Annotated in this window: 47 protein-coding genes and 1 tRNA gene (2 of these 48 cut by a window edge); 28 read left to right on the forward strand and 20 right to left on the reverse strand. The window is 59.9% G+C overall.

All coding sequences use genetic code 11. The features are described 5' to 3' along the window. Positions 1-848, forward strand: the 3' portion of a protein-coding gene (locus RLW55_RS06590) for an esterase-like activity of phytase family protein (RefSeq protein ID WP_423415941.1). Its footprint begins 223 nt before the window's first position; 848 of the gene's 1071 nt are visible here — the last part of the coding sequence; its start codon lies off the left edge, out of view; it ends in the stop codon at positions 846-848. Between the two features lie 39 nt (positions 849-887). Here RLW55_RS06590 and rpmB read toward each other — a convergent pair whose 3' ends face one another. Beyond that, positions 888-1184, reverse strand: coding sequence for a 50S ribosomal protein L28 (rpmB, locus tag RLW55_RS06595; RefSeq protein WP_414464178.1), 297 nt, complete (start codon positions 1182-1184; stop codon positions 888-890). Between the two features lie 259 nt (positions 1185-1443). Between rpmB and RLW55_RS06600 the strand changes: the two genes are divergently transcribed. The 5 genes from RLW55_RS06600 (at position 1444) to RLW55_RS06620 (ending at position 8025) form a co-directional block, all read left to right on the forward strand. Next, complete coding sequence (locus RLW55_RS06600; protein ID WP_423415942.1) at positions 1444-2301, forward strand: DUF3108 domain-containing protein; 858 nt, start codon at positions 1444-1446, stop codon at positions 2299-2301. 118 nt (positions 2302-2419) lie between these two features. Continuing rightward, a complete protein-coding gene (locus tag RLW55_RS06605) occupies positions 2420-5629 on the forward strand; it encodes a helicase-related protein (protein WP_423415943.1) in 3210 nt (1069 codons plus the stop codon). Positions 5630-5633: 4 nt separating this feature from the next. After that, complete coding sequence (locus tag RLW55_RS06610; protein WP_409561382.1) at positions 5634-6053, forward strand: RNA-binding S4 domain-containing protein; 420 nt, start codon at positions 5634-5636, stop codon at positions 6051-6053. Positions 6054-6177: 124 nt separating this feature from the next. Beyond that, the gene (fdxA, locus tag RLW55_RS06615) at positions 6178-6516 is read left to right on the forward strand and encodes a ferredoxin FdxA (protein ID WP_013950005.1); all 339 of its coding nucleotides are present in this window, start codon (positions 6178-6180) and stop codon (positions 6514-6516) included. A 468-nt stretch (positions 6517-6984) separates the two neighbouring features. Beyond that, positions 6985-8025, forward strand: a complete 1041-nt coding sequence (locus tag RLW55_RS06620; protein WP_423415944.1) for a CarD family transcriptional regulator — start codon at positions 6985-6987, stop codon at positions 8023-8025. A gap of 5 nt (positions 8026-8030) precedes the next feature. Here RLW55_RS06620 and RLW55_RS06625 read toward each other — a convergent pair whose 3' ends face one another. Further along, positions 8031-8963 (reverse strand): thermonuclease family protein, encoded by a 933-nt coding sequence (locus tag RLW55_RS06625; protein WP_423415945.1) that lies wholly within the window; start codon positions 8961-8963, stop codon positions 8031-8033. Between the two features lie 108 nt (positions 8964-9071). Then, complete coding sequence (locus RLW55_RS06630) at positions 9072-9761, reverse strand: outer membrane protein (RefSeq protein WP_409561379.1); 690 nt, start codon at positions 9759-9761, stop codon at positions 9072-9074. A 535-nt stretch (positions 9762-10296) separates the two neighbouring features. Here RLW55_RS06630 and RLW55_RS06635 point away from each other — a divergent pair. The 7 genes from RLW55_RS06635 (at position 10297) to RLW55_RS06665 (ending at position 18671) form a co-directional block, all read left to right on the forward strand. Then, positions 10297-10373 (forward strand) — tRNA-Arg (locus RLW55_RS06635). 66 nt (positions 10374-10439) lie between these two features. Next, positions 10440-11063: a response regulator transcription factor gene (locus RLW55_RS06640; RefSeq protein ID WP_409561378.1), complete on the forward strand. Its 624-nt coding sequence runs from the start codon at positions 10440-10442 to the stop codon at positions 11061-11063. 239 nt (positions 11064-11302) lie between these two features. Continuing rightward, complete coding sequence (locus RLW55_RS06645; protein WP_409561377.1) at positions 11303-12523, forward strand: aminotransferase class V-fold PLP-dependent enzyme; 1221 nt, start codon at positions 11303-11305, stop codon at positions 12521-12523. A gap of 103 nt (positions 12524-12626) precedes the next feature. Continuing rightward, positions 12627-13583 (forward strand): HpcH/HpaI aldolase/citrate lyase family protein, encoded by a 957-nt coding sequence (locus tag RLW55_RS06650; protein WP_013949994.1) that lies wholly within the window; start codon positions 12627-12629, stop codon positions 13581-13583. 44 nt (positions 13584-13627) lie between these two features. Continuing rightward, on the forward strand, positions 13628-14794 hold the full coding sequence (locus RLW55_RS06655) for a malate--CoA ligase subunit beta (RefSeq protein ID WP_423415946.1): 1167 nt from the start codon (positions 13628-13630) through the stop codon (positions 14792-14794). Positions 14795-14812: 18 nt separating this feature from the next. Next, complete coding sequence (sucD, locus tag RLW55_RS06660; RefSeq protein ID WP_024274917.1) at positions 14813-15712, forward strand: succinate--CoA ligase subunit alpha; 900 nt, start codon at positions 14813-14815, stop codon at positions 15710-15712. Between the two features lie 109 nt (positions 15713-15821). Beyond that, positions 15822-18671: a phosphoenolpyruvate carboxylase gene (locus RLW55_RS06665; protein ID WP_423415947.1), complete on the forward strand. Its 2850-nt coding sequence runs from the start codon at positions 15822-15824 to the stop codon at positions 18669-18671. Between the two features lie 54 nt (positions 18672-18725). On the opposite strand, the gene prmB is transcribed toward RLW55_RS06665, so the two are convergent. The 5 genes from prmB to RLW55_RS06690 all read right to left on the reverse strand — a co-directional run bounded on the left by prmB (position 18726) and on the right by RLW55_RS06690 (position 26740). Continuing rightward, complete coding sequence (gene prmB, locus RLW55_RS06670; protein ID WP_423415948.1) at positions 18726-19643, reverse strand: 50S ribosomal protein L3 N(5)-glutamine methyltransferase; 918 nt, start codon at positions 19641-19643, stop codon at positions 18726-18728. Positions 19644-19667: 24 nt separating this feature from the next. Continuing rightward, positions 19668-20768 carry a fatty acid desaturase gene (locus RLW55_RS06675; RefSeq protein WP_414464580.1) on the reverse strand — a complete coding sequence of 367 codons (1101 nt, stop codon included), beginning with the start codon at positions 20766-20768 and terminating at the stop codon, positions 19668-19670. 244 nt (positions 20769-21012) lie between these two features. Continuing rightward, complete coding sequence (locus RLW55_RS06680; RefSeq protein WP_409561374.1) at positions 21013-22377, reverse strand: DUF2541 domain-containing protein; 1365 nt, start codon at positions 22375-22377, stop codon at positions 21013-21015. A 708-nt stretch (positions 22378-23085) separates the two neighbouring features. Next, positions 23086-24249: a thermonuclease family protein gene (locus RLW55_RS06685; protein ID WP_423415949.1), complete on the reverse strand. Its 1164-nt coding sequence runs from the start codon at positions 24247-24249 to the stop codon at positions 23086-23088. 139 nt (positions 24250-24388) lie between these two features. Further along, positions 24389-26740 carry a protein kinase domain-containing protein gene (locus RLW55_RS06690; protein ID WP_423415950.1) on the reverse strand — a complete coding sequence of 784 codons (2352 nt, stop codon included), beginning with the start codon at positions 26738-26740 and terminating at the stop codon, positions 24389-24391. A gap of 297 nt (positions 26741-27037) precedes the next feature. Between RLW55_RS06690 and RLW55_RS06695 the strand changes: the two genes are divergently transcribed. The 4 genes from RLW55_RS06695 to RLW55_RS06710 all read left to right on the forward strand — a co-directional run bounded on the left by RLW55_RS06695 (position 27038) and on the right by RLW55_RS06710 (position 29775). After that, a complete protein-coding gene (locus tag RLW55_RS06695; protein ID WP_423415951.1) occupies positions 27038-27667 on the forward strand; it encodes an FHA domain-containing protein in 630 nt (209 codons plus the stop codon). Positions 27668-27778: 111 nt separating this feature from the next. Beyond that, positions 27779-28597 (forward strand): FHA domain-containing protein, encoded by an 819-nt coding sequence (locus tag RLW55_RS06700; RefSeq protein ID WP_409561370.1) that lies wholly within the window; start codon positions 27779-27781, stop codon positions 28595-28597. Between the two features lie 7 nt (positions 28598-28604). Continuing rightward, entirely contained in the window at positions 28605-29393 is a 789-nt protein-coding gene (locus RLW55_RS06705) for a PP2C family protein-serine/threonine phosphatase (RefSeq protein ID WP_423415952.1), read from the forward strand. 220 nt (positions 29394-29613) lie between these two features. Then, on the forward strand, positions 29614-29775 hold the full coding sequence (locus RLW55_RS06710) for a hypothetical protein (RefSeq protein WP_409561369.1): 162 nt from the start codon (positions 29614-29616) through the stop codon (positions 29773-29775). Between the two features lie 86 nt (positions 29776-29861). Here RLW55_RS06710 and RLW55_RS06715 read toward each other — a convergent pair whose 3' ends face one another. After that, complete coding sequence (locus RLW55_RS06715; protein ID WP_423415953.1) at positions 29862-31016, reverse strand: cyclic nucleotide-gated ion channel; 1155 nt, start codon at positions 31014-31016, stop codon at positions 29862-29864. Between the two features lie 334 nt (positions 31017-31350). Between RLW55_RS06715 and RLW55_RS06720 the strand changes: the two genes are divergently transcribed. From RLW55_RS06720 to RLW55_RS06770, 11 genes are all read left to right on the forward strand, one after another. Next, a complete protein-coding gene (locus RLW55_RS06720) occupies positions 31351-33027 on the forward strand; it encodes a formate--tetrahydrofolate ligase (RefSeq protein ID WP_409561367.1) in 1677 nt (558 codons plus the stop codon). A gap of 138 nt (positions 33028-33165) precedes the next feature. Continuing rightward, on the forward strand, positions 33166-34356 hold the full coding sequence (locus tag RLW55_RS06725; RefSeq protein ID WP_414464163.1) for an MFS transporter: 1191 nt from the start codon (positions 33166-33168) through the stop codon (positions 34354-34356). A 199-nt stretch (positions 34357-34555) separates the two neighbouring features. Continuing rightward, on the forward strand, positions 34556-35950 hold the full coding sequence (locus tag RLW55_RS06730; protein ID WP_423416386.1) for a circularly permuted type 2 ATP-grasp protein: 1395 nt from the start codon (positions 34556-34558) through the stop codon (positions 35948-35950). Positions 35951-35957: 7 nt separating this feature from the next. Then, entirely contained in the window at positions 35958-36905 is a 948-nt protein-coding gene (locus RLW55_RS06735) for an alpha-E domain-containing protein (RefSeq protein WP_013949975.1), read from the forward strand. Between the two features lie 10 nt (positions 36906-36915). Continuing rightward, the gene (locus RLW55_RS06740; protein WP_409561365.1) at positions 36916-37728 is read left to right on the forward strand and encodes a transglutaminase family protein; all 813 of its coding nucleotides are present in this window, start codon (positions 36916-36918) and stop codon (positions 37726-37728) included. A gap of 28 nt (positions 37729-37756) precedes the next feature. Continuing rightward, positions 37757-38491 (forward strand): proteasome-type protease, encoded by a 735-nt coding sequence (locus tag RLW55_RS06745; protein WP_013949973.1) that lies wholly within the window; start codon positions 37757-37759, stop codon positions 38489-38491. A 212-nt stretch (positions 38492-38703) separates the two neighbouring features. Further along, positions 38704-39747: a class 1 fructose-bisphosphatase gene (locus tag RLW55_RS06750; RefSeq protein ID WP_409561364.1), complete on the forward strand. Its 1044-nt coding sequence runs from the start codon at positions 38704-38706 to the stop codon at positions 39745-39747. Positions 39748-39779: 32 nt separating this feature from the next. After that, positions 39780-40655: a phosphoribulokinase gene (locus RLW55_RS06755; protein WP_409561363.1), complete on the forward strand. Its 876-nt coding sequence runs from the start codon at positions 39780-39782 to the stop codon at positions 40653-40655. A gap of 24 nt (positions 40656-40679) precedes the next feature. After that, positions 40680-41354 carry a ribulose-phosphate 3-epimerase gene (gene rpe, locus RLW55_RS06760; RefSeq protein ID WP_423415954.1) on the forward strand — a complete coding sequence of 225 codons (675 nt, stop codon included), beginning with the start codon at positions 40680-40682 and terminating at the stop codon, positions 41352-41354. A 51-nt stretch (positions 41355-41405) separates the two neighbouring features. Then, on the forward strand, positions 41406-43874 hold the full coding sequence (gene hrpB / locus RLW55_RS06765; protein ID WP_423415955.1) for an ATP-dependent helicase HrpB: 2469 nt from the start codon (positions 41406-41408) through the stop codon (positions 43872-43874). 242 nt (positions 43875-44116) lie between these two features. Beyond that, a complete protein-coding gene (locus tag RLW55_RS06770; protein ID WP_013949968.1) occupies positions 44117-44788 on the forward strand; it encodes a response regulator transcription factor in 672 nt (223 codons plus the stop codon). Between the two features lie 22 nt (positions 44789-44810). Here the strand turns inward: RLW55_RS06770 and RLW55_RS06775 are convergent, their stop codons facing one another. From RLW55_RS06775 to RLW55_RS06825, 11 genes are all read right to left on the reverse strand, one after another. Further along, complete coding sequence (locus RLW55_RS06775) at positions 44811-46178, reverse strand: hybrid sensor histidine kinase/response regulator (protein WP_423415956.1); 1368 nt, start codon at positions 46176-46178, stop codon at positions 44811-44813. Further along, the gene (locus RLW55_RS06780) at positions 46175-47347 is read right to left on the reverse strand and encodes an FIST N-terminal domain-containing protein (RefSeq protein ID WP_423415957.1); all 1173 of its coding nucleotides are present in this window, start codon (positions 47345-47347) and stop codon (positions 46175-46177) included. Before RLW55_RS06780 ends, RLW55_RS06775 begins: the two co-directional genes overlap by 4 nt. Positions 47348-47546: 199 nt before the next feature. Then, positions 47547-48854, reverse strand: a complete 1308-nt coding sequence (gene glnT / locus RLW55_RS06785) for a type III glutamate--ammonia ligase (RefSeq protein ID WP_409561358.1) — start codon at positions 48852-48854, stop codon at positions 47547-47549. 69 nt (positions 48855-48923) lie between these two features. Beyond that, positions 48924-50261, reverse strand: coding sequence for an FMN-binding glutamate synthase family protein (locus RLW55_RS06790; protein WP_409561357.1), 1338 nt, complete (start codon positions 50259-50261; stop codon positions 48924-48926). Then, positions 50261-50947 (reverse strand): GXGXG domain-containing protein, encoded by a 687-nt coding sequence (locus RLW55_RS06795; RefSeq protein ID WP_013949963.1) that lies wholly within the window; start codon positions 50945-50947, stop codon positions 50261-50263. Before RLW55_RS06795 ends, RLW55_RS06790 begins: the two co-directional genes overlap by 1 nt. Positions 50948-50970: 23 nt before the next feature. Next, a complete protein-coding gene (locus RLW55_RS06800; RefSeq protein ID WP_409561356.1) occupies positions 50971-51867 on the reverse strand; it encodes a class II glutamine amidotransferase in 897 nt (298 codons plus the stop codon). A 130-nt stretch (positions 51868-51997) separates the two neighbouring features. Continuing rightward, the gene (locus RLW55_RS06805; RefSeq protein ID WP_423415958.1) at positions 51998-52651 is read right to left on the reverse strand and encodes a helix-turn-helix domain-containing protein; all 654 of its coding nucleotides are present in this window, start codon (positions 52649-52651) and stop codon (positions 51998-52000) included. Positions 52652-52798: 147 nt separating this feature from the next. Continuing rightward, positions 52799-53329 carry a sarcosine oxidase subunit gamma gene (locus RLW55_RS06810; protein ID WP_423415959.1) on the reverse strand — a complete coding sequence of 177 codons (531 nt, stop codon included), beginning with the start codon at positions 53327-53329 and terminating at the stop codon, positions 52799-52801. Further along, complete coding sequence (locus RLW55_RS06815) at positions 53322-56306, reverse strand: sarcosine oxidase subunit alpha family protein (protein ID WP_423415960.1); 2985 nt, start codon at positions 56304-56306, stop codon at positions 53322-53324. The genes RLW55_RS06810 and RLW55_RS06815 overlap by 8 nt, the downstream gene beginning before the upstream one ends. Further along, complete coding sequence (locus RLW55_RS06820; protein WP_423415961.1) at positions 56303-56599, reverse strand: sarcosine oxidase subunit delta; 297 nt, start codon at positions 56597-56599, stop codon at positions 56303-56305. The genes RLW55_RS06815 and RLW55_RS06820 overlap by 4 nt, the downstream gene beginning before the upstream one ends. A gap of 12 nt (positions 56600-56611) precedes the next feature. Then, positions 56612-57671, reverse strand: partial view of a sarcosine oxidase subunit beta family protein gene (locus RLW55_RS06825; RefSeq protein WP_423415962.1) — the 3' portion only. It continues 203 nt past the right edge of the window; the window shows 1060 of its 1263 coding nt (coding positions 204-1263); the start codon falls outside the window, past its right edge — the gene reads right to left on this strand; its stop codon occupies positions 56612-56614.

Below are 57671 nucleotides of genomic sequence, written 5' to 3' on the forward strand. Positions count from 1 at the left end.
ATTTCGGTGGCTGGTCGGGCCTGTTGCTGAGCGACGATGCGAAATCTCTTCTCGCTCTGTCTGACACTGGCGTCTGGATGACGGGCAACCTGACCTATGCAGGAATACGCCCCTCCGGCATCGTGGACGCGCGCCTGGGGCCGCTGTTGGAAAAATCCGGCCGCCCCATCCAGCGCGTCCGTGATCGCGATTCTGAATCGATCGCGCTCGAAGGTGGCGCCTTTCAGAATGGCTCCGTCCTCGTTGGTTTCGAGGGCCGTCACCGCATCGAACGCTTCAGGCTCGGCCCGAAAAATATTCAGGCAACCGGCATCGCCCTCAGGATCCCTGCCGCGGCCGTGCACATGGACCAGAACAAAGGCTTCGAAGCGCTCACGATCTTGAAGGGCGGCCCGTACAAAGGCTGGCCGATCGCATTTTCGGAGCGGCTTTATGATCCGGCCCGCAATCATACCGGCTGGGTCTGGACCAAAGCCGGACCACAAACCTTCCATCTGAAAAACGTCGGCGACTTCGACATCACCGACGTTGCCAGCCTCGATGACGGCACGATCTTCGTTTTGGAGCGCCGCTTCCGCTGGCTAGAAGGCGTCAAGATGCGCCTCGTGCGCATCGCGCCCGACGCTCTCGCTCCAGGACGCACGATCGAGGGCGAAACTCTCATCGACGCCGACATGGCTGATAATATTGACAACATGGAAGGTTTAGCAGCCACACGGCTGAAGTCCGGAGAGGTGCTGCTCACCATGATCTCGGATGACAACTTCAATCACGTCATCCAGCGCACAGTGCTGCTGCAGTTTCTGTTGCAAGGATCCAGGCAAGCGAAAGCCCGGCTGCCGAACTAGGCCACCGGGCTAAAACGATCCGCAAATTGCGTCGAAAGATCAGGCGGCCTTGGCGGCGGCCTGGACCTTCTGAATCTCGCGCTTGAGCTTCAGGCAGGTCTGCGACAGCTCATTGTTGTTCGCCTTCAGGAGGAAGGCATCGAGGCCGCCGCGGTGTTCGACCGACTTCAGCGCCCGTGCCGACACGCGCAAACGAACCTTGCGGCCGAGCAGTTCGCTCATCAGCGTCACGTGGCAAAGGTTCGGACGAAACGTGCGTTTCGTCTTGTTCTCAGCGTGGCTCCGGAGGTTACCCGAGAGGGGCAAAGTCCCCATGAGCTCGCAGCGCCTGGTCATAACACTCTCCTATGCCGCACCCTCAAACCGGGGCGGTCGATCGAAAACTTGCTGTTTCAGCAAAAAATAGCGCCCCGCAAGCCGAGCCTGCGGGGGTTTCGGGTGCTGTATAATTGACAGGACCGATGCCCGTCAAGACGGGCAGCGACGATTGCAGTAGCCCGCCTAGTCGCCCTCTCCGAACCCGCCCAAAGTCCAAGAATAGTCGCAAATTCTGACTATCAGGGCCCCTTCGCCCAAGGGCAAGTAGGGAAACACGATGGCGATATCGGGAGCCGGTGCGCGGAGGCGGGGCGCCTTCTGCAGCCTTTTCGCGGTTGCCGCCACCACTTTTCCGCTCGAGAGCGCCTCGGCCATTGGTCCCAATTGGCCGACGGAGGTGGTTGCGACCTATAAGCTTGCCTTCGCAGGCTTCGACGTCGGGGCCTACCAATTCAACGCCCGTTTCAATAACGGAACCTACGACGCCCAAGCACACGCCAAAGTTTCGGCATTTTTCGGCGCGTTTAAATGGGCGGGCAATTTCTCCGGCAAAGGAGCCCTGGAGCCCTCGGGCCTTCGCCCCGCAGCCTTCGAAATGAGTTACAAAAAGAAGAAAAAATTTGTCTCCGTCAAAATTGGCTTCGCCGGGCGCGCGGTGACCGCCGTCGCCCTGGTTCCTAATAAGCCCCCCTCACCGGATACGATCAAGCTGAAGCCCGAAAATTTGAAGAATGTATTCGATCCGATGGCGGCGATGATCTCGGTATCCGACGCCAAGCCCTCCGACGCCTGCAACCGGGTAATTCCGGTATTCGACGGCAAGGCACGCTATGATTTGCACTTCACTTTCAAAGGTCGCGAGCCCCTCACCGAGCGCCGTCCGTCCGGCCAGCCCAAGGAGCTTATCGTGTGCCGGGTCAAATATGTGCCTATTGCCGGGCATAAGCCGAAAGATTTCACCGATCCCTGGATCGATTACAATAATATCGAGTTTGCGCTTCGGGCCGTGCCGAGGGCCGGAATCTACGTTCCCTACCGGGTCACGATCCCTTCCCCCATCGGCAACGCCGTCATGACCGCTAATACAATTAACATCACCTCGGCTAACAACCAGCAGATCGCGCTGACGCAGTAACACGCGTGGCGCTCGAGGATTTGAGGCGGTGTGACGCTCTTTGTCCGCCGACCGAATAATCCTTGATCTCTAGGCCCTCCTCTGCAATGCCAGGGCTCGATCGGAGTCAATGCAACATATGGCAAGTGATCTGGAAGCCCGCATCCGAAACGTGACGGCGGTGCTCGGACCCACCAATACCGGTAAGACGCACCTCGCCATCGAGCGGATGCTGGGCCACGAAAGTGGCATGATCGGCCTGCCGCTGCGCCTGCTCGCGCGCGAGGTCTATGATCGCATCAAGCAGCGCGTGGGCGCGGACAAGGTCGCCCTCATTACCGGCGAAGAAAAAATCAAGCCGGAGCGCGCCCGTTATTGGGTGTCGACCGTCGAAGCGATGCCGCGCGACATCGATGTTGATTTCCTGGCGATTGACGAAATCCAGCTTTGCGGCGATCCCGAGCGCGGTCACGTCTTCACCGACCGGCTGCTGCATGCGCGCGGCCGCTCCGAGACGTTGCTGCTCGGCGCCCAGACGATGCGTGACGCCATCTCGGATCTTATCCCCGGCGCCAACTTCATCTCGCGCCCGCGCCTGTCGAAGCTGACCTACAGCGGCGAAAAGAAAATCACCCGCCTGCCTGCACGCTCGGCAATCGTCGCGTTTTCGGCACAGGAAGTTTATGCACTCGCCGAATTGATCCGTCGCCAGCGCGGCGGCGCGGCTGTCGTGCTTGGTGCGCTCTCACCGCGCACGCGCAATGCGCAGGTCGCGCTTTATCAATCAGGCGATGTTGAATTCCTGGTTGCGACCGATGCCATCGGCATGGGCCTCAACCTTGATGTAGACCACGTAGCGTTCTCTGCGCTTCGCAAGTTCGACGGCTACAATCATCGCAATCTGACTCCGGGCGAGATTGGTCAGATCGCCGGTCGTGCCGGCCGCCACATGAACGATGGCACGTTTGGCGTCACGGGCGGCGCCGAGGCGCTCGATGCCGACATGGTGGAACGTCTCGAAACCCACAGCTTCGATAGCATTCGCACTCTGCAATGGCGCAACCGCAATCTCGATTTCTCGACGCTCGATGCGCTGCATGCGTCGCTCCGCGAACTACCGCGCGAGCAGCGTCTGACGCGCGCCCGCACCGCCGACGATGTGGCAGCACTCGAAGCCTTGACCTCGGATCGTGAAATCGCGGACATCGCCTCATCACGCCCGCGCGTCGAGCTACTTTGGGAAGTCTGCCAGCTTCCCGATTATCGCAAGATCTCCGGTCAAAGCCACTCCGAACTCGTCTCAAATCTTTACCGGTATCTGACGACCGGCGAAAATCGCATCCCCGAAGACTGGTTCTCCAAGCAGGTTGCTTTGGCGGATCGGACGGATGGTGATATCGACACGCTCGCGACCCGCATCGCGCACATTCGCACCTGGACCTTCGTCGCAAATCGACCCGATTGGCTGAAGGATCCGGCGCATTGGCAAGAGCGGACGCGCGCCATTGAAGATAGTCTCTCCGACGCCTTGCACGAGCGCCTCACTCAGAGGTTCGTGGACCGCCGGACCAGCGCTCTGATGAAAGGCATGCGGGACAAAGACGAATTGACGGCCGATATCGCCGATGACGGCGCCATCACGGTCGAAAACCACTTCGTGGGCAAGCTGAAGGGTTTCCGCTTCACGCTCGATTCCGCCGCTGACGGTATTCACGAGAAGGCGACGCGCCAGGCGGCGATGCAAGTCGTGACGCGTGAGCTGGGTATGCGGGCGCGTCGCGTTGCGGCGGCGCAGAACGATGCGTTCAAGCTCGCGCGCAACGGCATGATCATCTGGCGCGACGATGAAATCGCCAAGCTAGAACCTGCCGAAGATCCGCTGCAGCCGTCCGTTACGCTTATTGCCGACGAGACGATGAGCGAGTCCGATCGTGAAAAGGTTCAGGCCCGCATCAAGACCTGGGTCGACGATACGATCGCCGACAAGCTGAAGCCGCTCGTCGAGATGTCGAAGAGCGCCGAGCTTCAAGGCTTGGCGCGCGGCATCGCATTTCAGTTGAAGGAAGGCCTAGGCGCCTTGAAGCGCGAGACGGTCGCCGACGACATCAACGCGCTCGACCAGGCCGCGCGCGCTGAACTACGCAAGTACGGCTTGCGGTTTGGCGCTTTCAACATCTTTTTCCCGATCATGTTGAAGCCTGCTCCGGCCGACCTTGCGGCGACGCTGTGGCTTCTGAAGCATCCGTCCGAAAACGGCGTCGTGCCGCAATTGCCCCGGCCCGGCTTGACGTCGGTCGTGGTCGATCCTGCGACGCCCGAAGCGCTCTATCGCGCGCATGGCTTCCACGTCTGCGGCCCGCGCGCCATTCGTCTCGATATTCTTGAGCGTCTGGCCGATTTGATCCGGCCGCTGCTCGCATGGCGCTCCGGTCCCGGCAAGACGGACGCCCCGAAAGGCTCGACGGGCGATGGCGGTTTCCGTGCCACCGACGACATGATGTCGATCCTCGGATGCTCGGCCGAAGAGCTTGGTGAAGTGTTGAAAGCCCTCGGCTTCCGCCTCGAACGCCGACCGATCGCGGTTGAAGCCGCGCCTGCGGCTCCGGTTGCTGAGCCGGAAGCAGCTCCGTCGGCAGCCGAAGCTTCGACGGAACCCGAGAGCGAAGTCGCCGCGGCCCCGGCAGAGGTCGGTGCCGAAGCGCCAGTTGAAACGCCGCCAGCAGCTGCTGAGGCTCCGCCCGTGGCGGAAGCGGTCGCTTCCGTGGATGCGGGTTCCGATGCAGCCGCTGCGATGGCTCCCGATACGTCCGCGGTGTCGGCTCCGGCGTCGGAAGAACCCAAGTTCGAAGAGATCTGGCGCCCGCGCCGTCATCAGCGTCCCGAACGCCGTGACGGACAGCGTCGCGATGGACAACAGCGCCGCGACGGTGGTCACGGACGGCATCGCTACGGCAACCGTCATCAACAGCCGCAAGCAACCGTCGCAGGCGAAGGTGCAACCGCCGCGCCCGCCGCAGACGCCTCGGGTGCGGGCGGCGAGCAACGCTCCGACCGGCAGCATGATCGCAACCGCCACTCCGACCGGCGCGATAATCGCCAGCGGTTCGAAGGTCGCAACAACGACGATCGCCGCAACGATCGCAGGGACGAGGGTGGTCGCCCTCGTCGCGACGATGATCGTAAGGGACGCCGTGATGATGGCCGCCGCCGCGAAGATCGGCGTTCACCGCAGGTGATCACGGCCGCGCCGCCAAAGTCGGCTGGAGGCGATGCCTCATCGCCGTTCGCGGCGCTGGCGGCGCTCAAGGCTCAAATGGAGAAACGGAGCGAAGGCTCCGGATCGACCTGACGAGATGCCGGACGCGGATCGCGCCGCGCTGCAGCGGATCGACCAGTGGCTGTGGTTCGCCCGGATTGCGAAATCCCGGACATTGGCGCAGGCGCTGATTGAACGTGGCAAGGTGCGCGTCAACCGTGTGAAGATCGATAAGGCGAGTACAATCGTGCGGCCGGGCGACGTCCTGACCCTCTCGCTTGGCCCCCGCGTCATCAGTGTCGAGATTCTCGGCATTGGCGCTAGGCGTGGACCGGCTCCTGAGGCCCAGGCGCTTTATCGTGACCTGACACCCCGGCAGTTGCCGCCAGCGTCGGGGGGAGTGCCGGAGGCGAGCGGAAGCGATATTGTCATGCAGGTGCCGTCCCGTCCCGAAGGCAGCGGCCGGCCGACGAAGCGCGAACGGCGTCTGATCGACAAATTCAGGGGACGGCACTGAAACTGTGACGCCCGGTCCACCTAGGCAGCCGTTGTGCCTATGGTAATAAGGGCGCCGCTCGAACCAGAGATTGCTTCGCGACGCCACGCTGGAGCGTTGGCCGTTACAAGAATTAGGAATTCGAATGACCTACGTCGTCAACGAGAAATGCATCAAGTGCAAATACACCGATTGCGTAGAGGTCTGTCCGGTCGACTGTTTCTATGAAGGGGAGAACATGCTCGTCATCCACCCCGACGAGTGCATCGACTGTGGCGTCTGCGAACCGGAGTGCCCTGCTGACGCTATCAAGCCCGACACCGAACCGGACATGGAAAAGTGGATGGAGCTCAACCGCCAGTATGCGGACGCTTGGCCGAACATCACCGCCAAGAAGGCTGCGCTGCCCGACGCCGATGCGGTTAAAGACGAGCCGAACAAGTTTGAAAAATATTTTTCACCAAATCCGGGATCAGGGGATTGATTTTGCGCCAAACAGCGACTCTTGCAACCCGTTAGGGCATCTCTTACATAAGCCGTTGGTTTAGCGCGTTAATTTAAATGCGGCCTTAAGCTCGTCGAGATTGTCTCAGAACCCGACACTTCAATTACCGTCAAGACTGTGTTAGTGTCAGTTGCGATGGCGTTAAGTCTGCACAAATCCGGAACGGCCGCGAACAAAAGGGGGCTGCTCAACTCTGAAGAGCAGCAACCAATAAGACGTTATGGGGCGTCAACGGGCCAATTCAGAGTCGGACGGGATTTGCGAAGCTAGGCCACAAATGAGCGCGCAGGGGACGGCCTCTCGTAAAGACGAGGCACGGATCAATGCGCGCGTGCCGTTCGGACGTCGTCTCGTCCGCGGCACGGATGCTCCGTCCTTAAGGTAGGGCGGACTGACGGCAGAGCCGGCCCCCCGGCGACGCCCAGTATGCGAGAGTGAGAGATCGATATGGCTCAAAAGAAGAAAGCTCCGGTCAGCCCCAAGTCCGCAGCCAAAACTGCCGTCCGTAAGTCCATGCCTTTGAAGGTGAGCGCAAGCGCCAATAAGGTCGCGAAGCCGTCTGCCAAAGCCAAAGCCGAACCGCCAACGAAATCCAAGCTCGCGCCGACCTCCAGCTCGAAACCCGCAACGCCGACGAAGAAGGCAGCGCCCGTCGCGGCGAAGCCCGTAAAGGTCGAGGCAGCTCCGGCCGCCAAGAAGCCTGTCGCAGGGCCGACGCCGGTCGCGCCGCACATCGCCGCTGCTCAATTGAATGCCAAGGTCGCCGCTGCAGCCGCGCCTCAGCGCACTGTTGCCGTGCCTGCAAATGCGCACAAGGCCGCCAGCCAGAAGATTTCGGCGCCAGTCGCAGGCACACAGCAGTCTGCTGCACCGAAGGAAGCCGCTGAGAAATCTGCCGCTGCGCGCCAGATCCTTGCGGTTCAGAAGAAACCCGTCAATCAGCGCCACGGCTTCAAAGCCAACGAATTCATTGTTTATCCCGCTCACGGCGTCGGCCGCATCGTCGGCATCGAGGAGCAGGAAATCGCCGGCATGTCGCTTGAGCTTTTCGTCATCACTTTCGACAAGGAGAAGCTGACGCTGCGCGTCCCGACCGGCAAGCTGGCCAGCGTCGGAATGCGCAAGCTGGCGGACGAAGGCCAAGTTAAAAAGGCGATGGAAACGCTGAAAGGCCGCGCCCGCATCAAACGTACGATGTGGAGCCGCCGCGCGCAGGAATACGTCGCGAAGATCAACTCCGGCGATCTCATCTCGATCGCTGAGGTTGTTCGCGATCTCTATCGTTCCGAAGCGCAGCCCGAGCAGTCGTACTCTGAGCGTCAGCTCTACGAAGACGCGCTCGACCGCATGGCCCGTGAACTCGCCGCCGTGGAAAAGCTTGACGAGCGCGGCGCCGTTCAGCGCATCACGGACATTCTCTCCAAGAGCGCCAAAGGCCGCCGCTTGGCGGAAGCTGAATCGCCGGTCGAGGAAGAAGAAGCCGCCTAACGGCTTCAAAGAGACTTCAAGTTTACAGCGCTCGGTTCCGCACCTTCCGGCTGGGCCGGGCGCGCTTCTTTTGGAGGCTCTGTCTGCGAAGCTGCCGCATCGGCTGCCGTTTCAAGCTGAGACGGATCGGCGATATCGATCAGCGGGCCGTTGCGCCGTTCGATCCAGCCGCGCACGACGACGGTGGTGTTTGCCAGCGCATCGAGTGAGCGATCGAAGTCCGGATTGGCGGCAAGAACTTTCTTGTCGATCCGCGCCGTGAAGTCGCTCCGCCAGTCGTTGCTGAAATTCAGGTACGTCGCGCTCTTCGTCCGCCCGACGGAAACGACCGTTCCCCCAACGCGCTCGTATTTGCCGCGCCGCTTCATGATCTCGCCCGGCCGATCGGCAGTGAGCGTGCGATAGACGCCGTTTTGCCAAAGCCCCAGGCGCCACGTCCGCGCATAGGCCTCATTGGCGACGAGTTCGTGCGTGCACGCAAAGCTTTCCGGCAATCCGTAAGCGCGTGCAAAACCGCCGCGCAACAGTGCGCCCTGTACCCAGTCTTCCCGGCCCCGGTCGATAACGAATACCTGCGCCAGCTCGCGGCCATAACGATCGAGGCGGCGGCCTGCAAACGCCAGCTTCACGCGCTTTGCCAGCACGAGATCCGATAACGCTTTGACCGTATCGGCTTCGGGTGGCCACGCGCCCTGAGCGGCGTCTGCGTCGCGCGCTCTCGGCGCCAACGCCCCTATCAATCTCACGGCCTTGCCGTCATCAAGAATGAGCGTCTCGCCGTCAATCACTCTGGTGACGGTTCGGATGGGGCCTGGCTCAAGCGTGCACGGCGGCGGAGCCTTCGCCTCTTCGGCCGCGGCGCCAAGCGGAGCGAAAAGCCCCACAGCGCCGATCAATCCTGCCCACCATCTCCCCGCCATGACACAAAGAGAGATCACACGCGCCCTTGTTCGCCAAGAGCGGATTGGCGTTGCGCACGACGAGACAAGATAAGTTTATGAGGAACCGGTCAGCCGGCCCATCTGAGAGGTATGCGGTCCCGAAACTCAGAAGCGATGAACAAAGCCGAAGCTGAATTTGTCCATGGTGGCGCTTACGTCATTGTAACCGGACGGCAGAGAATCAAAGCCCTCGTCAGAGAATTCCACCCGTTTGTATTCGAAACGCAGACTGTTGCTGTCGCTCCAAAGATATTCGATGCCGCCGCCTGCGGTCCAACCGGAGAGCATATTCGTATCGCTGGTGCCAAGACCGCCGTTCCGCACTTCCAAATTGGCAAACGCATAACCGCCAGTGGCGTAGATCAAAGTGCGATCGAACAGAAGAAAACCGGCCCGCGCGCCGACCGATCCGTCGAAGTCGGCATGCGCTTTGAAGCCCGAGATCCCGTCTACCCGAGAGCTGTCGCCATAGAGGAAATCGTAGCTCAAATCCGCGGTCGGTCCGAAAATGATGTTGCCAAAACGGAAGTCATAACCGCCCGACGCGCCGAGCGTGATGCCATCAGCGCTGCCGAGCCGATTAAACGACATGGTGTTATAGCCGATCGACGGTTTCCAGTAGAAACCCTCCCACGATGAGGCGAGCGGCTTCTCGGCATAGTTGGGAACGACGAGGTTATAGGGGTAGTCCATGCTGCCGATGGGTTTCACCTCTTCGGGAAGGCTCTGAGCCATTGCGCCGCCCGCGGGCAACAGAATGGTCGACAAGGCCAGCGCGAACAGTGACTTTTTCATCGGAGCATTCCCTCGCGTCATGACCACTTCCCAACGTCAGCCAGGAGGTCCGATTTTCCAGGTTGTGCGTCAACCGGAATGCTTCGGATATCCCGCCCATAAAACAGATGACGTTGAGTTTTCTTCCCCACCTTCGGCCAGCGTGCTGTCCGCGGCCATTCCATGTCCCACTGTCGGCCACGTTAAGCATTTTGAGAAGTAGGCAATTTGAAACATTTCGTATCTTGTTTCAAAGCGTTGCCCTTAGGCCCCTCGCGGCACCATGACCGCTGGCTATTTCTGGCTTCGACAGGAGCGGCTGACTCTGCAATGGCCCTAAGTGCAATTCAACCAAAAGTAGCTGATGTGAAATTCGGGCAAGCAACGCGTTCGGGGAGATGATCTAATTCGACGATGTCCGTCACGAAAGGATGGCGCCAAAGGTATCCTCCAATGAGCCGCGCTTGACCTCCGCCAGCGCTGACCGCATAGCTCTTGGCACCCGCCGCAGGGCCGGGAAATCGAACTGACGAAGTGCGGCCGCAAGGCCAGGGCCGGCCCCGTAGCTCAGCTGGATAGAGCAACGGTTTCCTAAACCGTAGGTCGCAGGTTCAAATCCTGCCGGGGTCGCCAATCGCGAGGCAGGGCTGCGGACGCCTTCAGGGGTGCCGTCGCGGATTTAAGGAGAGCATCGCGGGAATGGCGGCCAAGATCGAGGTCACGATCGCCGATCAAAATCCGGTCGTACGCGCAGGTCTCGACGCGCTGATTGAGCGTGACGGGCGCTTTACCGTATGCGGTGTGCACCCGACGGGTGAATCGTTGCTCAACGCTCTTAAGACAAAGCCGGTCGAGATCGCCGTCGTCGGCTGGACATTGCCGGACATGACCGGCGGAGCCGTGCTTCAGCGTATCAAGCAAGAGAAGTGGCAGACCCGAATCATCATCTACACGGGCGAGCGTTCCAACGAGGTGCTACGGCAAGCCATCAAAGGCGGTGCCTGGGGCTTCGTCTCTAAGACCGAAGATCCGCAGGTTCTGCTCGAAGCTGTCGTTTCGGTCGCGCGTGGCCGCTTGTCGCTGCCGTATGTCGATATTGATCTTTTGAACCATGACCCGCTCGAAGGTCTGACGGCGCGCGAACGTGAGTTGCTTGCTGCACTTGCGAACGGCTGGACCAACTTGCAGATCGCGGCGCGCACCGGCATTTCGCGCAACACGGTGAAATACCATCTGAAAAATTTGTACGACAAATTGGGCGTTTCGAATCGCGCCATGGCTGTTGCACTGCATGTCTCCGTTAACCGTTCGGAGCAGCAATAACGCTGTCGCAAAAAGGCGCTGAATTGCAGCACCAAAGCACGACGAGGTGGGTAGCTCATCCTGCCCAACAGGGTGTTGATAGATTTCCGTTCCCACCGTCACTGTCCGCCTGCTAGTTAAGATTTGACGCCCGCAACTGCGATCGGGCGGAAGGATCAGCAAAAGCAATGCCGGAACGTCTCCCCTGCTGCGTCGGGGATCGTCGGCTTGGCACAACGCAGCGTGGAGGAGCGCTTCATATGAATTTGATTACGCCACATCTCTTCATTCCCGGCCCGACCACGATTCCGGATGCCGTGCGGATGGCCATGAACGTTCCGATGGAGGACATGCGTTCTCCGGAATTCCCGAAGTTCACGCTTCCGATCTTCGAGGACTTGAAGAAGGTCTTCAAGATGAAGGACGGCCGCGTTTTTATTTTCCCGTCGTCGGGCACCGGCGCTTGGGAATCGGCGATCGAGAACACGCTGGCCCCTGGCGACAAAGTTCTGATGAGCCGCTTCGGTCAGTTCTCGCTTCTCTGGGTCGATATGGCTGAGCGTCTCGGCCTCAAGGTCGAGCTGTGCGACGAAGAGTGGGGTACGGGCGTGCCGCTCGAAAAGTACGCCGATATCCTCGCTAAGGATAAGAACCACGAGATCAAGGCCGTCTTCGCCACGCACAACGAAACTGCGACGGGCGTGACGTCCGATATCGCCGGCGTTCGCAAGGCGCTCGACGCTGCAAAGCACCCCGCACTTCTCTTCGTTGACGGCGTTTCTTCGGTTGGCTCGCTTGAGATGCGCATGGGCGAATGGGGCGTCGACTGCTGCGTCTCCGGTTCGCAGAAGGGCTTCATGCTTCCGACCGGTCTCGGCATCCTCGCCGTCAGCCAGAAGGCACTCGACGTCAACAAGAGCGTCAACGGTCGCATGAACCGTTGCTTCTTCTCTTGGGAAGACATGATCAAGACCAACGATCTTGGCTACTTCCCCTACACGCCGGCCACGCAGCTCATTCGCGGTCTGCGCGCTTCGCTCGATCTGATCCTCGCTGAAGGCATCGACAACGTCGTCGCTCGCCATCACCGCATGGCGTCGGGCGTTCGCGCCGCTGTTGACGCTTGGGGCCTGAAGCTCTGCGCCAAGGAGCCGAAGTGGCATTCGGACACGGTGTCAGCGATCCTCGTTCCGGAAGGTGCTGATGCGAACGCCGTCCTGAAGACGGCTTACTATCGCTACAACACCTCGCTCGGAACCGGCCTCAACAAGGTCGCTGGCAAGGTGTTCCGCATCGGCCATCTCGGTGCCGTCGATGAGTTCATGGTCGGTGGTGTTCTCTTCGCTGTCGAAATGGCGCTCAAAGACTCTGGCATCAACATCAAGCTTGGCTCGGGCACGGGCGCTGCCGCGGAGTACTTCTCCAAGACAGCGACGAAGTCAGCGACGGGCGTGACGCCGGCTCAGGCCAAAGCTGCCTAACAAATTAAAAGCGCCTGGCTTCGGTTGAGGCCGGGCGCTCTTTCCCGTTCGTTTTGCGATCGAAACAAAAACACGTTCTCAAATCTAGGAAGGCAACCTCCCAATGAGCTTCTCGCAGTTCCCGCTCCGCAAACAGAGATTGCAGCGTTCATACCTCGCGGTTCCGGGCTCCAACCCGAGCATGATCGACCGCGCCATCAAGAGCGCCGCCGACTATGTCTTCCTCGATTGCGAAGACGCCGTTGCGCCGCCCGAAAAAGAGCAGGCCCGTAAGAACATCATCCAGGCGCTGAACGATCTCGATTGGAAGGGCGCCGGCAAGAGCGTCTCGGTCCGTATCAACGGCCTCGATACGCACTACATGTATCGTGACGTCGTCGACATTTGCGAGCAGGCTGGCGCCAAGCTCGACACGATCCTCATCCCGAAGGTTGGCGTTCCTGCTGACGTCTACACGGTTGAATGCATCGTCAGTCAGATCGAAGTCGCCAAGGGCCTGAAGAACCAGATCGGCACCGAGGCGCTCATCGAAACGCCGCTCGGCATGGCCAACGTCGAAGCCATTGCTTCTGCTCCGAGCCGTCTGGAATCGATGCACTTCGGTGTGGCCGATTACTCCGCCTTCAACAAGGCGCGCACCGTCGTCATCGGCGGCTTGAACCCCGATTATCCGGGCGATCAGTGGCACTTCCCGCTGTCGCGCATGACCGTTGCCTGTCGCGCTTACGGTCTTCGTCCGATCGACGGACCGTTCGGCGGCATCGACGATCCGGAAGGCTACAAGGCAGCAGCGCGCCGCGGCGCGGCTCTCGGCATGGAAGGCAAGTGGGCCATCCATCCCTCGCAGATCGAACTCGCGAACGAGATCTATTCGCCGACGGCCAAGGAAGTCGAGCGCGCTGAGCGCATTCTCGTCGCCCTGAAGGAAGCCGAAGCCCAGGGTAAGGGCGCCGCTTCTCTCGACGGCAAGATGATCGACGCAGCCTCGGAAAAGATGGCGCGTAACCTGCTCGTCACGGCTGCCGCGATCAAAGCCGCAGAAGCTGCGCGCGCGAAATAAAAAAACAGCCAGGAAACGTCGAACAATCCTAAGGAGGTCCAATAATGGACATTCACGAATATCAGGCGAAAGAGCTTCTTACGAAGTTTGGCGTGCCGATCCCCCGCGGTGGATTGGCGTATTCTCCTGAGCAGGCGACCTACCGCGCGAGCGAGCTTGGTCACCCCGTTGTCGTCAAGGCCCAGATCCATTCTGGCGCCCGCGGCAAGGCGGGCGGCGTCAAGCTCTGCCGCAACGAACGGGAGATCGAGGAAGCAGCCGAGTCGATGCTCGGTCGCAAGCTCGTCACCACCCAGACGGGACCGGCCGGCAAGCTGGTCTCGCGCCTCTACATCGAAGAAGCGACGAACATCGACCGCGAAATCTACCTCGGCTTCGTGATGGACCGCGCGGCGGAGCGCATCGTCGTCGTCGCGTCGGCAGCGGGCGGCATGGATATCGAAGAGATCTCTGCAACCCAGCCCGATACCATTATCCGCGTGCAGGTCGATCCGGCCGTCGGCATGCAGCAGTTCCAGGCGCGCGAGATCGCGTTTGGCCTCGGCGTTGATCCCGAAATCGTCAACAAGATCGTGCCTGCGATCATGGGCGCTTACCGCGCTTTCCGCGACCTCGACGCGATGATGGTTGAGATCAACCCCCTCGTCATCACCAAGGAAAAGCAGGTTCTCGCGCTAGACGCTAAGATGTCGTTTGACGAGAACGCGCTGTTCCGCCGTCCGCACATCGCCGAGCTGCGCGACAAGAGCCAGGAAGATCCTCGCGAGACGTACGCGTCCGACCGCGGCCTGTCTTACGTCGGTCTCGACGGCGACATCGGCTGCATCGTCAACGGCGCCGGTCTCGCGATGGCAACGCTCGATATGATCAAGCTCGCAGGTGGCGAACCGGCGAACTTCCTCGACATCGGCGGAGGTGCCTCGCCCGAACGCGTGACGAAATCGTTCCGCGCCGTGCTTCGCGACAGGAACGTGCGTGCCATCCTTGTCAACGTCTTCGCCGGCATCAACCGCTGCGACTGGGTTGCAAAGGGCGTCGTCGATGCCGTGAAGGAATTGAACATCACAATGCCGATTGTTGTTCGCCTCGCCGGAACGAACGTCGAGGAAGGCCGTAAGATCATCGACACCAGCGGCCTCACCGTCATCAGCGCAGAAACGCTGGCGGAAGCGGCGAAAAAGGCTGTCGAAGCAACGAAAAAAGCGGCCTAAATCCGGAGAAACGCACCAATGGCAATCTTTATCAATGAAAAGACGCCGATCCTGATCCAGGGCTTCACCGGACGTATCGGCACCTTTCACGCTCAGGAAATGATTGACTACGGCTCCAACGTCGTCGGCGGCGTGACGCCCGGCAAGGGTGGCACGTCTCACCTCGGCCGCCCGGTGTTCAACACCGTCAAGGGCGCGGTCGATGAGACCGGCGCTGAAGCTTCTATCGTCTTCGTGCCGCCGCCGTTTGCGGCCGACGCGATCATGGAAGCAGCCGACGCCGGCATCAAATACTGCGTCTGCATCACGGACGGCATTCCGGCTCAGGACATGATCCGCGTGAAGCGCTACATGCGCCGCTACAAGAAAGAAAGCCGCATGGTTCTGACCGGCCCGAACTGCGCCGGTACGATCTCGCCAGGCAAGGCGATGCTCGGCATCATGCCGGGTCACATCTACCTGCCGGGCCGCGTCGGCATCGTTGGCCGCTCGGGCACGCTCGGTTACGAGGCGGCGGAACAGCTGAAAGCGCTCGGCATCGGCGTCTCGACGTCGGTCGGCATCGGCGGCGATCCGATCAACGGTTCATCGCACCGTGACGTTCTTGAAGCTTTCGAGGCGGATCCGGAGACCGACGCCGTTCTGATGATCGGCGAAATCGGCGGCCCGCAGGAAGCCGAAGCCGGCATGTTCGCCAAAGAGCACATGAAGAAGCCCGTGATCGCCTACATCGCTGGCTTGTCGGCGCCGAAGGGCCGTCGCATGGGCCACGCCGGCGCCATCGTCTCGGCATTCGGTGAATCGGCCGCTGAAAAGGTCGAGATCCTGAAGGGCTGCGGCGTCACGATTGCGCCGACGCCGTCGGAAATGGGTTCGACCGTTGCCCAGGTCCTCGGTCAGGTCCGCAAGGTAGCTTAAGTTTGGTTCGGCCGGAGCGTGCGTGTTTTGCCTCCGGCCGTCCACTTCGCTACACTATGAATCTTCATGAGAATTCTGTCCCGCACGATGGGACATGGAGCCTTTGGTGATGCAGGATACGACGCCCGCTGTTGGCTCGAACAAGCTCGACGAAATCGAGCTGATCAATCAGCTGAAGCGTCTTAGAGCGCAAATTCCCGACAACCCTTCGCTCAACCCGATTTTGAACGTCGCGTTCGACATGTCGCGGCGTCTTGAGGCGGGCGAAGTGTCGTTTGACGAGATGAAGGGCCTTGCGTGCCGCCTGATGGATCGCGCCTTCGTTCGCCGCGCCCGCGGTTTGCGCGATAAGGTCGGCTACGTCGATCAGGCGACCACGCTGAAAGACTTCACGGCCTACGTCGAAAAAACGGCAACCGAGTCCGGCAACGATCTCAAAGCGTTTGAAGAGCGTTGGTCGCGTGCCCGCACCGGCATCGTTCTGACCGCCCATCCGACGTTCGGCCTTTCCGACGCGCTCTACCGGCGCATGGTCGATATCGCGGTTTCCGATCCAACGTCCGACGTCACGATCGGCTTGCCGCATCGCCCGGAAGATAAGCTGACGCTCCATCACGAGCACAAGTGCGCCCAGGATGCGATCCGCAACCTGCGCAACGCATACGAAGAGCTGCTGCACGGCTTCTATAGCGTTGCCTCGCAGAAGTTCGGTGACGCGGCGTTCAAAGTGCGCCCGAGGCTGACGACGTTTGCGTCGTGGGTCGGCTACGATCTCGACGGCCGCACCGACATCACCTGGACGTTCTCGTTTGAAACCCGCCTTCGCGAAAAGCGCGCCGCCTTGGCCGATATCCGCGAACGCTTCGTCGTCCTGAAGCACAAGCTCGAAAGCGGTGACGCCGCACAGCGCGTCGCCCGCCAGATCGTCGGTAAGCTCGATCTCGGCATCGCTGCCGTCGATGAGCAATTGAAGGCGCTCGAAAGCTTCGCCAACAACACCGAAGGCCTCGCCAAGGCCGCTAACGTCATGACAAAGACGGACGGCTACAACCTGCTGACGGTCGAGGCGCTACAGGCTCTCTTCAACAATCTGATCGATGCGGTCCAGGCGCCGCAGATGAAGCGCGCCACAGCCGCGCTCGCCGGTCTCGTCGAGGCAACCGGTCTCGGCATGTCGCATATCCACCTGCGCATCAATGCCCTGCAGCTCCACAACGCATTCCGCGCCTACGTGCACGAGCCGTGGACGCGCGACCTGACCGAAAGTCAGTCGCTGAAGCGCATTGTCGAGATGATCAAGAACACGCCGCGCGAGACGGTCAACTTTGCGACGCTCGATCTCGAAACCGCGACTGCGATCCGCCAGTTTGCGCTTACCGCGCAGATCATGAAGCACGTCGATAAGGAAACGCCGATCCGCTTCCTCATCGCCGAATGCGAGTCGCCTGCAACGGTTTTGATTGCTGTGTTCTTCGCCAAGCTGTTCGGCGTCGACCACATCACCGATATCTCTCCGCTTTTCGAAACTCCGACGGGTCTTGAGAACGGCGCACGCATCATGGAGCGCCTCATCGAAGAAGAGGCCTACCGCGAGTACGTGATCGGCCGAAAGCGGATCAGCATTCAAACTGGCTTCTCCGACGCTGGCCGCTTCATCGGACAGATCTCGGCGACTCTGGCCGTCGAACGCTACTACAAGGCGCTGGCCGCGATCGTCGACGCCGCCAAGCTCGAAGGCATCGAGACGCTGCTCTTTTCGACCCACGGCGAGTCGATGGGCCGCGGCGCGCACCCCGGCACGCTTTACCGTCGTCTGCACTACGTGATGACGAACGAAGCACGCCGCCGGTTCGGCGCTGCCAACATTCCGGTGAAGCACGAGACGAGCTTCCAGGGCGGCGACGGCTACGTCTTCTTCGGCAACCGCGCTTTGACGACCCGCGCGCTCGCAACGATCGTGATGGATGGCGACATCCCGCCCGCTGAAAAGGATCCGTTTTATTCGGCGCAGGATTTCAGCTTTGACTTCTTCCTGCGACTTCGAGGCTTCCAGCAGGACCTGTTCGCGCACGACGGATATCGCGCTGTCCTTGGCGCCTTCGGACCGAACCTGTTGTTCAAGACAGGGTCTCGTCCGGTCAAGCGCCAGGGCGATCACGCATCCGACCGCGGCAACCCGGCCCGCATGCGCGCCATCCCGAACAATGCCATTCTCCAGCAGTTCGGCTATATCGCCAACGTCGTCGCCGGTCTTGGTGCCGCTGTCGGCGTCGATCGCGACCGATTCTATAAGCTTGCGAGAAAGTCGAAGCGATTACAGTCGCTGCTCGCAATGATCGCGCACGGCAAGACGATGTCGAGCCTCAATGCCATGGCGGCGAACGCTCAAGTCTTCAATGCCGGGCTTTGGGCGTCGCGCGCCTCATGGGGCCGTGAGGAAGCGCTGAACAGCGCCTTCCGTACGCTGGCGACGCATCTGCTGCCGGATGATCGTTATGGCGACGTCTCCGAACTCGTCCATCTGCTGCGTCTCGACGCCATCGACCTTCACGCCATCCTCGCCGATTTGAACATCGAAGATGGCATGGTCCCCGACGAGAACCGGCTCGAACTCGATCTCCTGCAGGCGATCCGCCTTGCGCTGATCATGCGCATTTTCATTCTGGCCGCGCAGCTCCCGCGCTTCGCCCCGCAGGACGGACTTTCGCATGCGCAGGTGCTCGAGATGGCCCTGAGCTTGGAAATTCCGGAAGTTCTGAGCATTCTGCGCAAAGCGTTCCCGCACGACGAAAAGAACCTGACCGCGAAATCCTTCGACGAGCAGGCGAGTTATCGTCCGCGCGGCATCGACGATTATGCGCGCCTGGAGACGGAAATCCTGACGCCGATGGAAATCTCGTACGAGTTCATTCGCGAGATCGGCACCGGCATCTCGCACCACTTCGGCGCCTTCGGCTGAGGCGGCGACTATCCGCGGGCGGAGCGCTGGCTTTTGCCACGGCCGCCCGCCGTTTTATTTCATTGCTTTCAGATCGTCGGCAAAAAGCGCGAACACTTCGGCTTTGCTGGTCTCGGTATCGAGCCACAGGAACGGCAGATCCGGCCGAGACGCTTCGAGCGTCGCCTGCCCCTCTCCGATTTCGACGATGATGCCCCCGCCCTCTGCCAGCCGCTGCGGCGCGTCGTGCAGAATACGATGCACGAGATCCATGCCGTCCACGCCGCCGAGATGCGCCAATGTCGGCTCCGCCTGATATTCCGGCGGAAACGCAGCAACGGCGTCGGCAGTTACGTAGGGCGGATTGGATATGATGAGGTCATACGTTCCGGCCGGCAGATCATCGAACAAATCCGACTTGAACGTGCGGATGCGATTCTCAAGCCCGTAATCGCTTATATTCCGCTGCGCCACCGCGAGCGCGTCCTCTGAAACGTCGGCGGCATCGACCTCGGCGTTCGGAAACGCTTCTGCCGCGAGAATGGCAAGACAACCCGATCCGGTGCAAAGATCGAGCACGCGCGTCACGGCCACCGGATTGGGAACGATCGCCGCCAATTGATCTTCGACCAGCAGTTCGCCGATAAACGACCTCGGCACGATCACGCGTTCATCGACGTAGAATTTCCGCCCCTGAATGTAGGCCGCATGCGTCAGGTAAGCCGCTGGCTTACGCGTATCGATGCGCTCTGCAATGAGCGAAGCGATGCTTTGGCGCTCGTCCGTCGTCAGCCGACAATCGAGCCATGGGTTGACGTCGTCAATCGGCAGATCGAGCTGCGATAGAATAAGAAATGCGGCCTCGTCGACGGCATTGGATGTACCGTGCCCATAGACGAGATGCGCTCGGCTCATATGGGTCACGGCATAGCGCAGCCAGTCACGAATAGTGACGAGATCATCAATCGGCGCTCGCGCGGGGGCTGTCGTCATGGCAATGCGCGAACGCAATAATCTTTAGGCAGTTGCTGGAAGTTCGTCGAAGCCGATGAGGCGGCGCTGGTCTTCGTCCCAGAGCTTCAATCGCGTGCATCGAAGGCTCTCACGCAGCGTCATCCGATTGATTGATTTCAACTCCGGGCTTGCATCAAGGCAAGCGAAAAGCCGGTAGTTCGGAATCATGCTGTTAAGGTGATGGATGTGATGCAGCCCGATATTGCCCGTGAACCAGTTCAGGACTTTCGGGAGATCGTAATAGGATGAACCGAGCAGCGCCGCGACTTGGAAATCCCAGCCTTCGGCAGTGTCCCACGTCGTCTCTTCGAACTGATGTTGGATGAAGAACAGCCAGCCGCCCGTCGCGGCCGCAATATGCAGCACCGGTAGGCCCACCCAGAGCACGTTAGCGACGCCGAAGAAGTAGCAGAGCGGCGCGTAGAGCGCGACGAGCCCCACGTTCAGCGCTAAGACGCTTTTCCAGGCATCACGCGGCGGCAAGGCATGGAACCACGGCAGTCGCTGTATGATAACGAAATAGGCTGGCACTCCCAGCCCAAACAAAAACAGCGGATGCCGATAAAGCTTGTAGTGCAGCTTCCGAAGCTTCGAAAGCTTCACGTATTCGTTCACCGTCATGGTATTGATATCGCCGGCACCGCGGCGATCGAGATTCCCGGACGTCGCGTGATGCTGCGCATGCTCCCGGCGCCACAGGCCGTAAGGCGCGAGCGTCAGCACGCTCATGGCGCGTCCGACGAAATCGTTGAGAGGTCGCGACGCAAAGAATGACCCGTGGCCGCAATCGTGCTGGATGATAAAGGCCCGGACCAGAAGCCCGGCAGCAGGAACGGCAAGCAGCAGCGTCGCCCAATAGGCATGTTCGACGGTCGCGAACATCACGCCGATGATCAACACCAGCGGCACGATGGTCGTCAGCAGCTGCTGGATCGCAAGCCTCGGCACTGAACCGCGATACTTCTGGCAATGCGCGGCAAGGCGGCGGACGCGCTGTTTCTGCGTCTCCGGTAATGTCTTTGCGGCGGATGATGGAGCTAGTCTCGGATCGCGGGTGAAGACGTCGGCACGACTGTCGGCCTGCAGCGGCTGCTTGAGGCTCACGTTCAAAGCTTGGTCCCCCAATAGTGGAATCGACGGCCGGCCACAGGTAGCGTCGCGTAGCATATTCGTCGCACTTCGCGAAACGCTGTTGACGGAGTTTGCGGCGGGATAATCGGTCGATCCGATACGATTCCTGCGCAAAACCCTCAGTATTCTTCGGTCCGCGCGCATTGGTGCGAAAAAAAGAGGGCCGGATTGTGCCCGGCCCTCATGATTCTCCATCTACCGGCTATTCGCGCGAAGCCTAGTAATGTTGGCCCCAGATTTCGACGATGGCCGAACCTTTGCCTTTCGCGGACGAGTCGAAGAAACGCGACCGGTACTTGGCTTCGATATGGTCGATCGGGTGGCGGCGGCCCATCCTGAGATCGATCGGTCCGAACGTGCCGCCTGCGTCGACACGCGTGCGGATCGGAATGGTCTCGTCCTGGCCATCGGCGTAGACGACTTTGACCTCGTTAAGCGTAATAGCGCGGTCGCGGACCGTGACCCGCAGGCGTCTGAAGCCGCCTTCGTTGCTGCCGACTGGAATGATGTCCTTATCGAAGCCGATGAAGCCTGCCGTCTGAGCGCCGAGGAGCACCCAGCCCTGGTTATATTTGCGGCCTTCGCCCTTCGGTCCGAGCCAACCCGGCGCGTAACGGCCGAAGACTTCGATCCGCGCTTGCCCGTTGAAGTTCGGCCGCGAGCGATAGACGAGCTGGATCTCCTTGATGAAACGGTCGCCTCTGAGGTCTATCCAATTCGTCCGGGAGTTTTTCGGAATGTCGGCATTGATCGCCAGCGTATCGCTTTCCCCGTTCGCATAGACGATCTTCATCTCTTTGATGTGAATGTCGTTATCGAGGACACGCAGGCGAATCTTCGAAAACTTGCCTATTTCCGGTCCAATCCGTATGACGTCGCGGTCCGTTAGGAAGCCCACGTACTGCGCCCCAAAGAGAACGTCACCGCCCGCTGTTGGTTGGCCTGGTGTCGATGGGGACGCGACCGGAACCGTAGGGCGCACCGTGATATCGTTGTTCGATATCGCCCGGCTGGGCTGTCTGCTGCTGTAGTCAGCGCCGCCGCGATCCATTCCGCGGCCTTCGCGATCCTGAATTCCGATGATCTGCAGTCGCCCGCGGCCATAGCCGGGGACCTGTTCGATCTTGATCTGATCGATGAACTTGTTTTCGTAGGTCGGATTGATAGGCCGGCTGCGCTCGCCCCAATACATGTCGATCTGGCGGTCTTCGTTCCACACCGAACCGTCGCTGTAGACGATCTGGACGCGCCGGACGTCGAAAAGTTTGCCCATGGCATTCTTGATGCGAATGCCTTTGTAGGCGCCTTTAGCTTGCCGCACATCGATCGTATAGCGGTCGAGAGACAGGTCGACGTCGGTTTCGGCAATGAGAATAAGCTGATCGCCACGGCGATAATGATACCGGTGCCGGTGGCGATGATGCCGATGGCGCCACGATTGAGCTTCGGCGACTGTCGTAGTGCTGATGAGGCCGGCAACACCCGCCCCAGCTCCGACGACAGTGACTGTTCCAACGCCGCTTACACCTGCGGCGCCTGTGGCCATGATGGCGCACAGCCCCAGTACCAGTCTGCGCAACATAAACTTGAACCCCTCTGGTTACTAACGCCCGTGCCCCTGCAACGGCGGCACTTTAGCGGCAGCGTTTCAAAACCGGGAGCGCTCAAGCCAACGTTTGACTGTTCAGAAAAAACGATGGTGTGAATCTGCAACACAGACTTCTGACTGTCCTGTCCGAGACTTGTGCGAGCTAAAGAAGAATCGGAATTCGGTTGCTGTATGAACGTTTGCACACCGATTTATTTTGCCAGTGTAAAGACCATTAGCCGGGCTTCTGCAGCGGACGGCGGTTAAGAGACATCTGGCGGTTTCCTCGCCCGCCTCTTTTGGTAGCCCAGAGAACTTCCGGTTGCAGGCTCGCGAGCTGTGGTACCGAGGCGGCTGATAAAAGACGACGCTATCGTGCGCTTTTCCTAGTTCATTAGCGTTTCAAGTTTGATGCTGCCACAGCACAGCCGACTTTCCGCAAAGGAAACTTTGTTAGTTTATCGGGAGTTCAGCCGTTGCTTCGACGCATCACGGAACGGCAAATTAGGTACATGTTTACGACAAAAAAAGAATCACATGCCTCTGGTTCTTGATCTTTCTGCCACCTTTGGCTGTATAATCCGTATAGATCTTTCGCGCCGTTCCAAGACCCCAACAGCGTGAAGGTCGGTTTGCAACCCGCAGTCTCCCCCGGCTGCGGGATTTTTTTCCCGGGCAGCGTTCAACGCCAATACTGGCAGTTCAAGATTTATCCCATGGCGCGAAGCCCGCAGCTTTCGCCTCGTCTTCGCTGCAGAACCACCGCTCGCCGCGTGCGGTCCGCACCCGCGCCTTGGCATAGGCATCCGACCAGGGCAGGGCGTAGATCTTCGCCGATGCCCTAATGACACCCTTGATGGGGCAGCCGTCGGGCGCGTCGCGTTTGGCCGCCTCCCAGGTCTGGTTGCGCCAGTCTTGCGGTCTAAGAACTTCACCCTGCCAGATGCCGCGCTTGGCCTCGCGTGCGCCGCCTTCGTCGCTGCTGAGCGAGCCGAAGAACGATTTATCCGTCGCGAAAACGTAGCCGTTCCGCACCAGCATCGTCGCGACGTCCTGCGAACCATCGATCACGCAGCTTGCAAGCGTTCGTCCGCTATCGTCCTGGCCCGACGATGAGCACGTCACCTTATGACCGCGGACGATCCTGTTGAGGCCTAAACGGGCGGCGGAAGCGCAATTCCAGCGTCGGCCGTTGGCCCGATGGCAGGGCTGCGCTGCCGCCGGCGCTTCAATGCCAGCGAGGCGCACGAGGGTCCCATCGACTCGCATCGTATCGCCCGTCAGCGCGGCTGCCGTACCTGAGATTTCATTCGAAATGGTGACTTGGTGCGAAGCATCGATCGAGCCGGTCGAGATATTGAGATCCGACGTGCCGATGCCATCGGCGCTTCTCAGCATCGGGCCGCCGACGTAGATGAGCAGCAGAAACAGCCCCGCGCTGATGAGGTGATGCGCCTTGATCGGCGATTTTCGTGCTATGTCCGGCATCAGTTTGAGCTTGTCGCGTGCAGCATCAGCAGGAATGCGGATCGCGCTACGCAGTGGCGTCAAAAGTGCGCGCGCTGCGTCCTTCAAAACGCTCCAGCCGAATGAGACCCAGCGAACAATGCCCCAGAAGATCGCAATTGCGACGTCGGCGATGGCATGTCCGATGAACGCCAGCACGCGCATGACGCCGCTTTTGGCAGCGAACGCCCCGGCTCGCCCGGCATCGACACCCGCGTCGGCGACGTTCTTGACCTTCTCGATGGCGGCAACGCGCGCATCTTCAATCCGGCGCTGACGGTCGGCCCGGCGAACGAGAATGGTCGTCCGCACGTATTCCTTCCATTCAAAGCCTTCACTGCGCCTGCGCCACCCGAACATCGAGCGCACCTCCTCGAGCATGAATCGATTTAAGCATTTTGGGACGAATGATGGCAGCCCTTTGGCTCCATCGTGCAGCCCACAAGCATTTGCATGTGATCTAGCGAAGCCGTCTGACACCCGCAAGCACAGGTGCGCTTCAGTTGCGCTGGGCGAGCTGTGCTCCAGGCAATGACCAGATCCGTATGACGCCGTCTTGTCCGCCGGTCAGCAGTGTGCGCCCATCGTTTGAGAACACGACAGTCTTTGCGCCGGATCCCAGTCCCGTGAGCGGCAGATAATTGCGCGGTCGCTTCAGGCTCCTGACGCGTACGACACCATCTTCGGACGCCGACGCCAGCAGATCGCCGACGCCGGAAAACGCGAGCGAGGTGATGCGCGCATTGTGTCCGCCCAGCGTCCGCTGCATGCGATAGGAATTCATCGAGAGCAGCTTCACAGTACCGTCGAGGCTACCGGTCGCGAGTAATGAGCCATCCGGCGAGAAATCAAGCGCCGAAATGAAATCGGAATTGTTGCGATAGAGCCGCCGCGAGTCTTTCGTCTCGACGCTCCAGATCCTCACAGTTCGATCTGCGCCGCCTGATGCAATCCAACGGCCCGACGGATCGACCGCGAGCGCCTGCACCGCATTCTCATGCCCTTCGAGCACCGCCGTGGGAGCGTTCTGGAAGGCTGTTTCCCACAGCGTCACCATCCAGTCGTGACTGGCGGTTGCGATGCGATCTTCCGAAGCAATGAAATCGACCGCCCAGATGGTTGCGTCGTTGCGCTTGAAGCGGAAGAGGCGGCGCTTGCTGTCAAGATCATAGATGTCGACGGCGCCGTTGGCATGGCCGGTCACGACGCGATTATTGCGCACGGAAAGCGATACGGCCGGGCCATCTTCCAGCTGGATCGTGCCCAGCTGATAGCGCGTATCGTAGGACCAGACTTTAAGTTGCGCCTCGTGCGCGGCCGTCACGATCAGCCGGCCATCGCCGCTCAGCGCCAGCCGTTCGATTGGTGCATCGTAAGCCTTGATCTCAGCTGTTTCCGTCAGTGCAGGATCGGGATTGACGGCAACCGGTTTCGAGATCGTTCCCGTCGTGATCGCGCTTACATGCGTCGATAGAAGCTGCGGGATCCGATCGTGGAATGCAAACACGACGCCCGCGAGCGCTGCCGCAACGATAACGCGCGTCGTTAGCCGGCGCAGGAACGGCTTGCGCCCGACGTCCGGGTTGGGACGCACCTTCGGCTTCGATTTGGCTTTCTCAGGTTGCGGACGCGCTGGCGGCGGTAATGGTGGCAGCTTCTCCGCGGCTTTGGCCTTGTCCGCTTTGGCTTTTTCAGCTCGCGCCTTCGCCTTTTCGGCCGCCGCCGACTTTTTCACGGCGGCAGACGGCGCGGGCGGCGGAGCAGCCTTGCTCTTGCCCTTGTTCTTCGCGGCGGAAGGCTCTTTCAGCGACTCGACGAAATCGAGCATGCCGCCTTTCGGACCCGGCGCATCGGGAGGCGGCGGAACTGCGGTATTGATGATGGCTTCGGTTGCGCGCTTCTCATCGTCCTGCTTGCGGCGGACTTCGGTCTTCTCTCGCAGGCGTTGGAAAAGCCCGGGCTTCTCCGGATCCGGCGAAAGCAGCGCCCCACGCCATTCGGCAACCGAACGCGGCCGCGCGTCGACGGAAAGCGCCAGCGCCTGCTGGATGGCCGTCAGAAACGATTGCCGATAGCTCGCCAGCGCGGCGTCGCGCACCGGCACCATCTCGTCCTTCAGCATGCGCGACGGCGAGTCGGGCGGCCGCTTACCGGTCACCGCATGATAGAGCGTCGCGGCGAAGGCATAGATATCCGACCACGGCCCCTGCTGGCGGCTCGTCTCGGCATACTGTTCATACGGGCTGTAGCCGGGCTTCACGAGCGCCGACACCGTCTTCGTCTTTGAATGCGCAGCAATGTCGCTTCGTGCCGCCCCGAAGTCGATCAGCACCGGATCGCCGGTGTTGCGAATGATGATGTTATCGGGCGCGATATCGCGATGCAGGAAGTCGGCTTTGTGAATGACCTCAAGCGCATCGAGTAGCGGCGCGACGATCTGGTCGAGTTCCTTCTGGCGCGGCGCGCGGCCCAGATCCTTCAGCCAATTCTTAAGGCTTTTGCCTTCCTCGAACCGCAGCACCATGTAGGCGGTGTTGTTGGCGCGGAAGATGCGATGCACCTTGACGATGTTGTGGTGATCGAACTTCGCCAGCGTCTGCGCTTCTTCGATGAAGCGGTCGAGACCCCAATTGTAATCGCCGGTGCAACTCTCTGACCGCGGCGTCGCTTCAAGGTTTTCGGTGCGCAGCGCAAAATCGCTCGGGAAATATTCCTTGATGCTGACTTTGCGCGTCAGCTCCGGTTCGTCGGCGAGGTACGTGACGCCAAAACCGCCCGCACCGAGAACCCGGACGATTTTGTAATCGCCCGCGAGTTCCGTGCCGTCCGGTAAAGCGACAAGCTGCGTCATTGTCCTCGTGCGCGGGCCGTCCGCGCTGGTGATGATCTGTCCTGTGTTCTGCACCTCGCTGCAGAACGATCCACGGAGCTAGCTGCGCGTTTTGTCCTGGCCTCTCAACGAGCCAGCACTCTGTTGTCTCTGTTTTGAACCCATTGCGCAAGAATGTGGCGTATCGACGGGTGATGAACCCCTGATGAATAAATCCTCGCGGTGTCGCTTTCCAGCCATGTTGCCGCCGACATCTCCTCACCAAATCTGCCTGGCGCGATGGGAACCCGAATCATCATGATGCACGCGCGGTCACGTTTGAAACGAGTCGCTATAGCCGGTACGGCGATTCTCGTTCCGGCGGCAGTCTTGACAATGCTGTCGTCGCACGGCGCAGCAAACGATTTGCTTGGTTCGTCCCGCCCGATCGCGACGCGCCTCAACGCACTTTTTCATGACAGCTATCGCGTTGCGCCCGCTTTGACTGTTGGCCTGCTGCTCGCGGTCGCCCTGCCGATCGTCGCTGGCTTGGCCCGGCTATCGAAACCGCTCACCCGTTCAAAAGACGCCACGCGCATCTACAAGCCAAAGCCCGGCCGCGCCGATGCTTTCGATGCCGACGTCGGGCACGGGCCGGTCATTCCGCGCCGCATGCCATTCATCGAAATCGAGAACGGTCGCGGCATGAGATGCGCAATTCCGCGCGATATGCTGAGAATTGGCCGCGAGGATGATAACGACATTCGCATTCCGAGCCGCTATGTGCACCGCTATCACGCTGCCATTCATCGCGAAGATCACGATGATTGGCTTATCACCGATTTAACGGGCGTCGAGAGCAACGGCTTGATCGTCAACGGCCGCCGCTGCTGCGAAGCCCGCCTCCACGATGGCGACCTCATCCAGCTTGGCCCGGGAAAGCTTCGTTTTCGTGCCGGCGCTAGGTAATACTCGCGTTGTCGCCAAGGTTCTGTCCAGGTTCCAGTTCATGCGTATCAAAACGCTGCGGCGCGATTCGGCGGAAATCTGCGCCTGTCGAAATCAGATGGAGATGTGTCGATGGCAATCGAACGGGGCGAGACCACCGCAGGCAACGAAGCGAAGGGCGGTAAGCCTCATAAATTTCTGGGCTCATTGAGGGACGCACTGATGGCAGCCGGTCGCGACGAAACAGCTCCAGCCGCGGCGGTCGCGGCCCCCGCACAGGTTCAGCCGGTTGCGCCACCTCCGGTTCCGGCCGCTCGGAGCGAGGAGCCAAAACCCATCCCGGTGGCAGCGGCATCTGACAGTCTGAGCGCCGAAGAGGCCGCACGTCTTGCCCGCACCGGTCCCGAACCCAAAATTCCGGAACGCTTCGGCCTGCCGAAAGAAAAAGAAGCCGACTCGCCGCCGACCACGCGCGTCATCCGTGCCGAACCTTCGAAACCCCGGAAAGTCGAGGCGGAGCTTGATACCGAGGCTCCAGCTCGCACGGTTCTGGTGCGCGGCAAGCAAAAAATCGAGCACGGCGTTTTCGAGCGCGACCCCGTCGTCGGCTTTCTGATCGTTGTCGGCGGCCCCGGCCTTGGCTCTTTTCGCCCGATTTTCGAGGGCAACAACACGCTTGGCCGCTCGCGTGACAACAGGATTCCGCTGGATTTCGGCGATGATGCCATCTCGAACGAGGCGCAAGCCTACCTGCGCTACGATTCGACGGATCGGACTTTCCTCTTCGTGCCAAATCTTGCTAAGACGAATGTCGTTTCTGTGAACGACAAGCGACCGGCAGGCCCCGTGCCGCTGCAGCCGATGGACGTCATAACGCTCGGGCGCACGCAAGTCGCTTTCCTGCCGTTCTGCGGAAGCGATTTTGACTGGTCAGAGATTTCCGAAGCTTAAGGATCGAATGCCGCCGTTCGAGCATGCAGTCGCCGCAACGCGCGGAGCTCGCGACTATCAGGAAGATACAGCCGCGTTTCTGTCGGACGGCGGCGAGCCCATCGTATTGTCAAGCGAAGGGCCGGGCTACGACCGGGCGGGTTTGGCCGTTCTTGCCGACGGCATGGGTGGCCATACCGGAGGTGCGCTCGCAAGCCAAATGGTGTGCGATCATTTTCTGCAATCCGCCTCCGCTGCAAAAGGCGAGGTGAGCGAGCGGCTCATCGCCGGGCTGGGGGCCGCCAACGCCGCCCTCGCAACGAAGATTGCAGAGAACCCGCTGCTCGCTGGGATGGGCTCGACTCTAATCGGCGCCGCCTTCAGTCCGCTCGGCGTCGAATGGGTGAGCGTCGGGGACAGTCCGCTGTTCCTCTTCCGCCGCGGCGAGGTCGCGCTTCTGAACGAAGATCACTCGCTCGCGCCCGAGCTCGATCGCATGGTTGCCGAAGGCAAGCTGACGGCCGAGGAGGCGCGTCACGACCCGCGCCGGCATATGCTGCGCTCGGCCGTAACGGGCGAGGAAATTGATCTGTTGGATGTTTCCCGCCAGCCGTTGAAACTCGAACCCGGCGATTACGTTGTGCTGGCGAGCGACGGCATCGCAACACTTGAAACGAACGAGATCGCCCGCCTGATCCAGGGTTACGCAAAAGACGGCGCGGCGGTGGTCGCCAGGGCCATCATTCGCTCGATCGAAGCGATCCGTGAGCCATATCAGGATAATGCGACCGTCCTGGTCGTAAGGGCCGTGGGCTGATTATTTCAGCCTGCTGCGCTGTCTTCGTCCATCGAAATTACGACAAGAATTATCTGCTTGAGCACAAGCAATAATTCATTCTGTTTCCGCGAATTTGATCAGCGCGCGTTGCAACCTTACGCAAATGTATTCTGGCCGCCAGAAACCGGCAAAGAACCTTCCGTATTCAGCCTTGGCTGACCGGCCGCAATGGCCGGCTGAGATGCGAAGGAGAGACTTTATGATTTCCAAGATTTTGAGCGCTGCTGTGATGGCCGGTCTTCTGATGTCGGTTGCGGCTCCGGTTATGGCCAACGCCGCCGATGCCCCGAAGACGAAGGCTGCCTGCAAAAAGGCGAAGGGCACGTGGGACAAAAAGACGAAGTCCTGCACCGTGAAGTAAGTCTCGAAGCATTTCGAGTTTCATGGAAACAGTGGGCCACAAGCCCACTGTTTTTTTATGTCGAGACGCGTTGGGTCGCCCGCCGTCTAGGAGGCATCACGGAGATCGCCGGTCGCAAGCCTGCGAATGTGCGAGGCAACACGCGGCTGCTTCGATGCCAACCTATGAAAATCCTCGCGCTGCAACTTCAGCAGGCGGCACCGTGACGACGTTATGATAGCCTCTCCATGCGGACTGTTTTCAAACATTGTCTCCACACCGAAAACGTCGCCGACGGAATAGACGTGGCGTTGACCGTCCTTGAGCTTTTCAAGCCGTCCCGACGCGATGAAATACATAGCGTCACCCGGAGAACCCTTTTTCACGACTTCGACGTTCGGGGGCAGGTTGTGCGCTTCCAATAACGGCATAATTTCAGAGGCTTCTTTGGCGTCGAGACGCGCCAGTAGTGGCACACGCGACATCAAAGACCAGGAAATCACGAAGTCCCGCCTTTGCAGTTCTTGGGCAAAGCCGGTCGAGATGATGGCGACAGGCAATGCGAGGATGCAAAGACCCATTACCATTGTGACGCTACCAATGAGTTTGCCCAGGGCAGTAATGGGCGTCACGTCGCCGTAGCCAACCGTCGTAAGCGTGGCGATCGACCACCAGGCCGCTTCTGGAATGGTCCCGAATTTATCCGGCTGAGCGTTTCCTTCGATGTAGTACATCAAAGTCGCAGAGAAGAGCAGAGCCATTGCGAGAAGCAGGCCAGCGCCCGCCAGCGCCTTGCGCTCGTTCGAAAGCACGCGGATCAGCGTGTACATCGCCGGCGAGTAGCGCGACAGTTTCAAGAACCGCAACAGCCGCAGCGTTCTGAGGATACGCAGATCGATCAACACGATCGCGCTCAAATAGAATGGAAGGAATGCCAACAGATCGATGATCAGCGCCGGATGACACGCCAAATTGAGCCGCGCCTTCCACGGGTGCTTTCGGTTGAGATACGGCACTTCGGTAGCAGTCCAAAGTCGGAGCCCGTATTCGATAGTAAAGATCGCTACGGAAAACACTTCGAACCAATGAAACCAGGGCCGCCAGGCAGCCTCGAGCGATGGCACCGTTTCGGCGACGAATGCGGCGACGTTCAACAGAATAAGAACGACAATGAAGCTATCGAAGAGCTTGCTCGCCTTGTCGTCGCCCTGTCCGGTCTCGATGATCTCGTAAATGCGTTTACGGAGCGTCTTATAACGCAAGCCTGCTGCTTCTGCGATCCGCTCTGTCTGTTGGTGTAACACGACGTCCCCCGTAAATCCGTATAGAGATCGTTGCTCCCGTAGATCTCGTCATCGCACTGCATCATTGTGCGGCGCCGATTTACTCAACCAACGGCTAGTCTCCCCCGCGACGTTGAGTAGACCTTGCGTGACGGCGCCAACTGAGGCATCAGCGCATGGATATCGCCGATCACCTATCCGAGATTCGTCCATAGGCGCTTGGCAATTTCACGACCACAACTGAACGTCGTCATCAGCCCGAAGCACATAAGTTTTTCACCCAATAAAAAAAGATTTCTAGGAGGAAAAATCCGTGACCGTGAAGTCCGACATAGAGATTGCGCGCGAAGCGAAGCTGAAACCGATCGCCGAAGTCGCGGCAAAGGTCGGTGTGCCCGCCGAGGCGTTGGTTCCCTATGGTTGGACCAAAGCCAAGGTCTCTTCCGAGTACATCAAGCAGATCGAAGGCAACAAGGACGGCAAGGTCATCCTCGTAACGGCCATCAGCCCGACGCCTGCCGGCGAAGGCAAGACGACGACGACCGTCGGCCTGAGCGACGGCCTTAACTATATCGGCAAGAAGGCCATCGCTGCACTGCGCGAGCCTTCGCTCGGACCGTGCTTCGGCGTGAAGGGTGGCGCGGCCGGCGGCGGCTACGCCCAGGTCGTGCCGATGGAAGACATCAACCTGCACTTCACGGGCGACTTCCACGCCATCACCAGCGCCCACAACCTACTGTCGGCGCTGATCGACAACCACATCTATTGGGGCAACGCGCTCGGCATCGACCAGCGCCGCATCGGTTGGAAGCGCGTCCTCGACATGAACGACCGCGCATTGCGCTCGATCGTCAATTCGCTGGGTGGCGTCTCGAACGGTTTCCCGCGCGAAGATGGCTTCGACATCACGGTGGCGTCGGAAGTCATGGCGATCCTCTGCCTGTCGCGCGACATCAAGGATCTCGAAACACGCCTCGGTAACATCATCGTCGCCTACACCCGCGACAAGAAGCCCATTCGCGCGCGTGACTTGAAAGCTGACGGTGCCATGACGGTGCTGCTGAAAGACGCGCTGCAGCCGAACCTCGTGCAGACGCTCGAAAACAACCCGGTCTTCATCCACGGCGGCCCGTTCGCCAACATCGCCCACGGCTGCAACTCCGTGCTTGCGACAAAGACTGCAATGAAGCTCGCTGATTATGTCGTGACCGAAGCCGGTTTCGGCGCTGATCTCGGCGCCGAGAAGTTCTTCGACATCAAATGCCGTAAAGCCGGTATCGCACCATCGGTCGTCGTTATCGTTGCAACGGTGCGTGCGCTGAAGATGCACGGCGGCGTCGCCAAGGACGACCTCAAGGCCGAAAATGCCGCTGCCGTCGCCAAGGGCTGCGAAAACCTTAAGCGTCACATCGAGAACGTCAACAAGTTCGGCGTCCCGGCCGTCGTCGCGGTCAATAAATTCATCACCGACACCGACGCGGAAATCGTTGAAGTGCAGAAGGCCGCCGAGAGCATGGGTACGAAGGCATTCCTGTGCACCCATTGGGCCGACGGCGGCAAGGGCACCGAAGCGCTGGCCAACCATGTCGTTAAGGTGATTGATGAGGGCAAGGCGAACTTTAAGCCGCTTTATCCTGACAACATGAAGCTGCGTGACAAGGTCAAGACGATCGCAACCGAAATTTATCGCGCGGCCGACATTTCCTGCGACGCCAGCGTCGAGAACCAGTTCAAGGACCTGGAGGCCGCGGGCTTCGGCCATCTGCCGGTCTGCATGGCAAAGACCCAGTACTCATTCTCAACCGACCCCTCGAAGCGCGGCGCGCCCACCGGTCACATTGTCCCGGTCCGGGAGCTTCGCCTCTCGGCTGGCGCGGAATTCGTCGTCGTCGTTACCGGCGAGATCATGACAATGCCGGGTCTGCCGAAGGTGCCGGCAGCCGACTCGATCCGCCTCGACGACAAGGGCCAGATCCAGGGTCTGTTCTAATCCAAGAAATTCGGCAGGTTCCGCGCAGCGGAGTCGCCCATTTCTGATACATATCAGCCATACGGGGCAGGTCGTACCGCGATCTGCCCCGCTTCTGTTAGGAAGTCCGCACTTTTCGATCCATACAATCGATCCCGAATGCGCCTTCTCGCCATCCTGGCCACCAGTTGTTTCGTCAGCTCGATGTCGATGCGGATCATTGATCCCGTCGTGCCCGATATTGCCCGCGATCTCGCCATTGATACGGCGTCGGTGGCGATGCTGGCGTCTCTCTATGCCTTTCCCTATGCTCTAGCCCAGCCAGTCCTCGGCGCTTTTGGGGATGCCTTCGGCAAGGCTCGCATTATTAAGATCGCGCTTGCCGTGCTCGCCTTGTGCCTCGCGGCCTCGGCGCTCGCTCCGACATTCGCGTCGCTTTCCGTGGCCCGGCTCGTAGGCGGCGCGGCTGCTGGCGGCATTATTCCTTTAGCGTTTGCCATCGTCGGCGATCGCTTTCCGATGTCCGAACGCCAAATTGCGCTCTCGCGTGTTCTGACGGCAATCATAGCGGGACAGTTAACGGGCTCGATCGGCTCGGGCCTCATCGCTTCGATGTTTGGATGGCGTGTCGCCACCGCTGGCGCGACGTCGCTGGCGCTGATTGCGTTCGTCGTCACGCTTTGGCAATTGCGTCCGGCTCCCGGCGTTCAGCGCCAGGCCCCGAGCCTCAAGGAATTTATCGACGGCTATCGCGCTGTCTTTGCAAATCCACGCTCGGTTGTCTGCTTCGCTGCAGTCTTCGCCGAGGGCATCGTGATTTTCGGACTGTTTCCATACGTCGCAATTCTTCTCGAAGAGCGCGGCGCAGGCGGCCTGAAAGAAGCCGGCTTCGTGCTTGCTGGCTTCGGTTTTGGCGGTTTTGTCTACACCGCCCTCGTCCGCCTGATGCTCGGACGGCTTGGATTTTACAAGCTTATCCTCGCGGGTGGCATCGTTTCGGGGATTGGTCTAGCGCTTCTGTCTTTGGGAACGTCGTGGCCGCGCGAGATGGCGACGTTCCTGATCGTCGGCGTCGGCTTCTATATGATCCATAACTCGCTGCAGACGCAGGCGACGGAACTAGCCCCCCATAACAGGGGATCGGCCGTCGCCATGCATGCATTCTTCATGTTTTTGGGGCAAGCCTTCGGACCGGTCGTTTATGGCATCGGCTTGACGGGGTTGGGATCAACGTGGGTTTTGCTAATGGCCGGCGTATCGATGGGATTTCTTGGCGTCACCACTGCCTGGGGATTAAAGGCCCGCTCAGCGGTCGCCATTCCCGAGGTCGCTGGTCACGCAGGAACCTGATTGCTCTACGCCGGACCTCGCTGCCGCAATTTTATGCGGGACTTGGCCGAAGGTGCATATTTCGGAAGCAAATAGATGCTGATGTGAATAGACAGATGCAGCAATTCCGGGCTTCGCGTAAATTGGCCTGGGCTTTGCGATGCCGATCCGAAAAGACTCGTTAAACGGGAGGGTGGACTTGGGCGCGCCATTCGACGAAATGAACGGCTTCGGCGGCGAGGTGCGGCCACCGTATAAAGCATTCGCTGAATGGCTCGGTGTCCAACACCTCGATACACTCCGACAAAAATCCGCTGAAGCCGAGGTTTTGTTCCGGCGCTCGGGCATCACGTTTGCGGTCTACGGTGCAGAAGAAGCCGGCGAGCGTCTGATCCCCTTCGATATTCTGCCGCGCATCATTGCCGCCGACGAGTGGCGGCGCCTCGAACTTGGGATCGAACAGCGCGTTCGCGCGCTCAACGCCTTCCTGTACGATATCTATCACCGCCAGGAGATCCTGAAGGCCGGTAAGATCCCGGAGGAACTCGTCGTCCAGAATTCCGCCTTCCTGCCGGAGATGATCGGCGTAGATCCGCCGCGCGGAATCTATAGCCACATTATCGGCGTCGATCTCGTCCGCACCGGCGAAAACGAGTTCATGGTTCTCGAAGACAATACACGCACCCCGTCCGGCGTCTCGTACATGCTCGAGAACCGTGAGACGATGATGCATCTCTTTCCCGACCTCTTCAGCCGCAACCGCGTGCGACCCGTCGACAATTATGCCGATGCGCTCCTAAAGACGCTCGAAAGCGTTGCTCCGGGCAATCTCGACGCCGAGCCGACGATCGCCCTCTTGACGCCGGGCGTTTACAACAGCGCCTATTTCGAACACTCGTTCCTCGCCGATCAGATGGGCGTCGAGCTCGTCGAAAGCTCCGATCTCGTTGTCATTGACGGCCTCTTGCGCATGAAAACGACCGAGGGATTGAAGCGCGTCGACGTGCTCTATCGCCGTGTCGACGATGACTTCCTCGATCCGCTCGTTTTCGAACCGACGTCGCTTCTGGGCGTGCCGGGCATCTTCGATGTCTACCGGTCGGGCCGGGTGACGATTGTCAACGCGCCGGGCGCCGGCATTGCCGACGATAAGGCGATCTACAGCTACATTCCGGCGATCATCGAGTTTTATACGGGCAAGGCGCCGATCCTGCCCAACGTCGAGACGTATAGCTGCCGCGAGCCCGACAGCCTGAAATACGTTCTGGATCACCTCGCCGAACTCGTCGTCAAAGAAGTCCACGGCTCTGGCGGATATGGCATGCTCGTCGGTCCGAAATCGACGACCGAGCAGATCGACGAATTTCGCGCCAAGCTTATTGCCAATCCCAAAAACTATATCGCCCAGCCGACGCTCTCGCTATCGACTTGTCCGACACTCGCCGATACCAGCGTGGCGCCTCGGCATCTCGATCTGCGCCCATTTGTGCTCATCGGCGATCAGGTGCGCTTGATGCCCGGAGGACTGACGCGCGTAGCCATGAAGAAAGGCTCGCTCGTCGTCAATTCAAGTCAGGGCGGCGGCACGAAGGACACTTGGGTGCTGCAGGAATAGCTTCGGAATGCTTGGACGTACCGCAAACGACCTTTATTGGCTGTCGCGCTATATCGAGCGCGCAGAAAACATGGCGCGCCTCCTTGAGGTTGGCTACCGCATTGTGCTGCTACCGCGCGAGGGCGAAGGCTTTCACGAGGAATGGCGATCGACGCTCGAGAGCGCCGGGTGCCTGCAAGGCTATGTGCAGCGTCACGGCGAGCTGATCTCGCAGAACGTGATTGACTACATGCTCTTCGACACGTCGAATCCGTCGAGCATTGCGTCGTGTCTCGCCGCCGCGCGCCGCAACGGCCGCGCCCAACGCACGGCCCTGACGCGGGAAATGTGGGAAAGCCTGAACAGTGCGTGGCTGGAGTTTTCCGCCATTCGCCCGGTGGCGATCACATCGAATTCGCTTCCTGAACTTCTCGATTGGGTGCGTTCACGCTCCGCGCTCTATCGCGGCGCCATGTTGAACACGATTTTGCGCAACGACACATTCTATTTCAGTCAGGTCGGCACCTTCATCGAGCGCGCCGACAGCACCGCGCGCATTCTCGATGTGAAATACTATCATCTCCTGCCGTCGAGCGAGATGGTCGGCAGCGAAAAGGACAACTATCAGTGGGCGGCGCTTCTTCGCTCCGTCTCGGCGCATCGTAGCTATCGCTGGGTTTTCAAGGACCACTATCGGCCGCTCAAGATTGCCGATTTCATGATCCTCAATCGGCAGATGCCGCGGTCGCTGCGCTCGTGCTACGATGAGTTGACGTTGGCGCTCCGCGATCTCGCGGTGTTCTATGGCGCCCGTCACGATTGTCAGACGACGGCGGAATCCACCCGCGACCTTCTGTTGGAGGCCGACATTCGCAACATCTTCCAATCGGGCCTGCACGAGTTCGTGCAGGACTTCATTGCCCGCAACAATAAGCTCGGTAACGAGATCTCCGCCGCCTACCACTTCAGCGATTGAGGCTCCGACGATGCGTATTTCGATTGGGCATGTTTCGCGTTACGTCTACAGCGAGCCGACGAAGTATTCCGTTCTCGCGCTCCGTCTCACGCCTCCGTCGTTTCAAGGCCAGCGTGTCATCGAATGGCGCATCAGCGCTCCCGGCGTCGATGCGGTGAAGCCGTTCCGCGATGGCTTCGGCAATATGGTGCATCTCGCGAGTTGCACCGAAGAGCATTCCGAATCGCTGATTATCGCCAAGGGCGTCGTGGATACCGAAGACCGCGCCGGAATCGTGCGCGGACTGATGGACCCGGCCCCCCTCCGCGTCTACCGCCGCTTCACCCCCAAGACGATGGCGGCCGAGGATATCATAGCGCTCCAGCGGGATGCCGGAGCCAAGGCCGACATTCGCGGCATGCACAACCTGATGCATGGCGTCCGCGACGCCATCGACTACAAGATCGGTTCCACCGGTGCGCATACGACCGCTGCCGAAGCGCTGGCGGAAGGCAAAGGCGTTTGCCAGGACCACGCTCATGTCTTCATCGCCGCGGCGCGGTCAATAGGCATTCCGGCCCGCTATGTCAGCGGCTACCTGCTGACGGGGGGTGATGAACCCGCCGATGCCAACCACGCCTGGGCCGAAGTCTGGCTTGAGGGCTTAGGCTGGGTCGGCTTCGACCCGGCGAATGGCGTCTGCCCGACCGAAAAATATGTACGCCTGGCAACCGGCCTCGATGCGACTTTTGCGGCTCCAATTCGCGGTTCTCGCCGAGGGGTTGCAAACGAAGAGCTTGACGTCATCGTCGAAGTTCAGCAGCAGAGCAGCCAGCAACAATAGCGGCCCTGCCGACTTCGGAGACGATTGCATGACATACGCGGTAGCATTCCGCCTGGAGCGCGGCCTCGTGTTTGCAGCCGACACGCGGACCAACGCTGGCGTCGACAACATCGCGCAGTACAAAAAGCTTCAGCTCTGGCGGCAGCCGGGCGAGCGCGTGTTCGTGCTTCTGAGCGCTGGCAATCTCGCGGCGACTCAGGCGGTTGTCAGCTTGATCAACGAACATCTCTCGCAAGAGACCGACGATGAGGTGACGACCCTCTTCACGGCGCCGAACATGTACCGCGCCGCCCGCGTGGTCGGAGACGCTGTGCGCGAGGCGCGCAGTATCGACGGAGCTGCGCTTGAAGCCAGCAAGCTTGGCTTCAACACCAATTTCATTTTCGGCGGCCAGATCAAGGGCGAGCGCCCGCGCCTGTTCCAGATCTATCCGGAAGGCAACTTCATCGAGGCGACCGATGACACGCCATTCTTCCAGATCGGTGAGCATAAGTACGGCAAGCCAATCCTCGACCGCGTCGCGCGCTCCGACATGCGCCTCGGTGAGGCGGCCAAGCTGATGCTGCTGTCGTTTGACTCGACCTTACGCTCCAACTTGTCGGTCGGCATGCCGATCGATCTTGTCATCTACGAACGAGATACCTTCGACGTGACGCGCGAAAAGCGGATCAGCGCCGACGACGAATATTTCCGCAATCTATCGAACGCCTGGTCGGACGCGTTGCGGCAAGCCTTTTCCAAGATCGAAGAGTTCGACGTCTGAACCAGCGGATAATTTGCGCATTTGATTAACAGTTGAGGGCGCCATCCGCGCCTACAACTCGGCGCGCCGAGAAATCTATGCTGCACCCCAGCAAAAGTGCGGCAGCGCGCGCCTATGCACGGGTTTGAAGAAAGTGCTGTCTCGATTCTCAATGCCACTTACGGTTAGATTAAGCGCTGGTCATCAGGGCAGGCGGGCGCTGGAAGGGCATAATGGGTCTCCCGACGCTTAGTGAATATCTTTCGAACTGGACGCTGGAAGGCCGTACGCGCGGCCAGGTTTCGGAAACCGTGCTCGCCATCGCCGATGCCAGCATCCGTCTTTCGGAACTGATTGGTCGCGGCGCGCTCGATCATCGGTTGGGTCGGGTCGTCGCGCGCGCTGGCGAGCGTGACGAGCAGAAAGAAATAGATATCCTCGCCAATGATCTGATGGTCCAAGCTTTGGGCGCGGTTCCTGTCGCGGCTTTAGCCTCCGAAGAAGCAGAACTTCCGATCACGCTGCAAAAGAATGCGCCGCTGCTCGTCGCGACCGATCCTCTCGACGGCTCATCAAACGTCGAAGCCAACGTCTCGGTCGGTACGATCTTCTCGATCCTGCCGCGCCATCCGTCGGCGGAGGGTGAGGCGGCGTTCTTACGCCCCGGCTCGCACCAGCTGGCCGCCGGGTTCTTCGTGTATGGTCCCCAGACGGTGTTGGCGCTCACAGTCGGGCACGGCACGCAGATCTTCGCGCTCGATCGGGCGACACAGGTTTACCATCTGACAACGCGCAACGTTTCTATTCCTTCCGAGGCGCAGGAATATGCGATCAATGCTTCCAACGCGCGCCACTGGGACGATCCAATCCGCATTTACATCCACGACTGTGAAAATGGCGCCAATGGTCCGCGCGGCCGCGATTTCAACATGCGCTGGACGGGCTCGCCAGTTGCGGACGTTTTCCGTATCCTGACGCGCGGCGGCATTTACCTCTATCCGGGAGATCGCCGAAAAGGCTTCCATCAGGGCCGCATTCGCCTGATGTATGAAGCCAATCCGCTGGCATGGATCGTGGAGCAGGCGGGTGGGCGCGCGACGACGGGACGAGAACGCGTCCTTGACGTTATTCCGGCGGCTCTGCATCAAAAGACGCCGCTGATCTGCGGTTCACGAGATGAGGTGGACCGAGTGATGCGCATCTATAGTGGTCAGGAGTTCAAGGGAGATCATTCGCCGCTCTTCGGCCGCCGAGGCCTGTTCAGAGCTTCACCCTAATTCCATGAACAGAGGCGCATCGAGTCCCATCCATGTCCATTAAGCATCCGATCATATCCGTCACCGGTTCCTCCGGCGCCGGAACGACGTCGGTTAAGCAAACCTTCGACTACATTTTTCATCGTGAGAAGGTAAAGGCGGCGTTCGTCCAGGGGGACGCCTTTCATCGCTACGACCGTTGCGGCATGGAAAAAGCGATGAAGGCCGCAGCAAAGCGCGGCAATCATAATTTCAGCCACTTCGGCATCGAGGCAAACCTTATCGAAGACCTCGAGAAGTTGTTTCGCACTTATGCGGAAAGCGGAAAGGGGCTTTATCGCCACTATGTCCACGACGACGACGAGGCGAACACGTATGGGACACCGATTGGTACGTTCACGCGATGGGAAGATATCGAGCCTGGCACCGATCTTCTTTTGTATGAAGGACTACATGGTGCCGTCGTTACGCCCGAACATGATGTTGCGCGACACGCGGATCTTAAGATTGGCGTTGTCCCGGTCATAAATCTTGAATGGATTCAAAAAATTCGACGCGATCGGACTGAGCGCGGATACACGACTGAAGAAGTGACGCAATCCATTTTGCGGCGGATGCCCGACTACGTTCAATACATTTGCCCCCAGTTCGCAGAGACGGATATCAACTTCCAGCGCATACCGACCGTCGATACATCAAATCCCTTCGTCGCGCGCTGGATTCCGACCAACGATGAATCGATGGTCGTTATTCGTTTCAAGGAACCGCGTGGCATCGATTTCGCGTACCTGCTGTCCATGATCCACGATAGCTTCATGTCGCGCGCCAATTCCATCGTGATCCCCGGTAGTAAGCTTGATCTCGCGATGCAGTTGATCTTGACGCCGCTTATTCTTCAGCTCGTCGAGCGGCGCCGTCGCGTCATTTGAACGAACTCCTTCGAAAGGTAGCCTGTGTCACGCCCCCTCCTGATTGCCCCGTCCATTCTGTCGGCCGATTTCAGCAAGCTTGGCGACGAGATTCGGACCGTAGATGCCGCCGGCGCCGATTGGATTCACTGCGATGTGATGGACGGTCATTTCGTGCCGAACATCACGTATGGCGCGCCTGTCATCAAGGCGGTGCGCGGAACATCGAAAAAGGTTTTCGACGTCCATCTGATGATCGCGCCGGTCGATCCGTATCTGGCTGATTTCGCAGCCGCTGGCGCCGACATCATCACCGTTCACGCCGAAGCCGGTCCGCATCTCGACCGGTCTCTCCAGGCCATTCGCGCGCTCGGCAAGAAGGCCGGTGTTTCGCTTAATCCGTCGACGCCCGAAAGCGTCATCGAATACGTCCTCGATCGCCTCGATCTGATTTTGCTGATGAGTGTCAATCCGGGCTTCGGTGGTCAGTCGTTCATTCCTGCCGTTGTCGAGAAGATCCGGCGCGTGAAAGCCCTCATCGGCGATCGTCCGATTGATATCGAGGTTGACGGTGGCGTTACGCCGGAAACCGCGCCGCTCGTCGCCAAAGCCGGTGCCAATGTGCTCGTCGCTGGCTCGGCTGTGTTCAAGGGCGGCACCGAAGCCAGCTATCGCGCCAACATCGAGGCGATCCGAAAAGCTGCTGCGTCGGCGGTTTAGCGACTGCCAACCGGCTTGATTTGTTGCCGCGCTGGCGTATGTCCACCGCCTATGACTGATCGCTCTTTCGCCGAACCCTTACCGATTGATGCCGTGCTCGGTGACGTGCGCGCGGCGCTTCGCACGCATGGCGTAGCCGTGCTCGTTGCCGCACCCGGCGCGGGTAAGACGACGCGCGTACCGCTCGCATTGCTTGATGAGCCATGGCGCGCGGGCGGAAAGATCCTGGTGCTCGAACCTCGGCGGATCGCCGCGCGGGCCGCTGCTGAGCGCATGGCGGCGACAGTCGGCAGCCGTCTCGGTGAAGATGTCGGGCTACGTGCCCGCCTCAATTCCAGGACAGGTCCGCGTGTCGCTGTTGAAGTGATCACGGAAGGCGTCTTTACGCGCATGATCCTCGATGATCCAGAGCTGAAGGGCGTAGCCGCCGTCTTGTTCGATGAGTTTCACGAGCGCTCACTCGACGCCGACCTCGGGCTGGCGCTGGCACTAGACGCGCGTGCGGCGCTCAGGCCCGATCTCAAGATCGTTGTGATGTCGGCGACGCTTGAAACGCGATCTGTCGCGAAGCTGCTGGGCGAAGCGCCGATCATCGAAAGCGAAGGGCGTGCGTTCCCCGTCGAGACGCGATACCTCGGTCGAAGCCCCGCGCGACTTGAGGACGACGTCGTTGGTGCCGTGCGCCGCGCGGTTTCGAGCGAGCAGGGGTCGATATTGGTATTTCTTCCTGGACAAGGCGAAATCGCACGCGTCGCGGAGCGTTTGGCGGATCAGGCGTTGCCGTCGAACGTTGATGTCGTTCCGCTCTATGGCGGCTTGGACCCGGCGACGCAGGACCGCGCTATTTCTCCGGCGAAGCCTGGTCGTCGCAAGATCGTGTTGGCGACGTCGATCGCCGAAACGTCGATAACGATCGACGGTGTCCGCGTCGTCATCGACAGCGGTGTCGCTCGCGTTCCACGTTACGAGCCGGACGTCGGCATAACGCGGCTTGAGACCGTTCGCGTCTCACGCGCCTCAGCCGATCAGCGTCGCGGGCGGGCTGGACGAACGGAACCGGGCGTGTGCTATCGGCTGTGGGACGAACCTGAGACGCAAGGTCTTGTGCCCTTTGCCGATCCGGAAATTCGCGCCGCCGATCTTTCGAGTTTACTGCTCGATTGCGCCGAATGGGGTGCGAACGACCCGCGTACGCTCTCTTGGCTTGATCCTCCGGCCGAGGGCCTGCTCGCTGCGGCCCGCGCCGGTCTGGAAGCCATTGGCGCGCTTGATCCCGATGGACGCATCAGCAGCGAAGGCCGGCGGCTGCGCATGCTTCCTTTGCCGCCGCGCTTGGCGCGTATGATCATGAAAGGCGGTGAGCTTGGCAACGCGAGCCTCGCTGCCGAGATCGCCGCAATCCTTGTCGAACGCGGCATCGGCGGCAACGACATCGATCTTGCGCAGCGCCTTGAAAATTTCCGCCGCGACCGTTCGCAGCGAGCAGAAGGCATGCGTGCGCTCGCGCGTCAGTGGGCGCGCACGGCTTCAACAGACCTACTTGAAAGTCGCGTGCAATCGCCTGCCGCTCTGCTGGCGCTTGCTTATCCCGAACGTATCGCCAAAAGCCGCGGCAAACGCGGCAACTTTCTGCTTGCAAACGGCCGAGCCGGTCAGATCGACGAGCACCAGCACTTGGCGTCAGCGCAATATGTTGTCGTCGCCGAGATGCAGGGCCGTGCAGCCGCGACACGCATCATGCTGGCGCTTGCGACCGTCGAGGCCGAAATCGAAGCGATCGCTTCGGATGCGATCGAATCTCGCGACGAGATCTATTTCGACAAAGACGCGCGTGTGGTTCGGGCTCGGCGGGCCCGCCGCCTTGGCGCTATCGTTCTGAAAAGCGAAACGCGTCCGGTCAAAGACGGCGATGACGTTATGGCCGTGCTTGCTCGCGGCCTTGCCGATATCGGTGTTGCGGCACTTCCCTGGACGAAAGCGCAGCTTCAGCTCCGCAATCGCGTCTCGTTTCTCCGCCGCAACGATGAAACCTGGCCGGACTTGTCTGATGCCGCTCTCGCGTCGACCATCGACGATTGGCTGTCGCCGTTCCTGCTCGGCAAAACGCGAACGACGGACGTTGACGCCGAGACGCTGGAGACGGCGCTCAATGCGCTGCTGCCGCGGCAAATGCGCGTCCGCCTCGATGATGAAGCGCCGACGCATTTCACCGCACCCACCAGCAACCGCCATCCGCTCGACTACGAATCGGATGATGCCCCGGCGCTGCACATTCGCGTGCAGGAGCTTTTCGGCCTCAAGGAGCATCCTGCCATCGCGCGTGGACGTTTGCCGCTCACGCTTCATTTGCTGTCGCCGGCACACCGTCCGATTCAGATTACACGCGACCTTCCGGGCTTCTGGGCGGGCTCATGGCGTGCGGTCAGGGCGGATATGCGCGGGCAATATCCCAAGCACGTCTGGCCCGAGGACCCTGCAACGGCTCTGCCGACGGCTCGCGCCAAGCCGCGTAAGGGATGACACTACAAGTTTACCTTCGCTGAAAACGACAGGTGCTGGCGCCGTGATTAGAGCGTAGTTAATCTGCGTCCTAACTATTGCTCGTGCCATGTCGGAGACGGGTACGACCAAAGTCCTGTTTGTTGCTCAATACCTTCAGGAGTTAAAGACAATTCTGCGTTCGTTTGCCGCAGGATAGCGGCTCTCGGACCCCAACATTGAACCTTCGCAAGAAGGCTTCGATGGCATTCTGGAGGTAAAACTTGTCTGTGCCGGCGCACATATTGATCGTTGACGATCATCCCCTCTTTGTCGAAGCCCTTCAAAGAGCGATCACGAGCGCATTTCCCGATACCACCACCAATTCTGCAATCTCGATTGAGGCGGCGAAAATCCAGCTCGACAGCGGCATCCCGTTCGACGTCGTGCTGCTTGATCTCGCCCTGCCCGGCATTCGTGGCTTCGATGGCCTGCTTGAACTCAGGACGCTGTATCCCCGTCTTCCGATTGTTGTCGTTTCTGCCCTTGAAGATCCTCGCATCGTCCAAGACGTGATGCGCTACGGCGCGGCAGGCTTCATTTCGAAGTCGGCAGACCGTGGAGAGATCGCAGCAGCCATCAAAGACGTTCTTGAGGGCTCGCTAACGCTGCCAAAAGGCTATCGGCCGCCGGAGATACCGACGTCCGAAACGCGCGACGATGTCGTGCGGCGGTTGCGAACGCTCACCCCGAAGCAGCTGAGCGTTCTCAAGATGCTGCGCCAGGGGTTGCTGAACAAGCAGATCGCCCACGAGCTTCAAATCGAGGAAACGACGGTAAAGGCTCACGTCTCGGAAATCTTGCGCAAGCTCAATGTATCCTCGCGCACGCAGGCCGTGATCGAAGCCCAGAAAATCGATTTCAGCATCATTCTTGGCGATGCGAATGGCGGATAGCCTAGCGCATCCGGCAAATCGTCTAGCCGAGCAGGTGCTTCATCAACGCCCGTAATTCGCCCGGACGAACAGGCTTTAGAAGCAATTCGCAGCGCGAGCGTAACGCCGCCTCCGCTGCGTCCTGCGTGCGATCCGCTGTGATCAAAATAGCGGGAATGTCCACCGCGAGACGGTTGCGAATGCTGCGCACGATATCGATGCCAAAATTACCTTCCTTCAGGTGATAGTCCGCCAGCACGATAGCCGGAGAAAAATCCGGGTCGGAAAGAATTTCGCTGACATCCTCAAGATCTCTCGCCGGGCGCACATCGGCCCCCCAACGCGTCAGTAGCGACTGCATGGCCGTCAGCACGTCGAGATCGTCGTCGACGATGATGACCTGCCGCGAGACCAAGGAATCCGTTTCGTCCCTGACGGCATCGGTGAGGGGCAGCGGTCTCTTCGGGGTCGATGCGGATGGCGCATAGACCGAGAATCGCGAGCCATGACCTACGCGCGATTGTAATTCCAGGCGGTGCCCAAGGGCATCGACCATGCGCCGTACGATCGCAAGCCCCAACCCAAAGCCCGTGCCGCCCGAGCGCTCCGATGCGGTGCCGCGCTGGAATTCCTCGAAGATGCGATACTGCTCCTGCTGTGGTATGCCGGGACCAGTATCCCACACTTCGATCACGACCTCGTTGCCGCGCGGACGGGCCGCCAGAAGAACACTGCCATGTTCGGTGTAGTGTGCGGCGTTCGCGAGAAGATTCTGCACGATCCGGCGAAGCATGAGAGGATCGGAGCGGACGGCCAGATCCGTCGGCCGCCAGCGGAAACGCAGACCCTTGCGCCGCGTCACGGGCTCAAGGCTGTTGGCGACCTGTTCGAAGATCGCTTCGAGAACGACAGTCTGAATATTCGGCACGAAGACGCCAGCCTCGAGTTTCGAGATATCGAGGATACTGGTCAAAAGTTCCTCGATGCTGACGAGCGCGTGCGAGATGTTGTGAGCGAGGCGCTTGTTGTCCGCCTCGTGCTGCGCATCGGTCAGCTCAGAGAGCGTCAACCGCGCCGCGTGCAGCGGTTGCAGCAAGTCGTGCCCGACGGCTGTGAAAAAGCGGGTCTTGAAGGTATTGGCGCGCTCGGCCTCGTCGCGCGCTTGGCTCAGCTCGATGTTGGTGTGCGCCAGCTTCGTCAGTGCAAGGTTGAGTTCTTCGGTCCTGCGTCTGATCTGCGCTTCCTGATTGATCGCCGTCTGAAACAGCGAAAACGAACTCGCCTGCTGATCCATCGAATGCTCAACGCGCTTCATCAGCGCCGCATTAATCTTACGAAGCTTGTCGACGGCGCGACGAAGGTCGGATTGCCGCGTCGGCAACTTCTCTGCCGGATCCTCTTCGTCGTTCATGGCGGTTCAATTCTACCGTGCGGCTTTGAGAACGCTATGCCCGTCAAAGTTTGATTGAGGTGCATGGCATTGAACTGCTCGCCATAAGTCTGGAAGCCAGCAAGTCCATATCGGTCATAAATCTCCTCGACTTTGTGGCGGAGTTGCCCGGTTTCGGCATCGATCCGTCTCAAGAAGCAGTCGAACCCGAGAACAAAATCGATGCCGCCTAACGCGGCATCAACTTGTTTGAACGTTTCCAACGTCGACTGAACCATATCACGCGGCCGCCCGACGGTGAAAACCAGACCTTCGTCGATTGCACAAAGGAACGATAAGCTGCCATCCGGGTTCATGTTCCGAATTGCACGGCCGTAATACTCTCCCCCCACTTTTACGACGAGCGGATAAGTCGCGAAACTCAATGGACCGAGATCGTCAAGTGATACGCCAATGGCAGATGCGTACTCACTGGCCGCAGGTTCGGCATTGAGATCGTAGACAATGCGGTGTTCGCTGTCCGCGGCCGTAACGACAAGCTTGATCGGAGTCGGTTCGAAGTTCTGCGTCTTGAAAACGCGAAATGGTGTCGATGTTTCGATCACGAATAAAATGGCGCCGCGCCGGATAAGCTTGCCGCGATGAATGAGGGCGGTACGCTGAAACGCCAATCCGTCGCCGGCAGAGCCGCCCAAGAGTTCCATGTCCTCGAGTGACCAGTGCAGCGCCGCCGTCAACGGTTCTTCTCGATCGGACAATCCGTCGACGAGTACGAGCGCAAAGATGTTTTCTTTCGCCGCGCGCGAGACGCCGGTGATCATTTGCACCCGTAAGCGCCGCGCAATTTCAGAAGCGCGTTCCACGCCGCCTTTATCGATGTCCGGGATAACTTCACTCATCACTCGGAAGCCCTTCTCAGGGAACGCGATGAAGACGATCCCGCCTTGCGTCATGCCGAGCGGGCCGACTTCACCGGCGGTGCTGCAACCCGAAACGGTGACGTCCGGGAAATTCTGCTGCAGCGCCTTGAGGAGAACCTCCGGGTCATGCTTGATCGAAAAGAAAACGATGATGTGTTGAAAGACACCATCTGCAAGTTCGGCGCGTGCGGCTGAAACGGCTTCCTCGGTGGAAAGTGTGCTCGCCACCACGCGAACACCACATGCGGCACGAGTGGTTTTTGTCGACATTTGACTCGGCTTCCTCGGTCGCATCGCGACGCGAGCCGCTTAACTAATGAATATGGGCCGGAATTTGCCACAGCCGCGCGGGTCGGACAATGTCCGTCTGGGCAACGCCACTCTCGTGAAGCATGGCTTTCGCCGAAAAAAAGCCCCGGCCGAAATAGCCGGGGCTTAGCTTTTGCGGCAAGACTTAAGAAACGCTGTTTTAGCAGTCCAGTGTATGTGCGCGTTCCCAATCCGTGAAGTGGGAGGCGTAGGAATTCCAATTGTCGGTCTTGAGCTTGATGTAGGCCGCAGCAAACTCGTCGCCGAGAGCGCTCTTGAGCGACGTGTCCTTGTCGAACGCACGGATTGCGTCCAGTAGGTTCAACGGCAGACGCGGTGCATCCGTTACCGTATGGCCAAGCTGGTACATGTCGATGTCGAGGCGTTTGCCCGGATCCGCCTTGCTGCGGATGCCATCGAGACCTGCAGCGATGATGACGGCTTGAAGCAGATAGGGGTTTGCCGCGCCGTCCGGTAGCCGCAACTCGAAACGACCCTTACCCGGAACGCGAACCATGTGCGTGCGATTGTTGCCCGTCCAGGTCACCGAGTTCGGCGACCACGTTGCGCCCGAGAGCGTCCGCGGCGCGTTGATACGCTTGTACGAGTTGACCGTCGGGTTCGTGATCGCTGCGAGCGCTTCGGCGTGTTTCATGATGCCGCCAAGGAAGTGGTAGCCCTGCTGCGAGAGCCCCATTTCGTCGGCCGCGTCGTAGAACATGTTCGTCTTGCCGTCCTTGTCCCACACTGAGATGTGAGCGTGGCAGCCATTGCCGGTTAGGCCGGCAAAAGGCTTCGGCATGAAGGTTGCGCGCAGGCCGTGCTTTTCAGCGATCGAGCGCGTCATGAACTTGAAGAACGAGTGGCGATCGGCCGTCACCAGCGCATCGTCGAAGTTCCAGTTCATTTCGAACTGGCCATTGGCGTCTTCGTGGTCGTTCTGATAGGGACCCCAGCCCAGTTCGAGCATGCTATCACAGATCTCTGCGATGATGTCGTAGCGGCGCATCAGGGCCTGCTGATCGTAGCAGGGCTTCGAGGCGTTATCCTTGTCGTCGGAAATCTCAGTGCCTTCAGGCGAGATCAGGAAGAATTCGCATTCGACGCCGGTCTTGACGTAAAGCCCAAGCTCAGCCGCCTCTGCCATCAGCTTCTTCAGTACGACGCGCGGAGCCTGGGGAACGTGCTTGTCTTCCATCACGCAGTCTGCCGCAACCCAAGCTACGTCTTTGCGCCAAGGCAGCTGGATGACCGACGATGCATCCGGCATGCCGAACAGATCGGGATGAGCCGGCGTCATATCCAGCCAAGTCGCAAAGCCCGCGAAGCCCGCGCCGTCTTTTTGCATATCGGCGATCGCCGCAGCCGGAACCAGCTTTGCGCGCTGGGCTCCGAAAAGGTCCGTGTATGAAATCATGAAGTAACGGATGCCACGCTCTTTGGCGAGCTGGGCAAGATCCTGAGCCATACTGTCTGTCCTCAACGCTTGCGTTTCATTTTTATGAGTGCTTTCCCGACCGGCGAAAAAAGGGGCGGCTTAAAAGCCGCCCGCTCCGGTCACCCCGGGGATCCACGATGTTCCGGCAAGCGGCACACGTGCCATCGCCGCAGCTTCGATCGTCAAGGCGCAGAGATCTTCTGGCTCGAGATTGTGAATGTTGTTGTGGCCGGCGGCGCGCGCGATGGTTTGCACTTCGAGCGTCATGACCTTCAGATAGTTGGCGAGCCGACGGCCGGCACGAACCGGATCGAGACGCTTCGACAGTTCTGGATCCTGCGTCGTGATGCCGGCAGGGTCACGTCCTTCATGCCAGTCGTCGTAGCAGCCGGCGCGCGAGCCGAGCTTCTCGTATTCCGCTTCGAGCGCCGGATCGTTGTCGCCGAGAGCGGCCAACGCCGCGATACCGATCGAAACTGCGTCGGCACCCAAAGCAAGAGCTTTGGCGACGTCGGCGCCGTTGCGAATGCCACCGGAAACGATCAGCTGCACTTTGCGATGCATGCCGAGATCCTGCAGCGACTGCACCGCCGGACGGATGCAAGCCAGCGTCGGGAGGCCGACATGTTCGATGAATACTTCCTGCGTGGCCGCCGTGCCGCCCTGCATGCCGTCAAGAACGATAACGTCGGCGCCTGCTTTGACCGCGAGGGCCACGTCGTAATAGGGACGCGTGCCGCCGACCTTCACGTAAATTGGCTTTTCCCAGTTCGTGATCTCGCGCAGCTCAAGGATCTTGATTTCGAGATCGTCGGGACCAGTCCAGTCGGGATGACGGCAGGCCGAGCGCTGGTCGATGCCCTTCGGTAGATTGCGCATTTCTGCGACGCGATCCGAGATTTTCTGACCGAGCAGCATGCCGCCGCCGCCGGGCTTCGCGCCCTGGCCGACAACGATCTCGATCGCGTCTGCTTTGCGCAGATCATCTGGATTCATGCCGTAACGTGACGGCAAATACTGATAGACGAGCGTTTTCGACTGGCCGCGTTCTTCCGGCGTCATGCCGCCATCGCCGGTCGTCGTCGAAGTGCCAGCAATCGAAGCGCCGCGTCCGAGCGCTTCTTTCGCATTCGCCGACAGCGCGCCGAAACTCATGCCTGCAATCGTGATCGGGATCTTAAGCTCGATCGGCTTTTTGGCGAACCGCGTGCCGAGCGTTACCGTCGTGGTGCACTTTTCACGATAGCCCTCAAGCGGGTATCGCGACATCGAAGCTCCTAGAAACAGGAGATCGTCGAAGTGCGGGACACGGCGTTTCGCACCACCACCGCGGATATCGTAAATACCCGTAGCTGAAGCGCGTCGGATTTCCGACAGCGTGTAATCGTCAAAGGTCGCCGAGGGGCGCGGCGTTGTAAGCGGGATCTTCGGCGACATCAGTAAGCATCCGCGTTGTCGATGTTGAAGTTATAGAGCTTGCGTGCGGAACCGTACCGCCGAAACTCGCTGGTCTTCGCGTCCGTGATTCCGGCCCCTTCGAGAAGCTTCGAGAGCGCTTCGTGATGCTCGGGCCGCATTTCCTTTTCAATGCAGTCTGCGCCGAGGCTCTTCACTTTTCCGCGCACGAACAGCTTCGCCTCGTAGATCGAATCGCCGAGCGCGTCGCCCGCGTCGCCGAGCACGACCAGATGCCCAGACTGCGCCATGAATGCCGACATATGACCGATATTGCCTTTAACGACGATATCGATGCCTTTCATCGAAATGCCGCACCGTGACGATGCATTGCCTTCGATGACGAGCAGGCCGCCATGGCCAGTCGCGCCCGCGTACTGGCTGGCATCGCCTTTAATGACGACTTTGCCCGACATCATGTTTTCGGCAACGCCAGGCCCGGCAGAGCCGTGCACCGTGACGGTCGCTTTCTTGTTCATGCCGGCGCAGTAATAACCGACGCTACCAAGCACATCGACTTTGATCGGGGCGTCGAGACCCACGGCGATCGCGTGACCGCCGCGCGGATTGAGCACTTCCCACTGGGCTTCGTTGGAGCCGTCTTTTTGCCGGTGCAGCTCTTCGTTAAGTTCGCGCAACGGACTCTTGGCGAGATCGAACGTACGCATGAGTTCCCCAATTAACTGCTGCATCAGCGTTGCCAGAAATAAACGGTTGCGGGTTCAGGCTCCCAGACTTTCGCCTTATCGATTCCAGGCAGACCAGCGAGCGCGCGATATTCCGAGCCGAACGCGACATAGTCGTCGGTTTCAGCCATGACGGCCGGCTTGCAGGCGATCGGATCACGAACGACGCCGAAGCCTTCCTTGGTGCCGACAACGAAATTGAAGAAGCCGTCGAGATCGTCGAGGCTCTTTTCCAACGCCTCACCGAGGTTCATGCCCTGCTTCATGCGCCAAGTGAGATACGACGCAGCAACTTCGGTGTCGTTTTCGGTGTTGAACGTCATGCCGTCGCGGACGAGTTCGCGCCTAAGGCTCGCGTGGTTCGACAGCGAACCGTTGTGCACGAGGCATTCGTCGGCACCCGTCGAGAACGGATGCGCGCCAAGCGTCGTCACCGCCGACTCCGTCGCCATGCGCGTGTGGCCGATAGCATGCGTGCCGGACATATGCGCGAGATCGAAACGCTTCGCGACCTCAGTCGGATAGCCGACTTCCTTATAGATTTCGATGTTTTCGCCCGTCGCCATGGTCCGGATCGAAGGGAACTCGGCGGCCAGCAGGGCTTTGATGTCGTCAAGCTTGTCCGACGGAATGCTCAGGACAGCGTGAGTGTCCTTTACCGTGAGTTTGGCGTCTACCTTCTTGTCTTTCGCCAAAGCGGCCTGGAGCTTTGCGAAGTCGCTCTTGGCATTTGCCGATTGCAAGGTGACCTTCGTGCGACCGTCTTCAGCCGCCCCGTAAACTGCAAAACCTGCCGAATCCGGACCGCGCTCGCACATCGTCGAGAGCATCTTCGAGAGAAGCTCTCCGAGCTGCGGCTCCATTTCTGGTTTTTTCAAAAATAATCCGACGATGCCGCACATAGCTGCCTCCTGACTGGGCCGCGAAGGAATGGCTCAGACAGTAATCGTGCGGCGACAATCTGTCAACTCAGAAGAAAGAAGATTTCTTTAAAGGAATGTCGAAAATTTATGACCGTACCGGTCGTCGGCATTATGGCCGTGGATAGATGATGATCGACAGGTAGGTCATAGGCGACTCGATAAGGCGCGCAGGACCGTGAGGCGCCGCGCTGTCGAAGAGAATGGCATCGCCCGGAGCCAAGTGATAGCTACGATCAGCATGCGCGTATTCGACTTCGCCGGAGAGCATAAAAATGAACTCGACCCCCTCATGCTGGAAGCCGGTATAGGCGGCCGCATCGTCCGAAAGCGTGATCAGATAGGGTTCGATGACGACCGGGCCGTCAAGCGAATGGCCAAGAAGCTGATACTGATGACCCACCTTTGTGCCGCGACGTCGAATGACTACACCTTCACCTGATTTGACGTAGGAACAGTCGCGGCGCTGTTCGAACGACGCGAACAGGACCGTCAACGGCACATTCAGCGCTGAGGCCAGCATCTGCAACGTGCTGAGCGACGGAGAGATCTGGCCGTTCTCGATTTTGGAAAGCATTCCCGGCGAGATTTGCGATGCTGCGGCAAGTTCGGCAACGGTCAGCCCTGCGTGCTTCCGATGGTGGCGAACCTGATGCCCGATGGCCTGCTCAAGCGTATGTTCGGCAGCGCCTGGTGCATTCGAACCCGTTGCCAGAGGCTCGGCTTCGGCGAGTTCGACAGGGTTTTTGCGTGACTTTTCTGACATGAAGGCTTTCCGCCGACGACGGCGGCTGAAAATGACTTAATATCGAAACAGGTTCGCACGTCGCGAAAGATTATTCCACCACGGGAAAAAAAAATGTCCAATGCCTGAAGGACGCAGGCCACAGAGTTGCGGAAAATCTATGTCAGATCAAATCCGGTCAAGCCAGTTGCGGAAATCCTTTGCATAGGTCCGCGCGCAGGCGAATTCATATCCCCTGCCGTCCGGCAATCGCCACACGGTCACGCCGAGGTGCGAGACGTGGGTGATCGCAACGTCCCCTGGCTTAAACGAAGTATCTTCGAAGTCGATGCCCATGCTCTGAACGAGCGTGTCGGATGGACGGGCACTGTCCATCCCGAAGATCGTTCGGCTATCGCTGACATCAACGACCGACGCAAACCCATTGAATGTTTTCGCATGTTGGGCCGTCGGATCGCCACTTCCTGACAATTGCTCAATCAGCAGCCATTGCTCGGGACCGGCCCAGACAATCGTCATACCACGCGCTTCGAGCACTCGGGGCGTTGACGGAAACTCGACGCCAAAAGCGGCGCGGGCAGCATCGTTCAGCCCCGCCAGCATGCCGCGTCTGGCGGCGATGTGCGTGACGGCAATGTCCGAACGTTCAACGATCGAGGAATGCTGTTTCGCCCTAAGGCCGTTCGCAAGATCAGACACGCAAACGTGCTCCTTCTACATCGTAGAATGCGGCCGGAACCACCTGGACGAGGGTGCTTTCACCCCGCACCGGATCGACAGCCTTGAGAATTTCGCCCATGCGAGCTTCGGCACGCGCAAGAAGCCCCAACCCGACCCAATGCCCGAGCATCGGCGAATATGCGACAGAGGTCATATAACCCTGATCGTTTTGCGCAGTCGGCTGATCGTCTTTGCCGATGAAATGCGCGCCCCCCCGCAATCGCACGGCAGTGTCTACAGGCTTGAACCCGATCAGGCGCGGGCGATCCGGATCGACCAATCCCGGTCGCTGTGCCAAGACGCGGCCGATAAAGTCTTTCTTGGTTGACGCCATCTTGCCGAGGCCGAGATCCGCAGCCGTCGTTGTGCCGTTGAGTTCCGAGCCGCCGACGTGGCCCTTTTCGATGCGCATGACGCCAAGCGCTTCGGTGCCGTATGGAATGGCGCCGAATTCCTCGCCTTCCGACATGAGCTTGCGCATGAGAAGATCGCCGTGCCGCGCCGGAACTGCGATTTCGTAGGCAAGCTCGCCTGAGAACGAGAGACGATAGATGCGCGCCTTGATGCCGCCGAGCGCAGTAATTTCGGCACACGCCATATATGGGAAGGCCGCATTCGAAATGTCGAACGGTGCATCGACGATCTTGGCGAGCAGGTCACGGGCCCGTGGTCCCGCCACAGAATATTGCGCCCATTGATCGCTGACTGGGAACAGCTGCACGTCAAGGTGCGGCCAGTGCCACTGCCGGCAAAGTTCGAGATGCTGCAGAACCTTGATGGCGTTGGCCGTCGTTGTCGTGATGAAATAGCGATCATCGGCAAAGCGTGCAGCGGTGCCATCGTCCATCGCCACGCCGTCTTCGCGCAGCATCATGCCATAGCGCGCTTTGCCGACGGCCAGCGTGCTCATCATGTTGATGTAGACGCGGTCCAGAAATTTTCCGGCGTCGGTTCCGTGAACCTCGATTTTACCGAGCGTCGACACGTCGCACACGCCGACGCCGCCCCGGACCGTTTTTACTTCGCGATTGACCGTTTCAAGCCAGTCACGTTCGCTGGGCTTGGGAAAATACTGCGCGCGAAGCCACATGCCGGTTTCGACGAAAACCGCACCACGCTCTTTCGCCCAGTCGTGCGACGGCGTGAGCCGCGTGGGCTTGAAATGCTTGCCACGATGCTCGCCCGCAAAAACACCGAGTGAGACCGGCGAATACGGGGGGCGAGCAGATGTCGCTCCCGTTGCCGGGATCGATTTGTTCGTCAGCTCTGCCATCATGGCGAGGCCATTAACATTCGACGTCTTGCCCTGGTCGGTCGCCATGCCAAGCGTCGTGTAGCGCTTGAGGTGCTCAACTGAGCGGAAGCCTTCGCGCTCGGCAAGGCGGATATCCGCAGCCGTCACGTCATTCTGCTGATCGACAAACGCCTTTTGCTTGGCCGCTTCGACATGCCAGAAGGCCGAGACTTCCGTCAGTTCATCGTCCGTCCCGGGAACGGGAGCGACAGTGGCCGCGAAGCCGCACGCTGCGGCAGCGTCTGCGCCTGCCCGCGCACCGTCGTTAAGGCACGACGATGTCGAGAAAGAACCATTGGCCGCGCCGGCAACGGTCATCCATTTCGGCAGCGCTCCCGGAACGAAAGCAGCTAAATTCTCCTGCCATTGGGAGCGTCCGCCAAGGTGCGTCGTCACCTGAACATTGGGATTGAATCCGCCCGACGCCGCAATCAGATCGCAAGGGATCGTCTGAGACGTTCCGTAAGCTGCAACGATCCGTGCGCCGGTGACGCGCTGTCTGCCGGTAGCGTCAGCGACCGCAGCGCCTTCGAAGACGCGGATGCCATACTTGCGCGCCTTCGACTTGATCTCAGGCGGCAATATGGGGCGCGTGTCGACAAGTGCTGCAACGGTGATGCCTGCGCGAATGAGATCGTCGATTGTGTTGGCCGCATCGTCGTTGTTCGAGAATACGACGGCCGTCTGGCCCGGCGCCACGCCGAAGCGATTGATGTAGCTTCGCACGGCGCTTGCGAGCATCACGCCCGGCCGATCGTTGTTGCCGAACACGATCGGCCGCTCGGTCGAGCCTTGCGCAACGATCGTCTGCTTGGCGACGATATGCCAAAGGCGCTGCCTCGGCTCGCCCGTTGCGGGAACGGCGACATGATCCGCCACCCGCTCGACAGCACCAAACGTACTGGAATCGTAGGCACCGAAAATCGTCGTTCTCGGCATTAAGCGAACTCTGGACGAAGCCGCAAGCTCGGCGACGACGGTATTCACCCATTCAACACCGCTTTTGCCATCGATGCCTCGCACATCAGAGAGAAGGCGGCCGCCCAAGGCAAAGTTTTCGTCGACGACGATGACCTTCGCTCCAGCGCGCGCCGCAGAAAGCGCTGCCATCAATCCCGCTGGACCCGAGCCGATGACGAGCACGTCGCAGAACGCGTTCACCTTGTCGTAGATGTCGGGATCGGGCTCATTTGCGGCAGATCCCAGACCCGCCGCGCGCCGGATGATCGGCTCATAGAGCTTTTCCCAGAACGCCGCCGGCCACATGAAGGTCTTATAGTAGAAGCCCGCCGAGAAAACGGGCGACAGAAGCCCGTTGATCGAAAGCAAGTCGAACGACAGTGACGGAAAGCGGTTCTGGCTTTTCGCTTCGAGGCCATCGTAGAGCTCGGCAACGGTCGCGCGCGTATTCGGCTCGCGACGCGCACCGGAGCGTAGCTCGACAAGTGCATTGGGTTCTTCCGAGCCCGCAGTCAGGATACCACGCGGGCGATGATATTTAAACGACCGTCCGACCAGCCGAATGCCATTGGCGAGCAACGCCGACGCCAGCGTATCGCCGGCATATCCCGTGTAGGGAACACCGTCGAAGGTGAAGTCAAGCGCCTTGGCCCGGTCGACGAGGCCTAGCCCCGACACACGGAATGTTTGCGATTGCGTCATGGTGTGGTGCTCGCAGAATTCTGACGCTCGAGAGCGACGTCCTGAGCCGGCTTTACATCGGAAATTTCGTGTGTGCGCGTATCGCGCGTGACGACCAGCCACGCATGGCATCCGGCAGCGTGGTACCAGAGTTCTTGCGTCGGTCCGGCAACGTTCCGGCGTTCGTAAGCGAAAGCATAAAATGCATCGGCAGCATCGGGCGCTGCCGGATCTGGGCGGACGACGCTCGCGTCCCCGAGATAGGAGAATTCATCGTTGCCGCGGTCGCCGCAAAAGGGACATTTGATGCGCATGGTGGCTCGCCTTCAGTGCAGGTTGGGCTGATTGCCCATGCCCTTCTCGTCGATCATGTGGCCGGTGCGGAAGCGATCGAGGCGATAGGCTTTCGCAACCTCATGCGGTTCGTCGCGTGCTAAGAGATGCGCGAAGCACAGTCCAGATGCCGGCGTCGCCTTGAAGCCGCCATAGCACCATCCGCCATTGAAATAGAGGCCTTCGATGGGCGTCCGATCGATGATCGGCGAGCCGTCCATGCTCATGTCCATGATGCCGCCCCACGAACGCAGGAGACGTACGCGTCCGATCCGCGGCATCAGCGCCATCCCGCCTTCGAGAACATCCTCGACGACAGGAAGGTTACCCCGCTGCGCATAAGAATTATAACCATCGATATCGCCGCCGAAGACTAGGCCGCCCTTGTCTGATTGGCTGATATAGAAATGCCCTGCGCCGAACGTAACGACGCCGTCGATGAACGGCTTGATGCCTTCCGAGACGAAGGCTTGCAGCACGTGGCTTTCGATCGGCAGCACCATTCCCGCAAGACCGGCTACGCGCGATGAATTGCCGGCCACTGCTAAGCCGACCTTGTTCGCGCCGATAAATCCGCGCGTCGTCTCGACGCCGCCGATCTTGCCGTTCTCGATCCTAAATCCCGTGACTTCCGCATTTTCGATGATGTCGACCCCGAGACGATCCGCACCCCGAGCGTATCCCCATGCGACCGCGTCATGGCGCACCGTGCCGCCGCGCCGCTGAATTAGACCGCCTTTAATCGGAAAGCGCGCGTTGTCGTAGTTGAGCCAGGGATACATCGCGCGAACGGCATCGAGATCCAAAAGTTCGGAGTCCACGCCGTGCAGGCGCATGGCATTGCCGCGCCGCGCATAAGCATCGCGCTGGGCATCCGAATGGTAGAGGTTGAGGACGCCACGCTGCGAAACCATGGCGTTATAATTGAGATCCTGCTCGAGCCCTTCCCAGAGCTTCATGCTGGTCTCGTAGAAGGGAATGTTGCCTGGCAGCAGATAGTTTGAGCGGACGATCGTCGTGTTGCGGCCGACGTTGCCGCTGCCGATCCAGCCC

This window comes from Hyphomicrobium sp. B1 (genome assembly GCF_049532635.1).
In the GTDB taxonomy this organism is placed as follows: Bacteria; Pseudomonadota; Alphaproteobacteria; order Rhizobiales; family Hyphomicrobiaceae; genus Hyphomicrobium_B.

Excerpts from the sequence above, each read along its gene's own strand:
- sucD (WP_024274917.1), top strand. The coding sequence starts at position 14,813 with ATGGCAATCTTTATCAATGAAAAGACGCCGATCCTGATCCAGGGCTTC.
- RLW55_RS06740 (WP_409561365.1), top strand. The coding sequence starts at position 36,916 with ATGCGTATTTCGATTGGGCATGTTTCGCGTTACGTCTACAGCGAGCCG.
- RLW55_RS06820 (WP_423415961.1), bottom strand. The coding sequence starts at position 56,599 with ATGCGCATCAAATGTCCCTTTTGCGGCGACCGCGGCAACGATGAATTC.
- RLW55_RS06700 (WP_409561370.1), top strand. The coding sequence starts at position 27,779 with ATGGCAATCGAACGGGGCGAGACCACCGCAGGCAACGAAGCGAAGGGC.
- RLW55_RS06730 (WP_423416386.1), top strand. The coding sequence starts at position 34,556 with ATGAACGGCTTCGGCGGCGAGGTGCGGCCACCGTATAAAGCATTCGCT.
- RLW55_RS06775 (WP_423415956.1), bottom strand. The coding sequence starts at position 46,178 with ATGAACGACGAAGAGGATCCGGCAGAGAAGTTGCCGACGCGGCAATCC.
- RLW55_RS06735 (WP_013949975.1), top strand. The coding sequence starts at position 35,958 with ATGCTTGGACGTACCGCAAACGACCTTTATTGGCTGTCGCGCTATATC.
- RLW55_RS06630 (WP_409561379.1), bottom strand. The coding sequence starts at position 9,761 with ATGAAAAAGTCACTGTTCGCGCTGGCCTTGTCGACCATTCTGTTGCCC.
- RLW55_RS06620 (WP_423415944.1), top strand. The coding sequence starts at position 6,985 with ATGGCTCAAAAGAAGAAAGCTCCGGTCAGCCCCAAGTCCGCAGCCAAA.
- hrpB (WP_423415955.1), top strand. The coding sequence starts at position 41,406 with ATGACTGATCGCTCTTTCGCCGAACCCTTACCGATTGATGCCGTGCTC.
- RLW55_RS06690 (WP_423415950.1), bottom strand. The coding sequence starts at position 26,740 with ATGACGCAGCTTGTCGCTTTACCGGACGGCACGGAACTCGCGGGCGAT.
- RLW55_RS06790 (WP_409561357.1), bottom strand. The coding sequence starts at position 50,261 with ATGTCGCCGAAGATCCCGCTTACAACGCCGCGCCCCTCGGCGACCTTT.
- RLW55_RS06725 (WP_414464163.1), top strand. The coding sequence starts at position 33,166 with ATGCGCCTTCTCGCCATCCTGGCCACCAGTTGTTTCGTCAGCTCGATG.
- RLW55_RS06795 (WP_013949963.1), bottom strand. The coding sequence starts at position 50,947 with ATGCGTACGTTCGATCTCGCCAAGAGTCCGTTGCGCGAACTTAACGAA.
- RLW55_RS06780 (WP_423415957.1), bottom strand. The coding sequence starts at position 47,347 with ATGTCGACAAAAACCACTCGTGCCGCATGTGGTGTTCGCGTGGTGGCG.
- RLW55_RS06710 (WP_409561369.1), top strand. The coding sequence starts at position 29,614 with ATGATTTCCAAGATTTTGAGCGCTGCTGTGATGGCCGGTCTTCTGATG.
- RLW55_RS06665 (WP_423415947.1), top strand. The coding sequence starts at position 15,822 with ATGCAGGATACGACGCCCGCTGTTGGCTCGAACAAGCTCGACGAAATC.
- RLW55_RS06600 (WP_423415942.1), top strand. The coding sequence starts at position 1,444 with ATGGCGATATCGGGAGCCGGTGCGCGGAGGCGGGGCGCCTTCTGCAGC.
- RLW55_RS06655 (WP_423415946.1), top strand. The coding sequence starts at position 13,628 with ATGGACATTCACGAATATCAGGCGAAAGAGCTTCTTACGAAGTTTGGC.
- RLW55_RS06745 (WP_013949973.1), top strand. The coding sequence starts at position 37,757 with ATGACATACGCGGTAGCATTCCGCCTGGAGCGCGGCCTCGTGTTTGCA.
- glnT (WP_409561358.1), bottom strand. The coding sequence starts at position 48,854 with ATGGCTCAGGATCTTGCCCAGCTCGCCAAAGAGCGTGGCATCCGTTAC.
- RLW55_RS06610 (WP_409561382.1), top strand. The coding sequence starts at position 5,634 with ATGCCGGACGCGGATCGCGCCGCGCTGCAGCGGATCGACCAGTGGCTG.
- RLW55_RS06800 (WP_409561356.1), bottom strand. The coding sequence starts at position 51,867 with ATGTGCGGCATCGTCGGATTATTTTTGAAAAAACCAGAAATGGAGCCG.
- RLW55_RS06650 (WP_013949994.1), top strand. The coding sequence starts at position 12,627 with ATGAGCTTCTCGCAGTTCCCGCTCCGCAAACAGAGATTGCAGCGTTCA.
- rpmB (WP_414464178.1), bottom strand. The coding sequence starts at position 1,184 with ATGACCAGGCGCTGCGAGCTCATGGGGACTTTGCCCCTCTCGGGTAAC.
- prmB (WP_423415948.1), bottom strand. The coding sequence starts at position 19,643 with ATGACGACAGCCCCCGCGCGAGCGCCGATTGATGATCTCGTCACTATT.
- RLW55_RS06645 (WP_409561377.1), top strand. The coding sequence starts at position 11,303 with ATGAATTTGATTACGCCACATCTCTTCATTCCCGGCCCGACCACGATT.
- RLW55_RS06805 (WP_423415958.1), bottom strand. The coding sequence starts at position 52,651 with ATGTCAGAAAAGTCACGCAAAAACCCTGTCGAACTCGCCGAAGCCGAG.
- RLW55_RS06815 (WP_423415960.1), bottom strand. The coding sequence starts at position 56,306 with ATGACGCAATCGCAAACATTCCGTGTGTCGGGGCTAGGCCTCGTCGAC.
- fdxA (WP_013950005.1), top strand. The coding sequence starts at position 6,178 with ATGACCTACGTCGTCAACGAGAAATGCATCAAGTGCAAATACACCGAT.
- RLW55_RS06680 (WP_409561374.1), bottom strand. The coding sequence starts at position 22,377 with ATGTTGCGCAGACTGGTACTGGGGCTGTGCGCCATCATGGCCACAGGC.
- RLW55_RS06685 (WP_423415949.1), bottom strand. The coding sequence starts at position 24,249 with ATGTTCGGGTGGCGCAGGCGCAGTGAAGGCTTTGAATGGAAGGAATAC.
- RLW55_RS06750 (WP_409561364.1), top strand. The coding sequence starts at position 38,704 with ATGGGTCTCCCGACGCTTAGTGAATATCTTTCGAACTGGACGCTGGAA.
- RLW55_RS06640 (WP_409561378.1), top strand. The coding sequence starts at position 10,440 with ATGGCGGCCAAGATCGAGGTCACGATCGCCGATCAAAATCCGGTCGTA.
- RLW55_RS06705 (WP_423415952.1), top strand. The coding sequence starts at position 28,605 with ATGCCGCCGTTCGAGCATGCAGTCGCCGCAACGCGCGGAGCTCGCGAC.
- RLW55_RS06755 (WP_409561363.1), top strand. The coding sequence starts at position 39,780 with ATGTCCATTAAGCATCCGATCATATCCGTCACCGGTTCCTCCGGCGCC.
- RLW55_RS06605 (WP_423415943.1), top strand. The coding sequence starts at position 2,420 with ATGGCAAGTGATCTGGAAGCCCGCATCCGAAACGTGACGGCGGTGCTC.